This is a genomic window from Bradyrhizobium sp. SZCCHNR1017 (assembly GCF_032381375.1).
In the GTDB taxonomy this organism is placed as follows: Bacteria; Pseudomonadota; Alphaproteobacteria; order Rhizobiales; family Xanthobacteraceae; genus Bradyrhizobium.
The window spans coordinates 217,990-275,368 of sequence record NZ_JAUHIR010000008.1; the positions used below are offsets into that span (position 1 = coordinate 217,990).

53 protein-coding genes (2 of these 53 running past the window's edge) are annotated in these 57,379 nt (G+C 66.2%); 29 read left to right on the forward strand and 24 right to left on the reverse strand.

The annotated features are described in order from the left end of the window. The 7 genes from QW863_RS21105 to mutY form a co-directional block, all read right to left on the reverse strand. A protein-coding gene (locus tag QW863_RS21105) for a hypothetical protein (protein ID WP_315717258.1) crosses the window boundary here: on the reverse strand, positions 1–592 show its 5' portion. It extends 437 nt beyond the left edge of the window; the window shows 592 of its 1,029 coding nt (coding positions 1–592); it begins with the start codon at positions 590–592; its stop codon lies beyond the left edge, outside the window. 295 nt (positions 593–887) lie between these two features. Beyond that, complete coding sequence (locus QW863_RS21110) at positions 888–3,419, reverse strand: HWE histidine kinase domain-containing protein (protein WP_315717259.1); 2,532 nt, start codon at positions 3,417–3,419, stop codon at positions 888–890. Next, complete coding sequence (locus QW863_RS21115; RefSeq protein ID WP_315717260.1) at positions 3,416–4,009, reverse strand: biliverdin-producing heme oxygenase; 594 nt, start codon at positions 4,007–4,009, stop codon at positions 3,416–3,418. The genes QW863_RS21110 and QW863_RS21115 overlap by 4 nt, the downstream gene beginning before the upstream one ends. A 161-nt stretch (positions 4,010–4,170) precedes the next feature. Next, positions 4,171–4,791 (reverse strand): glutathione S-transferase family protein, encoded by a 621-nt coding sequence (locus tag QW863_RS21120; protein WP_315717261.1) that lies wholly within the window; start codon positions 4,789–4,791, stop codon positions 4,171–4,173. Between the two features lie 870 nt (positions 4,792–5,661). Further along, a complete protein-coding gene (locus QW863_RS21125) occupies positions 5,662–6,450 on the reverse strand; it encodes a hypothetical protein (RefSeq protein ID WP_315717262.1) in 789 nt (262 codons plus the stop codon). Between the two features lie 103 nt (positions 6,451–6,553). Beyond that, positions 6,554–8,017, reverse strand: a complete 1,464-nt coding sequence (locus QW863_RS21130; protein WP_315717263.1) for a DUF262 domain-containing protein — start codon at positions 8,015–8,017, stop codon at positions 6,554–6,556. 310 nt (positions 8,018–8,327) lie between these two features. Further along, the gene (mutY, locus tag QW863_RS21135) at positions 8,328–9,431 is read right to left on the reverse strand and encodes an A/G-specific adenine glycosylase (protein ID WP_315717264.1); all 1,104 of its coding nucleotides are present in this window, start codon (positions 9,429–9,431) and stop codon (positions 8,328–8,330) included. Positions 9,432–9,556: 125 nt separating this feature from the next. Here mutY and QW863_RS21140 point away from each other — a divergent pair, with 125 nt between their 5' ends. The 9 genes from QW863_RS21140 to QW863_RS21180 all read left to right on the forward strand — a co-directional run bounded on the left by QW863_RS21140 (position 9,557) and on the right by QW863_RS21180 (position 19,875). Beyond that, the gene (locus QW863_RS21140; RefSeq protein WP_315717265.1) at positions 9,557–10,036 is read left to right on the forward strand and encodes a DUF721 domain-containing protein; all 480 of its coding nucleotides are present in this window, start codon (positions 9,557–9,559) and stop codon (positions 10,034–10,036) included. A gap of 118 nt (positions 10,037–10,154) precedes the next feature. After that, a complete protein-coding gene (locus QW863_RS21145; RefSeq protein WP_315717267.1) occupies positions 10,155–10,811 on the forward strand; it encodes a DsbA family protein in 657 nt (218 codons plus the stop codon). Positions 10,812–11,054: 243 nt separating this feature from the next. Further along, complete coding sequence (smc, locus tag QW863_RS21150; protein WP_315717268.1) at positions 11,055–14,519, forward strand: chromosome segregation protein SMC; 3,465 nt, start codon at positions 11,055–11,057, stop codon at positions 14,517–14,519. A 63-nt stretch (positions 14,520–14,582) separates the two neighbouring features. Next, a complete protein-coding gene (locus QW863_RS21155) occupies positions 14,583–15,569 on the forward strand; it encodes a small ribosomal subunit Rsm22 family protein (protein WP_315717269.1) in 987 nt (328 codons plus the stop codon). Positions 15,570–15,715: 146 nt separating this feature from the next. After that, the gene (locus tag QW863_RS21160; RefSeq protein ID WP_315717270.1) at positions 15,716–16,144 is read left to right on the forward strand and encodes a hypothetical protein; all 429 of its coding nucleotides are present in this window, start codon (positions 15,716–15,718) and stop codon (positions 16,142–16,144) included. A 189-nt stretch (positions 16,145–16,333) separates the two neighbouring features. Continuing rightward, positions 16,334–16,891, forward strand: coding sequence for a LemA family protein (locus tag QW863_RS21165; RefSeq protein WP_315717271.1), 558 nt, complete (start codon positions 16,334–16,336; stop codon positions 16,889–16,891). A 33-nt stretch (positions 16,892–16,924) separates the two neighbouring features. Further along, entirely contained in the window at positions 16,925–18,124 is a 1,200-nt protein-coding gene (locus QW863_RS21170; protein WP_315717272.1) for a M48 family metalloprotease, read from the forward strand. 264 nt (positions 18,125–18,388) lie between these two features. Further along, positions 18,389–19,150: a hypothetical protein gene (locus QW863_RS21175; protein ID WP_009025709.1), complete on the forward strand. Its 762-nt coding sequence runs from the start codon at positions 18,389–18,391 to the stop codon at positions 19,148–19,150. A 56-nt stretch (positions 19,151–19,206) separates the two neighbouring features. Further along, complete coding sequence (locus tag QW863_RS21180; protein WP_315717273.1) at positions 19,207–19,875, forward strand: hypothetical protein; 669 nt, start codon at positions 19,207–19,209, stop codon at positions 19,873–19,875. A 16-nt stretch (positions 19,876–19,891) separates the two neighbouring features. Here QW863_RS21180 and QW863_RS21185 read toward each other — a convergent pair whose 3' ends face one another. Both QW863_RS21185 and QW863_RS21190 read right to left on the reverse strand, forming a co-directional pair. Next, entirely contained in the window at positions 19,892–20,431 is a 540-nt protein-coding gene (locus tag QW863_RS21185; RefSeq protein ID WP_172133418.1) for an adenine phosphoribosyltransferase, read from the reverse strand. A 135-nt stretch (positions 20,432–20,566) separates the two neighbouring features. After that, positions 20,567–22,729, reverse strand: coding sequence for an anthranilate synthase component I (locus tag QW863_RS21190; RefSeq protein WP_315717274.1), 2,163 nt, complete (start codon positions 22,727–22,729; stop codon positions 20,567–20,569). A 1,015-nt stretch (positions 22,730–23,744) separates the two neighbouring features. Between QW863_RS21190 and QW863_RS21195 the strand changes: the two genes are divergently transcribed. Then, positions 23,745–25,169, forward strand: coding sequence for a tetratricopeptide repeat protein (locus QW863_RS21195; protein ID WP_315717275.1), 1,425 nt, complete (start codon positions 23,745–23,747; stop codon positions 25,167–25,169). A 62-nt stretch (positions 25,170–25,231) separates the two neighbouring features. On the opposite strand, the gene QW863_RS21200 is transcribed toward QW863_RS21195, so the two are convergent. The 3 genes from QW863_RS21200 to QW863_RS21210 all read right to left on the reverse strand — a co-directional run bounded on the left by QW863_RS21200 (position 25,232) and on the right by QW863_RS21210 (position 27,038). After that, positions 25,232–26,068, reverse strand: a complete 837-nt coding sequence (locus tag QW863_RS21200; RefSeq protein ID WP_315717276.1) for a DUF3658 domain-containing protein — start codon at positions 26,066–26,068, stop codon at positions 25,232–25,234. Continuing rightward, positions 26,065–26,292, reverse strand: coding sequence for a hypothetical protein (locus QW863_RS21205; protein ID WP_315717277.1), 228 nt, complete (start codon positions 26,290–26,292; stop codon positions 26,065–26,067). The genes QW863_RS21200 and QW863_RS21205 overlap by 4 nt, the downstream gene beginning before the upstream one ends. A 173-nt stretch (positions 26,293–26,465) precedes the next feature. Continuing rightward, positions 26,466–27,038, reverse strand: a complete 573-nt coding sequence (locus tag QW863_RS21210) for a TetR/AcrR family transcriptional regulator (protein WP_315717278.1) — start codon at positions 27,036–27,038, stop codon at positions 26,466–26,468. A gap of 133 nt (positions 27,039–27,171) precedes the next feature. Here QW863_RS21210 and QW863_RS21215 point away from each other — a divergent pair, with 133 nt between their 5' ends. After that, positions 27,172–27,588, forward strand: a complete 417-nt coding sequence (locus QW863_RS21215) for a 4-oxalocrotonate tautomerase (RefSeq protein WP_315717279.1) — start codon at positions 27,172–27,174, stop codon at positions 27,586–27,588. 60 nt (positions 27,589–27,648) lie between these two features. Here QW863_RS21215 and QW863_RS21220 read toward each other — a convergent pair whose 3' ends face one another. The 5 genes from QW863_RS21220 to petA all read right to left on the reverse strand — a co-directional run bounded on the left by QW863_RS21220 (position 27,649) and on the right by petA (position 33,328). Continuing rightward, the gene (locus QW863_RS21220) at positions 27,649–28,701 is read right to left on the reverse strand and encodes a hypothetical protein (RefSeq protein ID WP_315717280.1); all 1,053 of its coding nucleotides are present in this window, start codon (positions 28,699–28,701) and stop codon (positions 27,649–27,651) included. Between the two features lie 635 nt (positions 28,702–29,336). Next, a complete protein-coding gene (locus QW863_RS21225; RefSeq protein WP_315717281.1) occupies positions 29,337–30,011 on the reverse strand; it encodes a dienelactone hydrolase family protein in 675 nt (224 codons plus the stop codon). Between the two features lie 193 nt (positions 30,012–30,204). Then, positions 30,205–30,537, reverse strand: a complete 333-nt coding sequence (locus tag QW863_RS21230) for a YnfA family protein (RefSeq protein WP_315717282.1) — start codon at positions 30,535–30,537, stop codon at positions 30,205–30,207. 127 nt (positions 30,538–30,664) lie between these two features. Beyond that, entirely contained in the window at positions 30,665–32,737 is a 2,073-nt protein-coding gene (locus QW863_RS21235; RefSeq protein WP_315717284.1) for a cytochrome c1, read from the reverse strand. 60 nt (positions 32,738–32,797) lie between these two features. Beyond that, positions 32,798–33,328 carry a ubiquinol-cytochrome c reductase iron-sulfur subunit gene (gene petA, locus QW863_RS21240; protein ID WP_315717369.1) on the reverse strand — a complete coding sequence of 177 codons (531 nt, stop codon included), beginning with the start codon at positions 33,326–33,328 and terminating at the stop codon, positions 32,798–32,800. Between the two features lie 280 nt (positions 33,329–33,608). Here petA and QW863_RS21245 point away from each other — a divergent pair, with 280 nt between their 5' ends. The 5 genes from QW863_RS21245 to QW863_RS21265 all read left to right on the forward strand — a co-directional run bounded on the left by QW863_RS21245 (position 33,609) and on the right by QW863_RS21265 (position 36,860). After that, positions 33,609–34,094, forward strand: coding sequence for a tRNA (cytidine(34)-2'-O)-methyltransferase (locus QW863_RS21245; RefSeq protein WP_315717285.1), 486 nt, complete (start codon positions 33,609–33,611; stop codon positions 34,092–34,094). Beyond that, positions 34,091–34,723, forward strand: a complete 633-nt coding sequence (queE, locus tag QW863_RS21250) for a 7-carboxy-7-deazaguanine synthase (protein ID WP_315717286.1) — start codon at positions 34,091–34,093, stop codon at positions 34,721–34,723. Before QW863_RS21245 ends, queE begins: the two co-directional genes overlap by 4 nt. 17 nt (positions 34,724–34,740) lie before the next feature. Next, positions 34,741–35,109, forward strand: a complete 369-nt coding sequence (locus QW863_RS21255; protein WP_315717370.1) for a 6-carboxytetrahydropterin synthase — start codon at positions 34,741–34,743, stop codon at positions 35,107–35,109. Positions 35,110–35,212: 103 nt separating this feature from the next. Next, positions 35,213–36,100 carry an oxygen-dependent coproporphyrinogen oxidase gene (hemF, locus tag QW863_RS21260; RefSeq protein ID WP_315717287.1) on the forward strand — a complete coding sequence of 296 codons (888 nt, stop codon included), beginning with the start codon at positions 35,213–35,215 and terminating at the stop codon, positions 36,098–36,100. Between the two features lie 31 nt (positions 36,101–36,131). After that, positions 36,132–36,860, forward strand: a complete 729-nt coding sequence (locus QW863_RS21265) for an HAD family hydrolase (RefSeq protein WP_315717288.1) — start codon at positions 36,132–36,134, stop codon at positions 36,858–36,860. An 18-nt stretch (positions 36,861–36,878) separates the two neighbouring features. On the opposite strand, the gene QW863_RS21270 is transcribed toward QW863_RS21265, so the two are convergent. Next, positions 36,879–37,793, reverse strand: a complete 915-nt coding sequence (locus tag QW863_RS21270) for a LysR family transcriptional regulator (protein ID WP_315717289.1) — start codon at positions 37,791–37,793, stop codon at positions 36,879–36,881. A 119-nt stretch (positions 37,794–37,912) separates the two neighbouring features. On the opposite strand from QW863_RS21270, the gene QW863_RS21275 reads away from it, so the two are divergent. The 3 genes from QW863_RS21275 to QW863_RS21285 all read left to right on the forward strand — a co-directional run bounded on the left by QW863_RS21275 (position 37,913) and on the right by QW863_RS21285 (position 40,044). Beyond that, positions 37,913–38,542: a DsbA family protein gene (locus QW863_RS21275; protein WP_315717290.1), complete on the forward strand. Its 630-nt coding sequence runs from the start codon at positions 37,913–37,915 to the stop codon at positions 38,540–38,542. 108 nt (positions 38,543–38,650) lie between these two features. Further along, positions 38,651–39,550, forward strand: a complete 900-nt coding sequence (locus QW863_RS21280) for an MBL fold metallo-hydrolase (RefSeq protein WP_315717291.1) — start codon at positions 38,651–38,653, stop codon at positions 39,548–39,550. 86 nt (positions 39,551–39,636) lie between these two features. Then, positions 39,637–40,044: a diguanylate cyclase gene (locus tag QW863_RS21285; protein WP_315717292.1), complete on the forward strand. Its 408-nt coding sequence runs from the start codon at positions 39,637–39,639 to the stop codon at positions 40,042–40,044. Between the two features lie 10 nt (positions 40,045–40,054). On the opposite strand, the gene QW863_RS21290 is transcribed toward QW863_RS21285, so the two are convergent. The 5 genes from QW863_RS21290 to QW863_RS21310 are packed head-to-tail and all read right to left on the reverse strand — an operon-like array spanning position 40,055 to position 43,605. Further along, on the reverse strand, positions 40,055–40,831 hold the full coding sequence (locus QW863_RS21290; RefSeq protein WP_315717293.1) for a TSUP family transporter: 777 nt from the start codon (positions 40,829–40,831) through the stop codon (positions 40,055–40,057). Next, positions 40,828–42,078, reverse strand: coding sequence for a CCA tRNA nucleotidyltransferase (locus tag QW863_RS21295; RefSeq protein WP_315717294.1), 1,251 nt, complete (start codon positions 42,076–42,078; stop codon positions 40,828–40,830). Before QW863_RS21295 ends, QW863_RS21290 begins: the two co-directional genes overlap by 4 nt. Continuing rightward, positions 42,075–42,338 carry a DUF6111 family protein gene (locus tag QW863_RS21300; protein WP_315717295.1) on the reverse strand — a complete coding sequence of 88 codons (264 nt, stop codon included), beginning with the start codon at positions 42,336–42,338 and terminating at the stop codon, positions 42,075–42,077. Before QW863_RS21300 ends, QW863_RS21295 begins: the two co-directional genes overlap by 4 nt. Then, entirely contained in the window at positions 42,335–42,994 is a 660-nt protein-coding gene (locus QW863_RS21305; RefSeq protein ID WP_409977949.1) for a CoA pyrophosphatase, read from the reverse strand. The genes QW863_RS21300 and QW863_RS21305 overlap by 4 nt, the downstream gene beginning before the upstream one ends. Before the next feature lie 8 nt (positions 42,995–43,002). Next, positions 43,003–43,605 (reverse strand): DUF1285 domain-containing protein, encoded by a 603-nt coding sequence (locus QW863_RS21310; RefSeq protein WP_315717297.1) that lies wholly within the window; start codon positions 43,603–43,605, stop codon positions 43,003–43,005. Between the two features lie 264 nt (positions 43,606–43,869). Between QW863_RS21310 and QW863_RS21315 the strand changes: the two genes are divergently transcribed. The 7 genes from QW863_RS21315 (at position 43,870) to QW863_RS21345 (ending at position 53,897) form a co-directional block, all read left to right on the forward strand. After that, entirely contained in the window at positions 43,870–44,868 is a 999-nt protein-coding gene (locus QW863_RS21315) for a MoxR family ATPase (RefSeq protein ID WP_315717298.1), read from the forward strand. Further along, positions 44,868–45,824 carry a DUF58 domain-containing protein gene (locus QW863_RS21320; RefSeq protein ID WP_315717299.1) on the forward strand — a complete coding sequence of 319 codons (957 nt, stop codon included), beginning with the start codon at positions 44,868–44,870 and terminating at the stop codon, positions 45,822–45,824. Before QW863_RS21315 ends, QW863_RS21320 begins: the two co-directional genes overlap by 1 nt. Further along, complete coding sequence (locus QW863_RS21325; protein WP_315717300.1) at positions 45,821–48,643, forward strand: DUF4159 domain-containing protein; 2,823 nt, start codon at positions 45,821–45,823, stop codon at positions 48,641–48,643. Before QW863_RS21320 ends, QW863_RS21325 begins: the two co-directional genes overlap by 4 nt. Before the next feature lie 2 nt (positions 48,644–48,645). Continuing rightward, complete coding sequence (locus tag QW863_RS21330) at positions 48,646–48,792, forward strand: hypothetical protein (protein WP_315717301.1); 147 nt, start codon at positions 48,646–48,648, stop codon at positions 48,790–48,792. Further along, entirely contained in the window at positions 48,789–50,852 is a 2,064-nt protein-coding gene (locus tag QW863_RS21335) for a hypothetical protein (RefSeq protein ID WP_315717302.1), read from the forward strand. Before QW863_RS21330 ends, QW863_RS21335 begins: the two co-directional genes overlap by 4 nt. 187 nt (positions 50,853–51,039) lie before the next feature. Beyond that, positions 51,040–51,411, forward strand: a complete 372-nt coding sequence (locus tag QW863_RS21340) for a DUF2946 family protein (RefSeq protein WP_315717303.1) — start codon at positions 51,040–51,042, stop codon at positions 51,409–51,411. A 158-nt stretch (positions 51,412–51,569) separates the two neighbouring features. After that, complete coding sequence (locus QW863_RS21345) at positions 51,570–53,897, forward strand: TonB-dependent receptor (protein ID WP_315717371.1); 2,328 nt, start codon at positions 51,570–51,572, stop codon at positions 53,895–53,897. Positions 53,898–54,034: 137 nt separating this feature from the next. Here QW863_RS21345 and QW863_RS21350 read toward each other — a convergent pair whose 3' ends face one another. Continuing rightward, the gene (locus tag QW863_RS21350; protein ID WP_315717304.1) at positions 54,035–54,547 is read right to left on the reverse strand and encodes an N-acetyltransferase; all 513 of its coding nucleotides are present in this window, start codon (positions 54,545–54,547) and stop codon (positions 54,035–54,037) included. Positions 54,548–54,797: 250 nt separating this feature from the next. Between QW863_RS21350 and QW863_RS21355 the strand changes: the two genes are divergently transcribed. The 3 genes in view from QW863_RS21355 to eat are tightly spaced (each overlapping or abutting the next) and all read left to right on the forward strand, a layout consistent with a single transcriptional unit that may run on beyond the window. Then, on the forward strand, positions 54,798–56,198 hold the full coding sequence (locus QW863_RS21355) for an ethanolamine ammonia-lyase subunit EutB (RefSeq protein WP_315717305.1): 1,401 nt from the start codon (positions 54,798–54,800) through the stop codon (positions 56,196–56,198). Beyond that, complete coding sequence (gene eutC, locus QW863_RS21360; protein ID WP_315717306.1) at positions 56,195–56,977, forward strand: ethanolamine ammonia-lyase subunit EutC; 783 nt, start codon at positions 56,195–56,197, stop codon at positions 56,975–56,977. Before QW863_RS21355 ends, eutC begins: the two co-directional genes overlap by 4 nt. After that, positions 56,970–57,379 carry the beginning of an ethanolamine permease gene (gene eat, locus QW863_RS21365; protein ID WP_315717307.1) on the forward strand. Its footprint extends 997 nt past the window's final position, so 410 of the gene's 1,407 nt are visible here — the first part of the coding sequence; it begins with the start codon at positions 56,970–56,972; its stop codon lies off the right edge, out of view. The genes eutC and eat overlap by 8 nt, the downstream gene beginning before the upstream one ends.

Sequence of the window (57,379 nt, forward strand, 5' to 3'; positions counted from 1 at the left end):
TGGCGGCCGCGAGCGTGTAGGAGGACGCGCGGGGCGCGGCGGGCTGCGCCGCTGCCTGCAGCGTGCCGGACTGGTCGGGCCAACGCGTCGCAACAGCAGATTCGTTCACTGCCGCGCCGACCGGGTCGGGCGCAGCCGCCGCCGGCGCTGACGCCACGGGCGCCGGCGCGACGACCGGTGCAGACGCAGCCGGAAATGCAGCAGCCGACGGAAAGGCAGACGTCGCCGCCACGGTCGGTGTCGAGGACACGACCTTCACCTCATCGGCGGCGTCCTTGGACGACGATTGGATCTCGGCACGTGCATTTGCCGCGGTCGACGAAAGCTGAGCCCGTTCCTTCTGCGAGGCGAGCTTGCGCGTGACCAGCGACGCGCCCTTCGCTTCGCGATCGTCGTCGCGCAGATACCAGCACTGCTTCTTGGTCGCGCGATCGATGCGATAGAACCAGTGCTTCCCCGCCGGCGTCCCCGCAGGCTTTGCAAGGCATTCGTCTGCAGCCGATGCCGGTGTAAACTCGATTGTCGTCGCAGCCGCTCCCGCCAGCACGGCGACAGCAACGCACGGCAACAAACTCGTCGTTCGATTCGTCATCAGACCTCCGACGATTCAACGCGCCCCCGCTGCGCCGTTTCGGCGATGACTTCGTTCGGAATAAGGCTGCGGAGGTTCCATTTGTCGAAACAATGTTAGAACAGCGGTGTCCTTTGGATGCGTTCTAATATTTTCGGGCTGTTTTGTCGCAGCAACAGTGGGAATAGTCGATGATCTGTCTCCCGTCGTGCGTTGTCGCGCTCATGTGCAACACGCGGATGTGAGAAAACCCAAGACTGCAATCATGAATGCCAATCACCGCGACGCGCAAAGCCGACCTTGATGCGCGTGCGACTCATTTGATCTTCGTCAATGCCTTCTCGACGACTTCGCGCGTGTACGGCTTCTGAATCACCGGCATGTCGGACAGCTCCGCCGGAATCGGCGCACGCTCGCCATAGCCGGTCGCGAACATGAAGGGCACACCGAGTTCCTTCAGCCGGTGCCCGACAGGCAGGCTGCTTTCCGCGCCGAGGTTGATGTCGAGCAGTGCAAAGCTCGGCACCGCGCGCTCGATCGACTTCAGCGCCTGACTGACCGACGCCGCGGTGTCGATGTGCCGCGCTCCCAGCTCGAGCAGAATCACTTCGGCGCCCATCGCGATGATCAGATTGTCCTCGACGATCAGCACCGTACCGGACAGGCGCGGCGTGTCCTCTTCCTTGCGCTGGTGCCTGGAGGGTGCCCCCGTCATCGCCGGCACCATCTGGACGAAATTGGCAGGGATCACGAAGCGCGCCTGCACGCCGAGCAGGTCGAAGCGGATCTCGGCGTCGCCCTTGAGGTCGAACGGCACCGAACGCTCGATGATGGTGGTGCCGAAGCCGCGCCGCGACGGCGGCTGCACCGGCGGCCCGCCGCTCTCCTTCCAGTCGATGACCAGGCTCGCCCCGGGATCGAGCCGCCAGATCACCTGCACCTGTCCTGTGGAGTCGGCGAGCGCGCCGTATTTCGCTGAGTTGGTCATCATCTCGTGCACGACGAGCGCGAGCGTTGCGAACGCCTTGGGGTCGAGCGCGACCTCAGGACCTTCCATGCGCACCCGTCCGGCCCTTGAGCCGAGATAGGCGCCAGCCTCCGATTCGAGCAGATGGCGGAGCGCGACCGGGGCCCAATTCAGGTTGGTGATCTGGTCGTGCGCCCGCGCCAACGCCTGGATGCGGCCGCCGAGCACGGACGCGAACTCCTCCACCGAGGTCGCCGTGTCCTTGCTCTGCGCGACGAGGCCGCGCACGAGACTGAGGATGTTGCGGACGCGATGATTGAGCTCGGCGATCATCAGCTCCTGCCGCTCCTGCGCGCCGCGGCGCTCGCGCGCGGCGAGCTCGGAGAGTTGCAGGATCACTTCGAGCAGCGTGACGCGCAGGCTCTCGGCGATGCGCAAATCCGCCGCCGTCCACGGCTTCGACTGGCCGGCCACCGTCTGCTGCCACAGCTCGAAGCTCTTGCGCGGCGTCAGGCGGGAACCGTTCGGGCCCTCGGCATAGCTCTTGTTCGGATCGCCCGCCCAGTTGACCGCGCGCAGCACCTCGCGGCGGAAGAAGATCAGGCAGTCGCGCGGCGTGCGCGAGATCGGAATGGCGAGGAAGCCGGCGGCGCGATCGCGAAATGCCTCGCCCGCCGCGTACACCTTGGCAATCTCGGCGCTGGCGCAGATGCGGCCGGGGGAGGTCCGGTTGATGAAGCCGATGAGGTCCTGCACCTCCTCTTCGGTCGGCGTCTCGCCGTCGAGCGTGATCTCGTCATCGGACCACACGGCGATGCCGTCGCACTCGATCATCTGGCGATAGTCGGCGACGAACTCCAGGATCGCGCGCTTGCTGTGGGCCTGCGCGGCCGCGCGCTCGATCAGCCGCTCCTGGATCTGATGCGCGCGCGTCTCGTAGGCGATGTCGGTCTCGCGCTCGCGCGCCTCGAGCAGCCAGGAGTACATCTGACCGAACAGCTCGGCCGCAGTGCGCTTCTCGAACGACAGGTGATGCGGCGCATAATGATGGCAGGCGAACAGGCCCCACAGCTTGCCTTCGCGCAGAATCGAGACCGACATCGACGCGGCGACGCCCATGTTGCGGAGATACTCGATGTGAATGGGGGAGACCGCGCGCAGCACGCTCATCGACAGGTCGAGCAGTCCGGCATTGTGCGTCGGCGTCGACAGCAGCGGCGCCGGCGCGGCGTTGATGTCGGCGATGATCCGCAGCCAGTTGCGCTGATAGAGCTGCCGCGCCTGCTTGGGAATGTCCGAGGCCGGATAATGCAGCCCGAGGAACGGCTCCAGGCCGGAGCCCGCGACCTCGGCGATCACCTCACCCGAACCGTCGGGATGAAACCGATACACCATCACCCGGTCGAAGCCGGTCAGCAGCTTGAGCTGGCGCGCCGCCTCCTGCGCCAGGTCCATCATCCCCGTCGTCTTGCGGATGCGGCCGAGCATCAACCGCACCAGTTCGCCGGAATTGACGCCGGGCTCGATCAGACTGGGCTCGGCCTCGACGACGAGATACGCACCGGAAAAGTGGATGGCGAGATCGAAAAGCTTGCCACGGCCCTGCAGATCGACGCCGAACACGCGCTCGACCGCATCGGGGCCGCTGAGATAGTCGACCCTGGCGCGGATCGCGGCCGCGGCCGCCTCCGAGAGCACGGCGTCGAGCGGCCGCTGCAGCAGCCAGCCGATATCGCCGCCGAGAAAATCCGGCGCGTTCTCCGAGGCCATGCATATGGTGAAGTCCGACACCAGCGCCAGCAGGAAGCCAAACGGCTGAACCGTCCCGGGAACATGGATAGGCTCGCGATCGCAATTGGTGAGGTTGACCGGCTCGTTCATGCTGCTGCCATCGCCTTCGCAAACATCGCGAACGCTTCGCGCGCACTCACGATCATCCTGACTTCCTCGTCGGCCGTCGTCCGCGCCTGCGCGAGTTGCGACAGGAAGCTGCACCACAAGCCCTGCCGCGCGCCATGGCCGAGATAGCGCGTCGCGCGTCTCACCCGCGGATCGGCGGAGGCCGCGACCATGCGCAGCAGATAGGCTGCGCCGAGCCGAGATCCCTCGAGTACGTAGAGCGTACCGAATACGCCCGCACGGTCGAGCGAGGGCGCGGGAAGGTCCATCGGAACCGGCGCGGCACCGAAATCCGCGAGGTCGCCGGCGATCGCCTGTGCCCGCCGACGCTGCGGCCAGTCCTGGATCAGATCATCCACCCCGGCCTGGTCGAGCGCCGCCTCCAGCGGTAGCAGCGCGGCTGCGCTGGCCTGCAGGAACCGGCGATAATGAACCGTCGTGGTGAGATCGAAATGAACGAGCCCCTCATCCAGCACGCGGTGCGCCGAGGCCGTTGCCGCCTTCAGTCTCTCGCGGATGCCCTCGGTGCCGGTCGCGCGCAAACGGTCATCTGAAACGGCAGCCGGCAACATCAAGGGGTCCCAGAAAAGGAGATCGGTCGCAGGCGCGCCACGGCCTCCTGCAACGTCGATGGCCGGAGCTGGGTTCCGGCTTCGCGCGGCTATTTTTTCCGCTCTCCCGATGCGCCATGCTGGCGGGCGCTGTTCCGACGCCATGGCCTCGAGGATGGCCGTCAGCCCGCCAGCTCGGCCAGCGCCTTCTTGACGGCCGGCCGCCCGGACATGCGGCCAAAATGGTCGGCGACCTTCGGGAAGGCGTTGATGTCGACGCCGTCGCCTTCGAGCCATTGCGCGATCGTGAACAGATAGGGATCGCAGATCGTGTACTGCTCGCCCATCACCCACGGGCCGCGCAGCATCTTCTGCTCGATCAGCGCGAAGCAGGCGCCCATCGTCTCCGGCACCTTCTTCTTCATGTCGGCGAAGGAGGACTCTTCGGTGGCCCAGCGATAGCCCCGCATCTTGTGCGCGTGGGCGATGTGGACCGTCGAGCAGAGATAGCTGTTGAACGACTGCACCTCGGCAAAGGCGAAGACGTCGTCGAGTGGCGCAAGCCGCGACTCGGGAAAGCGCTGCGCGACATAGGCGAGCATCGCCGGCGTCTCGGTCAGGACGCCCTGCTCCGTCACCAGCGCCGGAACGCGCCCCTTGGGATTGATCGCGAGATAGTCCGGGCTGTTCTGCTGGTTGGTCTTGAAGCTGAGCTTCTCGGCGACGTAGTCGGCGCCGGTCTCGGCCAGCGCGATGTGTGAAGCGAGCGCGCAGGTGCCCGGCGCGACATAGAGCTTGAGCATGGTGATCCCTGACAGATGATATCCGACCCTATCTGCACCGGTCCGGACCGTCCACCCCTGGCCGCCCGCGTGCGCCGTCATGAGCGATCTGCATTCTGCGGGCCGCGTGCTCGACCCGCACGGATCCGGACACGACCCATGCCGATCGATGGCGATGCGACGACAGACATCCCGATGAAGGACATGAGCTCACCCTCTCGCGGCGCGCCGCGCCCGAGGTGTTGCCGAGAAGGACCCTCGCAAATGAGGAGGGCGCAGGGAATGCCGGGCGCTGGCCGCAACCCATGGCCCGCCTGCAGAAAGATAAGCAGGCGGCAGTCACCACAGGTCCAGCCGGTCATCCGGCATTCCCTGCGCGATGGGCTTTACGTCTTATACGTGATCTCCCTGGTGCGCCGAGCTTTCTGGCCACCATCCCCGCGCGAAGCGAAGCCTCGTCGTGAGTTGACATCAGCGTCGGGATGTCAGGACCACACGATTTCAACGTCCGCGAAAGACCTCGCACCCGCACTACGCCAGCAAGCCGCCGCAGCGCTGTACGAGACCGGTCGACGTCGCTCGTCCTGACGACGCCGTCGCAGCCACCGCATCCCGCCCCGCGTGTCGTGACGACGCGTACGCCCCTCCTGCCGGGACGGAACGGGGCGGATAAGACACCTGATTTGGGGTTGGAGTCAAGAGGAATTCTGAAAAACGGAATATGATCCTTGCGACGGATCGGGATCGCGGGCAAGGTCGGATCATTCTGCGCGTCGATGCGATCGGCGCCGATCTGCACGATGCAGCCGTTTCGTCGGACTCCTCGTCAGGGTAAATTTGGTGCCGCAATTCGCATCTTGATCAGTATCGGCCCTTATCTGTAGACACTGCTCAGGTCTGCAATTTTTTCAGCACCATCTCCGCATCACCCCGGACCATGGCTGCTCGAATATCGAACGGTGATCCCTCGGCGTTCTGGTGGACAAGCGAGACGAATTCGCCGAGGTCTTTCCAAAACTGATTCCACTGCGGCAACGTTGCCCCTCCGATCGGCCTACCCGACATGATGGTGTCTAGGTCGGCATGGACAGCCAATTTGTCTCGTGCATCCTTGATGCGACTCCGGTGCTCGTCCATGCTGGCTTTGAGTATAATCAATTGCGCGTGCAGCGTCTCGAACCTCCCTAAACCTAAGATATTCGTAAAGAATTCGACAGTGAGGTTCTTGTTACCAAACTTGTCAATCCAAGGTTCGGTAACACGGCAAGCGGACACGATCGCGAACTCGTTGAAAAGCTGCGCCAAATCTTCAAAAAACCGAGGCGCGACGCCTTCCATAGCTGCGTATTCAGCCTGGGTACCCTCCGCGAATATCCTCACGTAATACTCAAATACGGATCGCATGTAGACGCAGTGCTCTGCGAAGAGCCTAATCTCGTCGCGTGAAACCCACAATCGCCTGATACGATGCTCGTCTTGATTGATGACACTCTTCCGCAAATAGTCACCGAACATCATTGCGACCACCACGTCAGTAAAGACGAAGCGGTGCCAACCGCCGCCTTCCGGCACCCACCAGAACGAGCAATTGCCCTCTTTAGCTAGACGCGATGCCTCTGCCCGTACTGTCTTAAAGTCGTCCCCCAAGCCCTGAACGGCCATCGCGTAACTCGCCGACATGCCCAAACACCTTTGGATTCGGATCGTTTCGTCGTCGGTAGAGGAGCTAGCTCGGCGACGATCGCAGAACCTTTGGTCGAAGCTGGAACCTCTTTTCAGCGTGTCAATTCGAACCAGCTTCTATCGACAAGCCGTTATCATCGTCGATTTCGTCAAATGGCTCATTGTCGGTTACAGCAATAGCACTCGAAGATGCTCCGTGAGCTTGAGCTTCCGCCCATTTCTTTGCAAAGGCAGCAGTGGCCCTTGCTCCCTTCGGATGACACTTATCCCTGTGAACCAGCGCCCCATTCTCAAGGGTGGTCCCGCCGCCTTTACCATGCTCCTCGACGTGATGAATCTCCATCTCGGGCCACGGCACCTCGTTGCCGCAGACAGCGCAACGCTTCTTGTCCCGATAATAGACAAGCTCCCGCTCCAAGGCGCCATACAGGCGTTGTGGGTCCTTTAGTTGGGGATTGAGCTTTTCCCGCATCTTTGCAGAAAAGAACTCATGGCGGCGTTGAATCACATCAGCACGATCGCTGTTGACGCGCGTGTGCACACCGTAGCGCAGCCAGTATTCTCCTGGGCTCGCATCATCTCGTGTCTGCCTTCCCAGAGCAAATTGATGTCGGAAGTAGTCGAAGGCTGACGCAAACTCTCCCTCCCATCCGCGGGTGTAGTCATCCATCAAGCTGTCCACTAAAAGAACAAGGTGGATCGCTTCATGTCCAATTATTTTCGAGCGCTTTTGGTCGCGCAGCAATTTTGTCAGCTTATCAAAAATTTCGAACAGCCGCCGCGCATCAGCCGACTCTGAATCAAAACCAAGATTTTCGTAGTAGAAGTCATCCACCGCTTCCGCCTTAATGTCACAAAATGAACCATTTTTATCAAAACGTCTCTTGAAATAGAGCACAGCGATCTGCGCCGCCAACTGGCGAAACTTACCTCGGTCTTGCACCTTTTGTGCGCCCATCAATATGTTAAAAAAATCGTGCCCAGGGTAGCGAGCCAAACCAGGTTTGCCGCCAAGGCGAAGGATAAAATCCGTAAATTGGCCCGGCCACGCATCGCGCTTTTCTTGAGCGTTTAATGGCATTCCAGACTGAAGCCGAACAAACAGGTCTCGCGCTTCATTGGAGTCGTGAGTTTCGATCCGAACGATGCGGAGCGGAGTATCGAGAAATCGCGATTTTGTGTCCTCCGCAAGATCATGAAACGATCGTCGTCCCCAGGGACACTGCTGGCGTTTAATGAAATCTGGGAATCGCGCTTCGGCTTCGTCGAGTTCTGGGTCGAACAGTTTAAATGCGCCTTCGTAAAAATCTGACAGGGCGTTGATACGTTGCTGCCCGTCTATAACTTCGTATCGTTCACTAACGAGCTTTCCAGCGGCTTGTCGAATATGGTGCAGATAAATAAGCGGAATTGGATATCCACGCAGAACGGAATCGATCAGTTTCTTTTTTTGAGAGACCGTCCACACGCTTCCGCGCTGATATTCTGGATTAACGACCAACATTTGCTGTGATTTAAGATCAAGCAGGTCGCGAACCTTGAGATCATCCGGGTCAGCCTTCATCGATATCCTCTCTCGCGCAAGACAATAGATCCGAGCGGAAGCCGACGGGACCTATCGGTGCTCGTTGGAACCTACAATGGCCTTCTTCCGGTTACAACTTTACCGGGCAACGCTGTGAATGATCGACAGGCGATGCCCCGAGGTTATCGTAGCGGTAGGCTACGATCCAGCGCACCCAATTCGCCGAAATGGTGGGCACGGCGCGCGCGAGCGCAGCATCAAGCGTGTCGTGTAATGTCGGGGCTGGCCCTCTTGCCCCTACGTCAGTTGGCTCGCGAACAGCCTTTCAGCCTCTATCACGGGCGCAGCCTTACTCTCCAAGCCCATGCGCGACGACCTTGCGCATCACGTTGGGCAGCGCCTCGCCGTCCAGCGTCGCGATCGGCACCCAGCGCATGCCGTCCGGTGCGCGTGTCCGCGCCGGGACCTTAGCGGTATAGACCACGAGCTCCAGTGGGAAATGCGTGAACACGTGGGTGACGACGCCGAGCCTGCGGTGCCAACGTTTCACGCCGGCCAGCTCCGGCGCTTGCGCCAGCGCGTCGGCATCGTCCTGCCCGGCCAGCCATTCCGAGCCGGGAACCTCGGTCATGCCGCCGAGCAGGCCCTTTGCAGGGCGCGAGCGCACCAGCAACTCGTCGCCTCGGACGACGACGAAGGCGGCGCCGCGCCTGAGCGTACCGGTCTTCTTGGCGGCCTTGCGCGGAAACGTCTCCTGGTCGCCGCGGTCACGCGCCGCGCAATCCTCGTTGAGGGGACATAGCGCGCAGGCCGGCTTCTTCGGCGTGCAGATGGTGGCGCCGAGATCCATCAGCGCCTGCGCGCTGTCGCCGGCGCGCGACGGCCCGAGCAGGGTCGCTGCCAGCGCCTGGATCTGCGGCTTGGCCTGCGGCATCGCCTCTTCCACCGCGAACAGCCGCGAGACGACGCGCTCGATGTTGCCATCGACCGGCATGGTCAGCCGATCGAACGCGATCGCGGCAATGGCCGCCGCGGTGTACGGACCGATGCCGGGCAGCGCGCGCAGCCCCTGCTCGGTGTCCGGGAACACGCCGCCATGCTCGCGCAGCACGGTGACGGCACAGGCATGCAGGTTGCGCGCCCGCGAATAATAGCCGAGGCCGGCCCACATCCGGAGCACGTCGTCGAGCTCGGCGCCGCCGAGCGCCGAGACATCAGGCCAGCGCGCCAAGAATTTCTCGAAATACGGCCCGACCGCCTTCACCGTGGTCTGCTGCAGCATGATCTCCGACAGCCAGACGCGATAGGGATCGGAGCGCTGCCCGGCCGGCGCGCGCCACGGCAGCCGCCGGCGGTGGCGGTCGTACCAGGCGAGCAGTTGTGCGGGGCGCTCGGCGGAGCCGCGATTCTCTGGTCGGCTCTTGCGCTTGGAAGGAAGGGCTGATGACACCATTGGCTTAATCTAGTACGTCAGGAGCCATCGTCGCCCGCTGGACCGCCGTCTCGTCTGCGGCATCCACGGCTTTCTTCGAGCCCAGGCGGCTCGGACGGGCGGCAGACCACGAGAAGCCTGCATCGATGGCAAAGCCCGGCCGCCTCACCGCAAAACCGCTGTCGCTCATGATGGGCGACGTGCTGACGGCCGCCTATGCCAAGCAGGGCTTTGCCGCGCGCGAGCTGGTGACGCGCTGGCCGGAGATCGCGGGGCGCGAGATCGCCGAGCACGCCCAGCCGCTGAAGATGCAATGGCCGCGGCCGGTCGAGGGCCAGCCGCAGGAGCCGGCGACGCTGATTTTGCGCGTCGAGGGGCCGATGGCGCTGGAGATCCAGCATTCGTCGGACGTGATCCTGGAGCGGGTCAACCGCTTCTTCGGCTGGCACGCGGTCGGCAAGCTGGCGCTGCGCCAGGGGCCGCTGTTGCGCCCCCCAGTGAAGCGCCGCCCGGTGCCGCCCGATCCGAAGACGGTCGCGAAGGTCGCGCAGACCCTGACCGCGATCGAGGACGACGCCCTGCGCGACGCGCTGGCCCGCCTGGGCGCCGCCATCAAGCGAAATTGACGCTGAGGCTTTGATCCCCATTTGCCGCCCGGCATTGCCTCCGGGTGGGTTTCAAGCTAGCGAAAAGCCGAGTTACGAGCGTTTCAGGCGCGAGATGCGCCCATTTCGGAGCAGAGCCTTGATCATCACCCGCCGCGCCTTCACCGCTGCCCTGTCGCTGACCGGCCTCGCCGCTCTGGCCGGCTTCTCCCCGCTGCGGCTGATCTCGGACGCGATGGCGCAGAGCGCCGCCGATGTCGCCAAGCCTCAATCGTTGCCCGACATGGCGATCGGACCGGCGGACGCTGCGGTGACCATCACCGAATACGCCTCCATGACCTGCCCGCACTGCGCGGCGTTCAACGCCACCGTGTTCCCGAAGCTGAAGGCCGAATACATCGATACCGGCAAGATCCGCTACATCTTCCGCGAGTTCCCGCTCGACATCAAAGCCGCCGCGGGCTCGATGCTGACGCGCTGCATCGCCAAGGACGACGCGCAGAAGTATTTCGCGGTCACCGACATGCTGTTCCGCTCGCAGAACGACTGGGTGGTGAAGAACACGACGGAGACGCTGACGCGGATCGGCAAGCAGGCCGGTCTCAGCCAGCAGCAGGTCGAGGCCTGCCTCAAGGACCAGGCGTTGCTCGACAAGATCGCCGCCGACCAGAAATATGCGAGCGACATTCTTAAAGTCGATTCGACGCCGACCTTTTTCATCAACGGCGAGAAGATCAAGGGCGAGGCTTCGATCGAGGAGTTTCAGAAGAAGATCAACCCGCTTCTGAAGAGCTGATTCGAATCACTGAGTCATCAAAGACACAGCGCGGCCCCTCAATGGGGCCGCTTCTGTTTCGTGGGCCGTTCGCCACGAGAAAGCCTTGGAAAAGCAGGCCCGGCGGGTTGCCCTGGGGACCAGCCCTCGCCATTGTCCCGCCCTCAGAATGAGGCGCCAGGGCGACTCAGTCCACATTGACATTGCCTTCCATGGTATTGTCGGGGCTGGGAGATTCGTCTCCCGCCAACAGAGAATCTGTGCATGAAACTCACGCGTCTTCGTCTTCACGGTTTCAAGACGTTCGTCGAACCGACTGACTTCGTGATCGAACCCGGCCTCACCGGCGTCGTCGGTCCGAACGGTTGCGGCAAGTCGAATCTGGTCGAGGCGCTGCGCTGGGCGATGGGCGAGACCTCGCACAAATCGCTGCGCGCCGCCGACATGGACGCTGTCATTTTCTCCGGCTCGAACACGCGGCCGTCGCGCAACCACGCCGAAGTGGTGATGACGATCGACAACAGCGATCGGACCGCGCCGGCCGCGGTGAACGACCGCGACATTCTCGAGATCTCGCGCCGCATCGAGCGCGAGGCCGGCTCGGTGTATCGCATCAACGGCCGCGACGTGCGCGCCCGCGACGTGCAGATCCTGTTCGCCGACGCCGCCACCGGCGCGCGTTCGCCGGCGCTGGTCCACCAGGGCAAGATCGGCGAGATCATTCAAGCGAAACCTGAGCAGCGCCGCCGCGTGCTGGAAGACGCCGCCGGCGTCGCCGGCCTGCATGCCCGCCGCCACGAGGCCGAGTTGCGGCTGAAGGCGGCGGAGACGAATTTGCTGCGCGTCGAGGACGTCATCGGCCAGCTCTCCGGCCAGATGGAAGGCCTGCGCAAGCAGGCGCGGCAGGCGATCCGCTACCGCGAGGTCGCCGCCAAGGTGCGCAAGGCCGAAGCGACGCTCTATCACCTGCGCTGGATGGGCGCGCATGCCGACCTCAACGACGCCGCGCATGTGCACGATGTCGCCGTGCGCGAGATGGCGGAGCGGACGCGCGAGCAGGCCGAATCGGCCCGCATCCAGGCGATCCGTTCGTCGCATCTGCCGGCGCTGCGCGAGGCCGAGGCCCGCGCCGCCGCGACGATGCAGCGGCTGAAGAATGCCCGCGATCTGCTCGACCGCGAGGAGGTGCGCGCCAAGGAGCGCGTTAGCGAGCTCGATCGCCGCCTGATGCAGCTCACCGCCGACGTCGCGCGCGAGCAGCAGCAGAACCAGGACGCGCAGGTCGCGCTGCAACGTCTTGAAACTGAAGACGCGGAGCTGAAGGAAGAGATCAAGGCGCGCGTCGAGATGCGCAGCGGCGTCGACGAGCGCGTCGCCGAGGCCGAGGCTCTTCTCGCTGAGACCGAGCGCCAGTTCACCGAGCTGACGACGCAGCTCGCCGACCTCACCGCGCGCCGCAACCAGCTCGAAGCCAACGTCCGCAGCCATCGCGAGCGTCTCGCCCGCCTCGACCAGGACATCGCCAATGTCCGCGCCGACGAGGAGCGGCTGGCGCAGGAGACCGCGCATCTCGGTGATCTCGACACGCTCGCCGCCTCGCTCGAAGCGGCTGAGGAATCCGAGGCGCAGGCCGAGGCCGCGGTGCAGACCAACGAGTCGGCGCAGGCCAATGCGCGGCAGAAGCTCGAAGCCTCACGCGCCCCGCTCGCCGAGGCCGAGAAGCGGGTGCAGCGGCTGGAGACCGAGGCGCGCACCATCTCCAAGATGGTCAACAGCGAGACCAAGAATCTGTGGCCGCCGATCATCGACGGCGTCACCGTCGCCAAGGGATATGAGAAGGCGCTCGGCGCCGTGCTCGGCGACGACCTCGATGCGCCGGTCGATGCCTCCGCGCCGATGCACTGGACCGTCGCCGGCGCCGAGGTCACCGACCCCGCGCTGCCCGACGGCGTCGAGCCGCTCGCCGCTTACGTTCAGGCGCCGCCGGAGCTGTCGCGCCGCCTGGCCCAGATCGGCGTGGTGTCGCGCGACCGCGGCGCTCAACTCGTTTCTCAACTCAGGACCGGCCAGCGGCTGGTGTCGCCGGAAGGCGACGTCTGGCGCTGGGACGGCTTCATCGCCGCCGCGCATGCGCCGACCGGCGCGGCCCGCCGTCTCGCCGAGCGCGCCCGCCTGATCGACATCGAGGCCGAGCTGGAGCAGGCGCGCATCGATGCCGCCAACAAGCGCCAGGCGCTGGAGAGCGCCGAGGCCGAGGTGAAGGCCGCGACCGCCGCCGAGAGCGCCGCGCGCGAAGCCTGGCGCGCCGCGCAGCGCGAGGTGAACTCGGCGCGCGAGCGCCACGCCAATGCCGAGCGCGAGATCAATCGCCATTCGGCGCGCAAATCGGCGCTGGTCGAGGCCTCGACCCGCCTCGCCCATGACCGCGCCGAGATCGCCGAGCTGCACCAGAATGCGCTGGAGGCGATCGAGGAGCTGCCGGCGACCACCGAAGCCGATGGCCGGCTGGCGGCCGTGCGCGCCGAGATCGAGGCCAAGCGCCGCGCCGCGGCCCAGGTGCGCGCCGAGGCCCAGGCGCTGGCCCGCGAGGCCGAGCTCGCCGACCGCCGCGTGCAGGCGATCATCAACGAGCGCAACGACTGGTTCAACCGCATCCGCGGCGCCGGCTCGCAGATCGCCACCATCGAGGCGCGCATCGCCGAGGTGAGGGACGAGCGCGCCGAGCTCGACAACGCGCCGGAGATCTTCGCCGAGAAGCGCAGCGCGCTGATCGACGAGCTCGCCATCGCCGAGGAGGAGCGCCAGGTCGCGGCCGACGCGCTGGCCGAGGCCGAGACTGCGATGGGCGACACCGACCGCGCTGCGAAAGCGTCGCTGGAAGCGCTGTCGAAGTCGCGCGAAGCGGCCGCCCGCGCCGAGGAGCGGCTGGAGAGCGCCAAGCGCCGCGTCGGCGACGTCGAGCGCGAGATCCACGACATGCTCGAATGCGAGCCGCAGGCGGTCGCGGCGATGGCCGAGATCGGTCCGGACACGCAACTGCCGCCGCTGCACGAGATCGAAGAGACCTTGGAGAAGCTGCGCCGCGACCGCGAGCGGCTCGGCGCCGTCAACCTGCGCGCCGAGGAAGAACTCACCGAGGTCGAGGGCTCGCATACCGCGCTGACCACCGAGCGCGACGACCTCGTCGAAGCCATCAAGCGGCTGCGCCAGGGCATCCAGAGCCTCAACAAGGAGGCGCGCGAGCGCCTGCAATCCTCGTTCGAGACCGTCAACGACCACTTCAAGCGGCTGTTCACCGAGCTGTTCGGCGGCGGCGAAGCGGCGCTGCACCTGATCGAGAGCGACGATCCGCTCGAGGCGGGCCTCGAGATCATCGCCAAGCCGCCGGGCAAGAAGCCACAGACGCTGTCGCTGTTGTCGGGCGGCGAGCAGGCGCTGACGGCGATGGCGCTGATCTTCGCGGTGTTCCTCACCAACCCTTCGCCGATCTGCGTGCTGGACGAGGTCGACGCACCGCTCGACGACCACAACGTCGAACGCTTCTGCAACCTGCTGCACGAGATGAAGGGCTCGACCGAGACCCGCTTCATCATCATCACCCACAACCCGATCACCATGGCGCGCATGAACCGGCTGTTCGGCGTCACCATGGCCGAGCGCGGCGTGTCGCAGCTCGTCTCGGTCGCGCTCGACGAGGCCGTGAAGATCCTCGACCAGCAGGTGGCGTGATCTTGCTCCGTCATTCCGGATCGCCGCCTGCGCGGCGCCCGGGCTGACGCGTGGAGAGGACCGATGATCTCTCCTGATCTGCCCGCCGCGCTGAAGGCGTCCCTCGAAGCCATGCTGCACGGGCAGTCGCGGCAGGATGCAGCGGCCCGGGCGGCCCGCATCTCGGCCGCCTACCGCAGCGGCGGCAATTCCGGAACGATCACGAGCGACGCCGACGCCATCGCCTACGCCACCGTGCGGATGCCGGCGACCTACGCGGCGGTTGCAGCCAGCCTCAATGCCGTGATGCAGGCGAGCCCGGACTTCGCCCCGGCCTCGCTGCTGGATGTCGGTGCCGGACCAGCGACCGCGAGCTTCGCTGCGGCGGAAGCGTTTCCGCTGCTGGCCTCGTTCAACGCCGTCGATTCCAATCCAGCGTTGCGCACGCTGGCGCTAGCGCTCGCTGACGACACGATGCGCCTCCGCGACCTCTCTTATGCGCTGGGACCGGCGCGAGCGCTGCTCGATCGTGCCGGAAGTGCCGATCTCGTCATCGCCAGCTACATGATCGGCGAGCTGACGGAGGCCGAACGCTCTGCGACCGTCGATGCGCTGTGGGCCCGGACCGGCGATACGCTGCTGATCGTCGAACCCGGCACGCCCGCCGGCTATCAGCGCATCATGGCGGCCCGTGACCGCCTGATCGCAGCCGGGGCTCATGTCGCGGCGCCCTGCCCGCACGCAGCGCCGTGTCCCCTCGTGGCACCGGACTGGTGCCACTTCGCCCAGCGGCTGGCGCGGTCGCGGGCACATCGCGAACTGAAAGGGGCTGACGTCCCGTTCGAGGACGAGAAGTTCAGCTTCGTTGCCCTCACCCGCAAGCCAGCAACGCATCGGCCCGCCGCGCGCGTGCTGGCGCCGCCGGCGGTCACCAAGGTCGGGGCAACCGCGAAGCTGTGCCAGGCGGATGGTGCCGCCAGGGTCGTCAGCGTTTCGCGGCGCGACAAGCCCGCCTTTGCCGCCGCGCGGCGCTGGGACTGGGGCGACGGCGTGGAGCCGCCAGGTTCGTAGATACCTCGGCCGACGGCCCATGGTTAACGATGGGTCGTATTCGTCTCTCATTTTCGCGATTTCGCGAAACCGGCGAGAAATCCGCGCTTGCTACGGTGAGCTGCAACGGGGCGCTGAAGGCGCTGCTCACTAGGGAACGCGTTTCGATGTTCAGGACGATGATGATCACCGCCGCGCTGCTGGCTTCGGCAGGAACGGCCCTGGCAAACGGCCACGGTGGTGGATCCTCGGCACCGCCCCCACCGAAGCAGGAGGGCCCGCCGGCCAAGGCCATCGTCGGCAAGAATGGCCCGGTCCTCGTCGACCCAAAAGGAATGACGCTCTACTATACCGAGCGGGACAACACCGGGAACAAGTCGACCTGCGACGGTGCCTGTGCCGAGAAGCGGCCGCCGCTGATCGCCCCCGACAACGCGACCGCCAGCGGCGACTTCACCGTCATCACCCGCAGCGACGGCAAGAAGATGTGGGCCTACCGCTACCGGCCGCTCTACACCTCGCAGCTCGACAGCGCCCCCGGCGATATCAAGGGCAACGACCCCACGCAGCAATGGCGGGTCGCCCGTCCCTATTGAGCCCTGCGCATCGTTGCCTCCGACGCCAATTCGGTCGCCTGGGCGCCCATCGAACGGACCGGCCAGGCTCAAGCGACTTGAACGGGCATCCCCCCTGATGCGACCAATGCACGCCGGTCCACCTGCGGACCGGCGGCGCCGTCGCGTGTCGGCCGCCTCGTCCTCCTGCCCTCTCCCTCGGAGCCCGTCATGTCCGGCTGGATCGTCCTCGGCATCATAGTCATTCTCGTGCTGTTCGCCCTTGGCGCCTACAACCGGCTGGTCGCCCTCAGCCAGCGGGTCGGCCAGGCCTTTGCCGACATCGACGTCCAGCTCAAGCTGCGCCACGACCTGATTCCGAATCTGGTCGAGACCGTGAAGGGCTACGCTGCGCATGAGCGCGGCACCCTCGACGAGGTCATCAAGGCTCGCAATGCGGCGATGTCGGCGCAGGGCCCGGCCCAGGTCTCGGCCGCCGAAGGCCAACTTTCCGGCGCACTCGGTCGCCTGATCGCGCTGTCCGAGGCCTATCCGGACCTCAAGGCCAACGCCAACTTCCAGCAGCTCGCCGGCGAGCTCTCCGACATCGAGAACAAGATCGCCGCCAGCCGCCGCTTCTTCAACAACGCGGTCCAAGAGTATAATACCGGCATCCAGCAGATGCCCGCCGCACTGTTCGCCGGGACCTTCGGCTTCACACGCAAGGAGTTCTTCGATCTCGGCGCCAGCCGGACCGAAGTCGAGGCCGCGCCGAGCGTCAAGTTCTGATCCCGCGCCCTCCGCGCTGAAGGGTCCGACGCCATGGCCGCCTACGGTCTCTACACCCACATCGCATCGAACAAGACCCGTTCGGTGCTGCTGCTCGGCGGCCTGTTCCTGCTGATCTACGTGCTGGTGTTCGCCGGCGCGCTGATCGCGGAGGTCATGATCAACGGCAATGGCAGCGTCGCCTATTACATGAACGCGGCCACCCGCGACCTGATCAGGGCGCTGCCCTGGGCCACGCTGGGCGCGGCGGCCTGGATCGTGATCGCCTATTTCTTCCACCAGAAGATGATCGACGCGGTCACCGGCGGGACCGCGGTGACGCGTCAGGAGCAGCCGCGGCTATACAATCTGCTCGAAAATCTCTGCATCTCGCGCGGCATCACCATGCCGCAGCTGAAGATCATGGACAGCCCGGCGCTGAACGCCTTCGCGACCGGCCTGAACCCGCGGCAATACGCGGTCACCGTCACGACCGGCCTGCTCGACGCGCTCGATGACCAGGAGATCGAGGCGGTGCTCGGCCACGAGCTGACCCATATCCGCAACGGCGACGTCCAGCTGATGGTCGTGGCCGTCATCATCGCCGGCGTGGTCGGCTTCTTCGGTGAACTGTTCTTCCGCCTGTTCACCAACATGAGCTGGGGCGGCGGCTGGGGTCGCTCGTCGTCGTCCTCCTCCTCGTCCGACTCCGACCGCAAGGGCTCCGGCGGCGGGGCCATCATCGTCGTGATCATCGCGGTGGTGCTGATCGTGGTGGCCTGGCTGCTGTCGCAGGTGGTCAAGCTGGCGCTGTCGCGCACCCGCGAATACCTTGCCGATGCCGGGTCGGTCGAGCTGACCAAGAATCCGGACGCCATGATCACCGCCCTGCGCAAGATCGAAGGGCGCGGCGAACTGCCCGGCGCCACCTCCGCCGTCATGGAATTGTGCGTCGACAATCCGCGCGAGGGCTTTGCCGACCTGTTCGCCACCCATCCCTCGGTCGATGCCCGGGTCCAGGCGCTGATCAGGTTCGCCGGCGGCCATGATCCGGGCCCGATGGCGCTGCCCACGGACGAGGCACAGCCGGACGACACCGGCGCCAACGCGACCGAAAGCGACGCTCCGCCACCGTTGCCGTCCGGTGGTCCCTGGGGCCAGGCCGATGGCCCGGCCCCGCCATCTGGCCAGGGTCAAGCCGCTCCCCAGGGACCGTGGACCACCCCCGCGACCGGTCCCTGGGGCCGGCACTAGTCGCCGCCTTCGCCGCGGAATTCAGCCGCCAATCCCGTGCGACGGGCAATTGTCCTGCCATTCGCTTGCAAGTGCTTCCTCGCCGGCTCGAACGCCCGGGCCGGAATGCCTCCGATTGCTCCAGCCTGTTGCGGCGAAGGCGCAAATTTCCCCGGTCCCGTGCTGCAATGAATTTGAATTCTCCAGCGTTTCTGCCATGTTCGCGCCCAAAGCAGAATGCAATGCGCCGGCCCCCTGGCCGGCCTCAGGGCTGAAGGACTTTCCATGGCGAAACCGGCAGTGGTTGTGGTGGGTGCGGACAAGGGCGGGGTCGGCAAGACCACGGTGTCGCGGACGTTGCTCGATTATTTCAGCGCCAACAACGTCCCCACCCGGGCGTTCGACACCGAGCATCCGCGCGGCACCTTGAAGCGTTTCCACCCGGAGATCACCGAGATCGTCGACATGAATTCGACGCCGGACCAGATGAAGATCTTCGACACGCTGAGCGCGGTGGCGCCGTCGGTGACCGTGATCGACGTCCGCGCCGGCCTGATGTCGCCGACGCTCGCCGCGCTCCGCGACATCGGATTCCTCGACGCCGCCCGCTCCGGCCAGATCACCTTCGCGGTGTTCCACATCCTGGGCTCGTCGATCGCCTCGCTCGACGAGATCGCCGAGACCGCGAGCTACATGATCGGTGCGAAATATTTCCTGGTGAAGAACTTCATCAACAACACCAGCTTCTTCGAGTGGGACCAGTCGACCTACAATTCCTACTTCCACCGCATCAAGGACGCGACCGAGCTGACCATCCCGAAGCTGAACGAAATGGCGTTCGAGCAGGTCGAGGTCGCCTCGGTGCCGTTCCTCAAATTCGTCGCCAACAAGGGTCCCCGCGACGAGGCCGCCAACTACTCCTTCGTGCTGCGCGGCTATGTCCGGCATTGGCTCGCCAACGTCTGGAGCGAGTACGACCGCATCAAGCTGACCGACATCGTCGGCTCGACCAAGGCGGCGGCGCCGCGGCCGGCCGGGGAAAAATAGCAGCTCCGTGAAGGATGGGACTTTATCGCAACCGCATTTGACCTGATATAGGTCGGATGCCCGCGACGCCTGTCTACATCGTCTGCTCGCCCCGGCCGCAATCCGGGAAGACGCTGCTTGCGCGGGTGCTGAGCGAGTTCCTACTGCTGAAGAACGGCCAGGTGCTCGCCTTCGACGTCACCTTGCGCGAGCCGTCGCTGCTCGACTTCCTGCCGCAGATCACGGAGACCGCGACCATCGAGGACACCTACGGCAAGATCCAGCTGATGGACCGGGTGATCCTCAACGACGGCATCCCCAAGGTGATCGACCTCGGCTACTACTCGTTCGACGAGTTCTTCAAGATGTCCGAACAGATCGGCTTTTTGAAGGAGGCCGCGCGGCGGAACGTGGTCCCGATCATTCTGTTCTGCGCCGAAGGCGACCGGGTCTCGATGCGCGCCTACGATGCCCTGCGGCGCCAGATCCCGAAGCCCCAGCTGATCGTGGTCGAAAACGACCACGTCCTTCGCGAGGAGCTCCCCGACCTCTACAGCCGCAGCAAGCATCTGCACATTGCCGCCCTGCCCGCGTTCCTCAGAACCTATATCGAACGTTTTTCGTTCTCCTTCACCGGCTACCTGCGCCAGGAGAAGGACCCCTCCACCGAGCTCTATCAATGGATCCGGCGCAACTACTATGCGCTGCGCGAGATCGAGAACGAGCTTCTGATGCAGCGGTCCTGACGCCGCCGCGCGCTTCTCAGTGCCCTTCGAAGGAGATCAGCGTGCGCACGGGCACGTCGAGCGCGCGCAGCTTGGCGGCGCCGCCGAGATCCGGCAGGTCGATGATGAAGCAGGCCGCCACCACGGTCGCGCCGATCTGGCGCAACAGCTTCACCGCGCCCTCGGCCGTGCCGCCGGTGGCGATGAGGTCGTCGACCAGGATCACGCGCTCGCCGGGCTGCACCGCGTCGACATGCATCTCCATCTCGTCGGTGCCGTATTCCAGCGCATAGGACATGCTGACCGTCTTGTGCGGCAGCTTGCCTTTCTTGCGGATCGGCACGAACCCGGCCGACACCTGATGCGCCACTGCGCCTCCGAGGATGAAGCCGCGGGCCTCGATGCCCGCGACCTTGTCGATCTTGGAGCCGGCCCAGGGATGCACCAATTCGTCGACCGCGCGGCGGAACGCGCGCGCGTCCGCCAGCAGGGTCGTGATGTCCCGGAACAGGATGCCCGGCTTCGGATAGTCCGGAATGGTGCGGACGGTGTTCTTGATGTCCAGATCGAACGTCATCGTGCTCTCATTGCCTCGTTTGGCCGTGACCGCGAGGAATTCATCATTGCGAGCGAAGCGAAGCAATCCAGGGCCGCGAAAACAACTCTGGATCGCTTCGTCGCTCACGCTCCTCGCGATGACGGCAACCACCTCTCACCCCGGCTGATTGAGCCGGAACGCATTCTCCACGATCCTCAAACCCACGGCATCGCCGAGCGACATCAGCGATTCCGGATGGAACTGCACGCCGCCGACCGGCAGCGTCTTGTGCTCGATCGCCATCGCCACGCCGTCCTCGGTTGCCGCCGTGACGGTCAGCACCTCCGGCATGCTGTCGCGCTCGACGAACAGCGAATGATAGCGGCCGATGACGATCTCGTTCGGCAGGCCCTGCATCAGGCGGCCGCCGCGCACCTGGACCCGCGAGGGCCTTCCATGCGCCGGCTGGGCAAGCTGGCCGAGCTGGCCGCCGAAATACTCGCCCATCGCCTGCACGCCGAGGCACACGCCGAAGATCGGCAGCTTCTTCGCGAGCGCAGCGTCGATCGTCGTCGAGATCTTGAAGTCCTCGGGGCGGCCTGGCCCCGGCGACAGCACGATCAGATCCCAGCTTCGTTCGGCGAGCATCTTCAGCGCGTGGACATAACGCACCACGGTGACGTTGGCGCCGACCTGGCGGAAATAGTCGGCCAGCATGTGAACGAAGCTGTCGTCGTGATCGATCAGCAGCACGTTCTTGCCGGAGCCGGTGGCATCCGGCGCGGTCGACGACAGCGGCTTCGGCGGATCGCCGCGCAGCGCCTGGAACAGCGCCGCCGCCTTGACCTGGCACTCACGATCCTCGGCCGCGGGATCGGAATCGAACAAACAGGTGGCGCCGACACGGACCTCGGCGAGCCCGTCCTTCATGCGGATGGTGCGGATCGTCAGGCCGGTGTTGATCGAGCCGTCGAAATTCACCGCGCCGATGGCGCCGGCATACCAGCGCCGCGGCGAGCGCTCATTGTCCTCGACGAACTGCATCGCCCACAGTTTTGGCGCGCCGGTCACGGTCACGGCCCAGGCGTGGGTCAGGAAGGCATCGAGCGCGTCGAAGCCCGGCCGCAGCATGCCCTCGACGTGATCCACCGTGTGGAACAGTTTCGAGTAGGTCTCGATCTGCCGGCGCGCCAGCACCTTGATGGTGCCGGGCACGCAGATGCGCGCCTTGTCGTTGCGGTCGACGTCGGTGCACATGTTGAGCTCGAACTCGTCCTTCTCCGAGTTCAGGAGCTGGCGGATCTGCTCGGCATCGCCGATGGCGTCGCGGCCGCGGGCGATGGTGCCGGAGATCGGACAGGTCTCGACGCGACGGCCGTCGGAGCGGACGAACATCTCGGGTGAGGCCGAGACCAGGAACTCGCCGTCGCCGAGATTCATCAGCGCGCCATAGGGCGACGGATTGATCCGGCAGAGCCGCTGGAACACTTCCGCCGGCGAGCGCTCGCACGGCTCGGCAAAGAGTTGGCCGGGCACCGCCTCGAACAGGTCGCCGCGGGCAAACGCGGCGCGGGCCTTCTCGACCGTCGCCTGGTACTCGCCGGGCGCGTGATCGGCAAACCCCTGGCGCGGCTCCTTGAGATAGATGCTGGCGTCGGTGTCGCGCGACAGGCCTTCCGTCGACTGTCCGTTCCAGGAAAAATCATAAGACAGCACGACGCCGCGGCCGGTGGCGCGGTCGTAGGCCAAGAGGCGATCCGGCACGTAGAGCACGATGTCGCGCTGGTCCTTCTCGCGCGGCCGCTTCTGCTGGAGGTCCTCGATCTGGAACACGAGGTCGTAGGCGAAGGCGCCGAACAGGCCGAGCAGCGGGTCGTCATTGGCCGAGAGCGCCGCGATCATCGCCCGCACCAGCGACATCACGCTGGCGCGCCGCGTGCGCTGGTCCTCCTCGACCGGGGCCGGGCCGCGGACGATGTGTCCGGCGAGCCGCGCCGGCGAAGCTTCGGTGATGACCACACAGGGCTCGCGCAGCGTGTCCTTCAGGAACGCGATCAGCACCTCGCCGCGGCGGTTCAGCGCCTGCAGGGTGAAGTCAGTGCCCTTGGTCTCCAGCACCAGCGGCGGATCGGCGAAGCCGAGGTCGAAACTCTCGTAGCGGCCGGGCACGGTCGTGCCCGAGGACAGCACCACGCCACGGCGGCGGTCGAGCAGGTTGATCAGGTCATCGAGCCGGCTGGCGCCACCGGAAAACTGCTCGACGGCGCGCGTGATCGCGAGCCCGCTGGAGGTGCGGTAGTCGCTGCGGGCCGGAAGGGCGAAAACGGTCCTGTTCATGGGGTCCTCTTGGGCGTCCTCTTACGGAATTTACCGAGGAAACGCCACACAGGACCAACCGGAAGCCGCCGCTGCGTGGCGGCCCCTCTGCGATCTCATGTCACACAAATCGCACCGGCCACCTTTTACAAGGTGCGCCACCAGAGACGGGCTGGGCGGACAAGGGTGCTCATGGGGCGGAACTGACCACGGCGGGCAGCCGGGGTCAAGGGCGGCGGGGCCACAAATGGGGGTGTGATGCCTCAGCCGATCAACAGAGGCGCCGCGGGCCGGCTGCCCGATACAGCGCCCTCGCCCCTTGTGGGTCCCCTTGTGGGAGAGGGCATGTGCGGCCCATCCGCTAACGCGGTTGGGTGAGGGGTCTCTCTCCGCAGCGGCGCTTGCAGAGGCATACCCCTCACCCAACCGAGCATGCCGCTCTGTCCTACATGCCCTCTCCCGTAAGGGGCGAGGGCGCAATAATACGCACCGGCGAGCCGAAGGCACTGGCGCCGACGAGAATGACAAAGGAATATGCAGCAGCATTCTCGCGACACATGATGCCCGAGTGATGATCATCAATTCCGCCCTCCAAGTCGAGGGCGCAGGAAAGGCCGGGCATCGGCTGATGCCCGTGGCCCGCCTGCAGCAAAAAAAGCAGGCGGCAGTCACCACAGGTCAGCCGGACGACCGGCCTTCCCTGCGCGATGGTCTGACGGCTTATACGCACTCTCCCCGGGGACCGGGCTGTCTTGCCCCCGTGACCGGCGGATCATCATCACCACCGGCGCGGCCTCAGCGTCGGGAGGCCAGGACCATGCGACTTCACCGTGCGCGCCCGCCGTTCGTCCGCACGACGTCTGCCATGCTGCGACGTGACACGCCCACCGCATCTCCACCCCGCGTGTCGTGACGATCGCGATACGCCCCTCGTGCCGGGGTGGGACGGAGATATCAGAGCACGAATTCCGAAAAATAGAAACAAGAATGTTTTTTGGCGAAGGACTGGACAGGGCAAATCAGCTTGAGGCGGCTGATGAATTTCGCGGGGCGGCGCATGATCGACCAGCCCGGCACGGAGATCATCGGCAGAGCGAATATCCGAATTGCTGGGCATGCAGTGCCCGGTCTATGCTGCATCGTCTCCCTTGCTGAAGGCATTCGTCCTTTGCGACGCCATCCCCTGGCCTTGCCCGCCATGCTCCTCTTTGCCGCGGCGACGGCGCCCGACGCTGTTGCGCAGGGCGAGCCGCCACTGGCCTGGTGCCTGGACCGCCGTTTCCCGGTCGACCAGCGGATCGAGAGCTGCACCTTCGCATTGCAGTCCGATCGATGGTCCGGACAAGATCAGATCCACGGCTATTTCAATCGTGGCAATGCGTACTATGAGAAACAGGAGTACGACCGCGCCATAGCCGATTTCACCGAAGCGATCAGGCTCGATCCCTCCTACCCGGCGGCCCGCAACAATCGTGGGTTCGCCTACGCAGGCAAAGGCGACTACGATCGGGCGATTGCAGATTATGACGAAGCGATCAAGCTCGATTCGAAGAAGCCGCTCTACTACTACAATCGCGGCTTGGCCTACTTCTCGAAAGAAAATTATGATCGGGCGCTCACGGACTTCAATCGAACGTTGGCGCTGGACCCCGAGCAAGCCAAGCCCTACGTTGATCGCGGCGCAATCCATGTTCTGAGGAACGACTTCGATCGCGGTCTCGCAGATATAGACGAGGCGATCCGACGCGACCCGACTGACGCCACCGCATACACCCTTCGCGCCGCCGTGCATAAACACAAGAAGCAGTTCGACCGCGCCATTGCCGACTACAGCGCTGCAATCAAATTCGGCCTGACGCCCGCGAAAGCCCTTAACGCCCATTTCAACCGAGGGATCGCGTATTTCGAAACAGGTGACATCGATCACGCCATCGCCGATTTCGACGAAACGATCAGGCGCGATCCGGGTCACGTTCTTGCCCATGTCAATCGTGGCATAGCATATGACGATAAGGGCGATCACGACCGTGCCATCATAGATTTCGGCGTGGCGATCAAGCTCGAGCCGCAACACGCGAAAGCATACATGAACCGCGGCGCGGCCTACGACAAGAAAGGCGATCATGACCGCGCCATCGCCGATTTTGACGAGGCTCTGAGGCTTAATGGCAAGCTTGCAGAGGCCTTCAACCGTCGCGGTATCGCCTACGACGACAAAGGGGATCACGACCGGGCCATCGTCGACTTCGATCAGGCCATCAGGCTCGATCCGAGCTATGCCGATGCCTACAACAATCGCGGCCTCGCCTACAAGGAGAAGGCAGACTACGATCGCGCGATCGCCGACTTCGACGCGGCCATCGCCCTGGCGCCGGATTTCTCCGAGGCCCAAGGCAACCGGGATGAGGTTCGCGAACTGAAGAAGAGCCGCGGGGCTGCAATGCCGGCCCCGGAACGTTAGACGGGTCCGCGGCTGATGCGGACGCGGCGCTGGGTCCGGCCAACCCGGCTATTCCTGACGCGTCATGCGCAGCCGCCCGCTAACCGCAACTCACTGCGATGCATATCGAACAGGTCGCCACGAGACTCGAGGCGACCTGCTGCTACGAGCGCACGGGCGCGCGCGAACAACTCGATATCGCCCGTCTGCAGCACAATCGTCCCGGTTTCGCAAAGCGCCTCCCCGATAATGCTCGCCGTCTTCTGCCAGTCGACCGTGGCAAATGACAGCAGCACCGAATCGAAGAACGAGATCGGCGCCGACAGCAATTCGCCGTCGCGAATGACGCGCAACGGCGCGTTCTCCGCTTTGAGGCGCGCCCAACGTTCTCGGCAGGCATCACGCCGACTCGGCGACAGAACGGTCCGCAGATCCCACAGTGCATTGTCGCGGATTGTCTCCGGCGACACTAAACCCAGGCTGACGGCCAGCCGTGGCGCCTTCGGCCCAGTCTCCCCTGCCCGCACGACTGTGTCGGTGAGATCGACGATCTCGATCGGCTCATCGCCGAGCCGCCACAGGAGTTCGAGGAAGCCGGCATATTCCTGGGTCGATCGCCGCGTGAACCAGGCGATCCGTCGGTTGTTGCTCGAGAGCGCCTCGTCCCAGAACGATGTTGCCTGGCCGCCCACCTCTTCCCAGCCTGACACTTGCAATTCCTGGTCCATCCAGGCGGTTCGCAGCTCCGGGTCGGGTGGATTGATCGGACCAAAGCTCAGGCTGTCGGCAAAGCCAATCACGCGGTCGCTGCGCCCAGCCTGCTGGAGCGCAGCGCGCAACGTGCCTGCAGCGGACATGTTGAAGACGACATGAAGGATCGCGTGGGGAATTGTTATCTCCCTTGCCAGACGTGCGTTCACGTGGGGCGAGTCACGATGACGCTTCCCTCGCGCCCCATCGCCGCGCGAGCTTGCTGAAGCGCACCGATGACTCGATCGAGCTCTTCGGCCGCCATGAAGACCTCGATGTCGCCGTCCGTCCTCAACGACAGCGCCAACCCGATGCTATCGCCGACGACGCGAACCAGCACGCATGCGTCGTCGCCGGACGACTTGTCGACGAACGTGATCGGCTCGGTGCTCATGCGGGATCCAGGATCATCTGATAGGCCATGCTAGCAGATATCGAAACGTCGTTGGATTCGACATGCCGCCAAACTGGCGGTGCGCTCCCCTCCCCCTTGCGGACAGGGGAGCTGGCGTTGGGGCGAGCGGCAACTCACAACTTGCGAAGCCGAGCGCTCGCGCGGCAGCGGCTCTACAGCAGCGCCAGCGCGGCTTGTTTGAGGTGGGCGGCGATGGCATCGCGGGCTTCGCGTGAGCCGACGCTGCGCGCCATCGTCACCCCTCCCGAGAGGATCGCCATCAGCGACCAGGCCTTTTGCAGCCGAGCTTCATCGGTGCTCCCCTGCAACCCCTTTGCGATCTGCTGCGCGACCCTTTCGAGCGCGGTGCCATAGGCGGCCTTCGTTTCCTCGCTGGCGCGCGTCACGTCCGGCGTCAGGCTCTGCAGTCCGCAGCTCGAGTCCAGGATGCAATGGAGACGTTCTCCGAGATAGAATGCGATGAACGCCTCGGCCCAGCGCGCTCCCATCTGCTGCTGAAGACTCGCAATGCCCGTCCTGAGATCGTCCAGCCCGGCCAACGCGGCGGCTTCGAACGCGGCGTCCTTCGACTTGAAGTGACCGTAGAACGCGCCGGACGTGACCCCGGCTTCCTTGGCGAGGCCGTCGACGCCGATGCCGCCATAGCCAAGCCGGCGAAAGCCGCGCCCCGCGGCCTCCAACAACTTCGTCTTTGCTTCCTGCTTATGCTCGGCGTGGTACCGCATCTGGCGCCTTCCATAGCGATCGTTATTTCATGCTTGACTGATAACGATCGTTATTCTATTGGTGGATCACGGTCGTTATATAATGACCGCCGTTCCCCGGGACAACCGCCCTAGGGCGAGCACAGGAGGAGTCATGCCGATCAGTCTCACACTCACCGAAGGCGTCATCGCTGCCGACCAGGCGCCGATCGCCGTTGCGCGGATCACGGAATCGTTCCTGAGACACCATGGTCTGGCGGGCAACAGGATCATGGGGGCGAACGTCACGGCCCATCTGAACATCCTGCCGAAGGGCCATACCTTCGCCGGCGGCACGCCGGTCGATGGCGCCTGGATCGAGACCAAGACGCCGTCATTCGCGCTCGCCAGTCACGAGGTCCAGACGGCGTTCTTCGGCGAAGCCACCGACATTCTGCATGACCTCTCCGGCGGGGCGCTTGCCAGGGACCGGATCTGGTCCAACGGCGTCCACGCCGTCGACGGCACCTGGAATCTCGACGGCAGGCCGATGACCAACGACGCGCTCGTGGGGGCCATCACCGCAGGCTGACCACGGTCATCACGGCCGCTACCGCATTGGGCGGCGGCGGCCGTGATGAATGCCGACCGCTCACGTCCCCGGCTTCACCAGCCCCAGCTCGGCGAACTTCATCTCCGTCGCCACCACCGCGTTCTCATACACCTCGCCGCGCTCGACGAAGTAGTTGAAGTAGCCGGCCGGCGTCTCCGGCTGGATCTCGACCAGCTCCACGGTCTTGTATTTCGGATCGGTGATCACGCCGCTCGCGATCAGGTCGTTGATGCGCTTGAGCGCGTCGACCTCGGCCTTGTAGCCGACCGAGAACCACATCTCCGTGGTCCAGTCCTGCACCTCGAACCAGTTGGCCGGCGCCTGGCCCTGCCACCCCTCGGCGAGCGGGCGGACGGCAAAGACGCGGTCGAAACCGTGCAGCTCGGAGATGATGCTGGCGCGGTGATAAGCGCCGTCCATCTGTCCCTGGGGCAGCTTGGTGAAGCCGTAGAGCGACAGCCACAGCGCGGCCTTGACCGCCTCCGGCGTGATCGGGCGGATGGCGCGCTCGGCCAGCACCTCGGAGGCGTAGCGCAGGTCGCGCTTGGCCGCCGATTGCCGCGCCTTGACGGCATGGGCGTTGGGAACCGACTTCTCCGCCGGCAGCAGCGCCCGCGCCGCCTCGTTGCCGTAGAGATAGCCGGTGCCGGTCTCGGGATCATAGGTGTTGAACACGACGCCGACCGACGTGGCGTTGAGCGTCTCCGCCGCGTGCGCGAAGTCGGCCTCGCTCCGCACCGGGACATATTGCTGCGCCGGCCACAGCCGGTCGGCGAGGGCGTTGAACGGGCCGTCACGCCAATCCGGCCAGGAGACGAAGCGCGCCAGCGCCTCGGCATAGGCGGGACGAAACACCCCGGGATAGCCGAACATCACCGTGCGCAACTGCGACGCCGGATCCCGGTGGCGGTCGGAGGACATCAGCTCGTTGCGCAGATCGAGACCCTGAAGCCACGCCGACAGCACCAGGATCTGGCCGGACGTCGCGGTGACGAGATCCGGCGTCACGCCCCAGGCGCGGGCAGTGTCGAGGAAGCCGGCGCCATGGGCGTTCAAGCCGCCCAGCCCGGCCAGCGCAAAGGCCACTCGCACGGCTTTCTCCATCAGCAGAGGGACCGGAGAACGCTACCTCAGATTGTTTCGGCGACGCAACCGACGGCGAGACGCAGCGAATTCGAACATCGAACGAAGCGACGCGCTTCGAACATGATCAATGCTCAGATCTCCGCGGGATCCCGGTGATTCGCCGAAACGTGACGGCGCCAAGCGACGAAAAGCTGCAGCCGGCGGCTGTGTGGTGCCTCACAACCTCATGTTGCGCGCGTGCACGCCGCCTCAGGTATCGACCCATGATTGTCGCAACCCAAAAAAGTTACATAACTTGGCTGTGCGCGAGGGCAACACTGTTGTCAATCTGCAATAGTATGGCAATGATTGGTTAACCATATTGAATTACCTTGGTTAACATGGCCCGCGGCAAACAGCCTTCAGTGTCGCATGCGCTCCCGAAGCAGCCGACGCTGCTCGATTGCTTCCTCGAAGCGCAGGCAAAGCGGACGAAGCGTCGACGGCGCTCCGCCGACGCAGTGACCAGCGCCGACCCCTTGGCTCCTTCAGACGACGCTCCGAGTCTTGGTGAGGCCGAAGCGCCCTCGGCCGAAACCAAGGCCGCCCGCGCGGTTTGAGTCCGCACGGCGCGGTTTGGAACCGACGCGCCGGCCCTCAGCTCAGCCGAGGTGCTTGTGGAAAAACGCCGTGGCGCGGCCCCAGGCGAGCTCGGCGGCCCTGCGATCGTGCACGGTCATGCGCTGCTCGTTCACGAAGGCATGCTCGGCATCGTAGCGATAGAGCTCGAGCGACTTGCCGGCGGCCTTCATCGCCTTCTCGAAGCCGTCCACCAGCGCCGGCGTGCACCAATCATCCTTGTTGGCAAAGTGGGCCTGCAGCGGGATCTTGACGTCGGCCGGCTTCGCCGCCTGCTCCGGCGGAATGCCGTAGAACACGACGCCGGCGGCGAGCTCGTCGATCTTGGTCGCGCCGATGATCGTCACCGCGCCGCCGAGGCAGAAGCCGGTGAGGCCGACCTTGGCGCCGTTGCGCGCCAGATATTGCGCGGCCCCGCGCACGGTCTGCGTGGTCGCGTCCATGAAGTCGAGCGAGTTCATCTCCCGGCCCGCCGCATCCGTATCGTGATAGGGCACCACCGTGCCCTTGTAGAGATCGGGCGCCAGCGCGTTGAAGCCGGCGAGCGCGAAACGATCGCACATCCCCTTGATCTGGTCCTGAAGGCCCCACCATTCCTGGATGACGACGACGCCCGGCGCATCGGCCTGCGCGGCCTTGGCGAGATAGCCCTTGGCCTCCTGGCCATCGGGGCGCTTGAAGCTGATCAGTGTGCCCATGTGTTCCTCCGCAGGTTTTGTTGGAAGCTGAGGAGCGGGGTTTACCGCAAATGCGCGTCCGGCGCGACGGGAGGCGATCGGGTTCGCTGCAACGTGAGAGGATTCGTAGCCCGGATGAGCGCAGCGACATCCGGGGTCCTCGCCGGCACTGTTGCGATCCAGGATGTCGCTGCGCTCATCCGGGCTACGGGCGCTAGACCGGCATCGCGCGCGGCGCGAACAGGATCACTGCCATGCCGGCGAGGCAGATCAGGGCGCCGGCGGCGTCCCACGGATCGGGGCGATGGCCCTCGACCAGCCAGCCCCATAGCAGCGCCGCGGTGATATAGATGCCGCCATAGGCGGCGTAGGCGCGGCCGGCGAGCGGGCTGTCGGCCACGGTGAGAAGCGTCGCGAAGCCGGCGAGCGCGGCCATGCCGGGCAACAGCCATAGCGGCGACTGCCCGAGCCGCAGCCAAGCCCAGAACGCGAAGCAGCCGCCGATCTCCAGCACGGCGGCGCCGGCGAAGGCGAGAAGTGACGGCATGGGCGAACTCCGTTTTCCCGGCTGCGCCGCGGACAAGGCCTCCCTGGCCCGAGCCCAACTAACACAGGGACAACAAAAAAGCCCCCGGAGGGGCTTTTCGTTTTCATCAGACGTTTCCGATCACCGCTCAATGCGCGGCGGCCCAGACCCGCTTCTTGGTGAAGTACATCAGGCCGGCGAAGATGATCAGGAAGATGAACACCTGATAGCCGAGGCGCTTGCGCGCTTCCATGTGCGGCTCGGCGGTCCACATCAGGAAGGTCGCGACGTCGTGGGCATACTGCTTCACGGTGGCCGGCGAGCCGTCGTCGAACGTCACCTGGCCGTCGGACAGCGGCGGCGGCATCTTGATCGCATGCCCGGGGAAGTACTTGTTGTAGTACGAGCCGTCCGGAATGGTGACGCCGTGCGGCGGAGTTTCTTCATAGCCCTGCAGCAGCGCGTTGATGTAGTTCGGGCCCTGCTCCTGGAACTGGGTGAAGAAGTCGATCAGGAACCAGGGGAAGCCGCGCTTGTAGGAGCGCGCCTTGGCCATCAGCGACAGGTCCGGCGGGGCCGCACCGCCATTGGCGGCCCGTGCGGCCTGCTCGTTCGGGAACGGCGACGGGAAGTAGTCGGCCGGCCGGCCCGGACGCTCGAACATCTCGCCGGCGTCGTTGGGACCGTCCTTGATCTTGTACTCGGCCGCGAAGGCGGCCGCCTGCGCCGGCGAGTAGCCCGGGCCGCCGGGCTCGGCGAGATTGCGGAACGCCACATATTGCAGCGAATGGCAGTTCGAGCAGACTTCCTTGTAGACCTTGAGGCCGCGCTGCACGGCGCCGCGATCGAAGGTGCCGAACGGACCGGCAAACGACCACTTCGCCGACGGCGGGTTCTCCTGGCCTTCGCTGGCACGGGCGTCGCCCATGCTGCCGGCGAGCAGCGACACCGCGGCGACCAGCGCGATCACGGTCGAGACCATCGGTGCCGCCTTGCGGCCGGACCTGGCCAGCACGTCGTCAGCGATCGAGTTCGGCAGCGGGCGCGGCCGCTCGATGCGCGCGAGCAGCGGCAGCACGATCAGGAAGTAGGCGAAGTACAGCACCGTCAGGATGCGGCCGAGCACGACATAGACACCCTCCGGCGGCTGCGCGCCGAGATAGCCGAGGCCGATGCAGACGACGACGAAGATCCAGAAGAACTGCTTGCCGAGCGGGCGGTACTTGTTGGAGCGGGTCTTGGCCGAGTCGAGCCAGGGCAGGAACACCAGCACGATGATGGCCGCGAACATCGCGATCACGCCGGCGAGCTTGTTCGGGATCGAGCGCAGGATCGCGTAGAATGGCAGGTAGTACCATTCGGGCACGATGTGCGCCGGCGTCACCGCCGGGTTGGCCGGGATGTAGTTGTCGGCCTCGCCGAGATAGTTCGGCATGTAGAAGATGAACCAGGAATAGAAGATCAGGAAGCAGGCGACGCCGAAGAAGTCCTTGATCGTCGCGTACGGTGTGAACGGCACCATGTCCTTCTCGGTCTTCGGCTCGACGCCGGCCGGGTTGTTCTGGCCAGTGACGTGCAGCGCCCAGACGTGCAGCACGACCACGCCGGCGATCAGGAACGGCAGCAAATAATGGAGCGCGAAGAAGCGGTTCAGCGTGGGATTACCGACGGAGTAGCCGCCCCACAGCAGGGTCACGATGCTCTCGCCGAAATACGGCACGGCCGAGAACAAATTGGTGATGACGGTCGCGCCCCAGAAGCTCATCTGGCCCCACGGCAGCACGTAGCCCATGAAGCCCGTCGCCATCATCAGGAGGTAGATGATGACGCCGAGGATCCAGAGCACCTCGCGCGGCGCCTTGTATGACCCGTAATACAGGCCGCGGAACATGTGGATGTAGACGGCGAGGAAGAACATCGACGCGCCGCAGGCATGCATGTTGCGCAGCAGCCAGCCGTAGTTCACGTCGCGGACGATCAGTTCGACCGACTTGAAGGCGAGGTCGGCATGCGGCGTGTAGTGCATCGCCAGGACGACGCCGGTCACGATCTGGATGCCGAGCATCATCGAGAGGATGGCGCCGAACGTCCACCAATAGTTCAGGTTCCGCGGCGTCGGATAGGCAATGAAGGACGAGTGGACCAGGCCGATGATCGGAAGTCGTTGCTCGAGCCACTTCAAGGCGGGGTGGCTCGGCTGGTAGTCAGAAGGTCCACTCATGATGCGTTCCTGAAGAAATTATCTTGCACGATCGAGCGTGAGCTCAAGACGAACGTCTGCTCAGCCGATCTGGATCTTGGTGTCGGAAACGAACTGATAGGGCGGGACGGGAAGATTGAGCGGCGCCGGCCCCTGGCGGACGCGACCGGAGGCGTCGTACTGCGAGCCGTGGCACGGGCAGAAGAAGCCGTCGTAATTGCCTTCATGGGCGATCGGGATGCAGCCGAGATGGGTGCAGATGCCGATCACGACCAGCCACTGCTCGTGGCCGTCCTTGGTGCGGGACTGGTCGGTCGCCGGATCCGGCAGGCTCGACACCGGCACCGCGCGGACCTCCTCGACCTGCTTCTTGGTGCGGTGGGAGATGTAGATCGGCTTGCCGCGCCAGAACACCTTGATGTCCTGTCCTTCGGCGACGGGCGCGAGATCGACCTCGATCGGCGCGCCGGCCGCGATGGTCGAGGCATCGGGATTCATCTGGGAGATGAAGGGCCACAGGGCGGCCACAGCACCGACAGCCGCGGTAGCGCCCGTGGCGACGAAAAGAAAATCCCGGCGTGTCGGATGATCCGCAGTAGACGCTGTCACGATTCCAACCCTTTCTTCGTTGCAGCCGGTGGAACCGCCCCGCTCGACGTCTTACGATCTCGACCTTGGAGATCACGTGACCGGGAGATCCTGCCGGCGCCCGCGTCCCCCGCGGCGGCAGAAAACGGCTCGCTCCACCGCCCCTGGGGAACAAGCCGTCCAGAATCGTTCTATTGGCACCCTTGCGATACGAGCGCAAGCCCGCTATCGGCCCTGCAGCACGCCATGCACCAATTCCCGCTTCGGAAGCGGACTTTCCGCCTCAGTCCTAAGACCAATTCGCATGCAGATCGCGCTCTATCAGCCCGACATTCCGCAGAACACCGGAACGATTCTGCGCCTGTGCGCCTGCCTCGGGCTCGCGGCCCACATCATCGAACCGGCGGGCTTTCCCGTGTCCGACCGGCAGTTCCGCCGCGCCGGCATGGACTATCTGGACCAACTGAATTGGCGGCGGCACGATTCCTGGAGCGCGTTCGAGTCCTGGCGGTCCGCAGAGGGCCATCGCCTGCTGCTGCTGACGACCAGGGCCGCGACCTGCTATCTCGACTTCAGCTATGGCGCGGACGACATCCTGCTGCTCGGGCGCGAGAGCGCCGGCGTGCCGGACGGCGTGGCGGCGGTCGCCGATGCGCGGCTGCGGATTCCGCTGCAGCCGGGGCTGCGCTCGCTGAACGTGGCGATGGCCGCGGCGATGGCCGCCGGCGAGGCGCTGCGCCAGACCGGACAATTCGTCCAATTGCAGTCCGCACAAGGAGCCGGAGGGTGAGCTACGCGGTGAAGGAAATCTTCATGACCCTGCAGGGCGAAGGCGCCCAGGCGGGGCGCGCTGCCGTGTTCTGCCGCTTCGCCGGCTGCAACCTGTGGAGCGGCCGCGAGGCCGATCGCGCAACCGCGACGTGCCGGTTCTGTGACACCGATTTCGTCGGCACCGACGGCACGCTGGGCGGCCGTTATGAGACCGCCGCAGCGCTGGCCGAGGCCATCGGCGGGCAATGGACAGGCGGGGCCGCCGACCGCTATACGATCCTCACCGGCGGGGAGCCGCTGCTGCAGGTCGATGCCGACCTGATCGAGGCGCTCCACGCCCGCGGCTTCGCGGTCGGGGTCGAAACCAACGGCACGCTCATTCCGCCCGACGGGATCGACTGGATCTGCGTCAGCCCGAAGGCCGGCGCCAAGCTGAAGCTGCGGCAGGGCCACGAGCTGAAGCTGGTCTACCCGCAACACGGGGCCGAGCCGGAGACGTTCGCGGGGCTCGCCTTCGAGCGCTTCTCGCTGCAGCCGATGGACGGGCCCGAAGCGGCCGCGAACACGGCGCGCGCCATTGATTACTGCCAGCATCATCCGCAATGGCGGCTCAGTCTGCAGACGCACAAGATGATCGGCATCAGGTAGGGATTGTGACTGACACGATGTGGGAATTGACCAAGTCGTTCACCTTCGAGGCCGCGCATACGCTGCCGATCACGACGCTCGGCGAAGCCAGCCAGGAGATCCACGGCCACTCCTTCCGCGCCGAGGTGACGGTGCGCGGCGATACGACCCATCCCGAGACCGGCATGGTGGTCGATTTCGGCGTGCTGACGCAGCGGCTGAGCGAGATCCAGGCCATGCTCGACCACAAGTTCTTGAACAAGATCGAGGCGATCGGGCTGCCGACGCTCGAGAACCTGTCGCGCTTCATTTATGAGCGCGTCCGCTCGATCGGCCATGTCACCAAGGTCAGCGTCCACCGCGACAGCTGCCGCGAGACCTGTACCTATTTCGGTCCGCAGGCCTGATCGATTGTGGTAGGACCGAACCGTAGCGACAACAGCGCTGTCACCTCCGGCTGTCATGGACGCTTGACGGCGGGGTGAGCGCCAATGTGCCAGGGGAACGTCCATGACCACCGCCGCCATCGAGGATCGCAAGGCCCGCGCCCGCGCCTGGTTCGAGAGCCTGCGCGACCAGATCTGCGCGGCGTTCGAGCGGCTCGAGGACGAGGCGCCGGCTGACCTTTATCCGCGCACACCGAGCCGGTTCGTCCGAACGCCGTGGGAGCGCACCGACCATGCCGGCGGCCCGGGCGGCGGCGGCGTCATGAGCATGATGCACGGCCGGCTGTTCGAGAAGGTCGGCGTGCACTGCTCGACCGTGCATGGCGAGTTCGCCCCGGAATTCCGCAGCCAGATTCCCGGCGCCTCCGAAGACCCGCGGTTCTGGGCCTCGGGCATCTCGCTGATCGCGCATCTGTGGTCGCCGCACGTGCCGGCGGTGCACATGAACACGCGCTTCGTCGTCACGACGAAAGCCTGGTTCGGCGGCGGCGCCGACCTGACGCCGGTGCTGGACCGCCGCCGCACCCAGGAGGACGCGGATACGCTGGCCTTCCACGCCGCGATGAAGGGCGCCTGCGACGCGCATGCCGCGGTGGCCTCGTACGACAAGTACAAGCGCTGGTGCGACGAGTACTTCTATCTGCCGCACCGCAAGGAGCCGCGCGGCATCGGCGGCATCTTCTACGACCATCACGATTCCGGCGACTGGGAGGCCGACCTCGCCTTCACCCAGGATGTTGGCCGCGCCTTCCTGAAGGTCTATCCCGAGCTTGTCCGGAGCAATTTCAGCAGCCCCTGGACCGCCGCCGACCGCGAGGAGCAGCTCATCCGCCGCGGCCGCTACGTCGAATTCAACCTGCTCTACGACCGCGGCACCACATTTGGGCTTAAAACCGGCGGCAATGTCGACAGCATTCTGTCCTCGATGCCGCCCGAGGTGAAATGGCCCTGAAACTCGATTTGTTGAACCGCGTAGATTGATCATGACCGCCGCCCTGCCCCGCGCCATGCTGATCGACATGGACGACACCATCCTGTCGGCCTATGGCCGTCCCGAGATCGCCTGGAATATCGTCGCCACCGAGTTTGCCGACGAACTCGCGCCGCATACGCCGCAGGCGGTGGCCGCCGCGATCCTGGCCTCGGCACGCAGCTTCTGGTCGGTCGCCGGCGCCGAATGGCGGATGAAGCTGATCCAGGCGCGGCAGGAGGTGGTCAAGGGCGGCTTCGCGGCGTTGACCGCCGCAGGCCCGGCGCTGCCGATCGAGCTTGCGATCCGCATCGCCGACCGCTTCACCGCCTATCGCGACGAGCAGATGTTCATCTTTCCCGGCGCGCACGAGGCGATCGACGCATTCAAGGCGCGCGGCGTCAGGCTGGCGCTCGTCACCAACGGCGAGGCCGGCCAGCAGCGCGCCAAGATCGAGCGCTTCGCGCTGGCGCACCGCTTCGACCACATCCAGATCGAGGGCGAGCACGGCTTCGGCAAGCCCGAGGAGCGCGCCTATTGGCACGCGATGGAGCGGCTCGGCGTCGGCCCGGAAGACACCTGGATGATCGGCGACAATCTCGAATGGGAGATCGTCGCGCCGCAGCGGCTCGGCATCTATTCGATCTGGATCGACGTCCATGGCGACGGCCTGCCGGAAGGCACCGACGTCAAGCCCGACCGCATCATCCGCTCGCTGACCGAGCTGGTGCCGGCGGGCTAGACCCGCGCGGCGCCGGCGTCACTTCGCGCGCCGCGGACCTCCGGCGACTGCGCGCTTGTGCGCCTCCATCAGCATCGCCACGAAGGCCGTCACCTTCGGCGGGCGAAAGCGCGCCGCTGGGAACACGGCGTGGATGCCTCCGGACGGCAGTGTCCAGGACGGCAGGATGGCCACGAGGCGGCCGGCCGCGAGATCGTCCCTGATCAGGAAATCGGGCAGCACCGCCAGGCCGCCGCCGGCCAGCGTCGCGGCGAGCACCGCCGGCGTGGTGTTGATGGTAAGCGTCTGGCTCATCTCGACGCTCTCGCGCTCGACGTCGCCTTTCATGAACTGCCAGGTGAGCGGCTCCCTCAGCGCGGCATTCGCAATGAACGGCAACGCGGCGAGGTCGCGCGGATGCGCGACGCGCCTGACCACGTTCGGCGCGGCCACCAGCTGCTGCCGGAAGCTGCCGACCCGGCGGGTCTGCAGGGTGGAATCGTCGAGCCATCCCACGCGGATCGAGAGATCGATCTGGCTGGCGACGAGGTCGATCTTGCTGTCGGCGAGGATCAGCTCGACCCGGCAGGCCGGATAGGTCCGCGAGAACTCGGTTGCGATCGCGGCGAGCGTGCAGGTGCCGTAGTCGGTCGGCGCGGCGATGCGCAACAGTCCCATCGGCTCGGCGTTGCTCTGCGCCAGCTCGGCCAATGCGCTCTCGGCCTCACGCAGGATGGCAGCACAGCGGGCATGCAGCAGGCGACCGGCTTCCGTCGGCTCGACCCTGCGCGTGGTCCGCACCAGCAGGTCGGTCCTGAGCTCGCGCTCGAGCTGGGCGACCTGCTGGCTGACCACGGCTTTGGTGATCCCGAGCCGATCGGCCGCGCGGGTAAAGGACGCTGCGTCCACCACGGCCGCGAAATAGACGAGGCGGTTGAGATTGATCGCCTCCATGCCGGCGGCTCCTTCTATTGTCCATTAACAGCATACAGTCTGTCTCATTATGCTGTATTTATGGACAAACGAGAACCCGCTATCTCGGCGCCATGCCGCTCCAAGACAGGGTTCCGGAAATGCGACTGACCTATCTGTTCGACCCGCTCTGCGGATGGTGCTACGGCGCCGGCCCGGCGGTCGAGACGCTCGCCGCCCACGACGCCATCACGCTCGAGCTGCTGCCCACTGGCCTGTTCGCCGGCCGTGGCGCCGGCAGGATGGATGCGCAATTCTCCGAATATGCCTGGAGCAACGACCAGCGCATCGCCAAGCAGACCGGCCAGCGTTTCACCGACGCGTACCGCACCCGCATTCTCGGCGCGGGCGGCGCCTTCGATTCGACAGCCGCATCGCTCGGCCTGACGGCGGTCCACGTCACCGACCCCGGCCGTGAGCTCACGGTCCTCAAGGAGCTGCAGCTTGCGCGCTACGTACACGGGCAGGACATCGTGAGCGTCGCGGGCGTCGGCGAAGTCCTTCGAGCGCTGGGCCTTGCGAGCGCCGCCGAGCGGATGCTGGCCCGGGATCACGCGCTGGTCGAGGCCTATGGCCGCCGGCTCCAGACCGCGCATAGCTTGATGCGACGCTACGGCTTGTCCGGTGTCCCGGCCCTGCTGGCGGGTGACGGCGAGCGGCAGAGGCCGCTGCCGGGCAACGCCTTGTACGAACCGCTCGACGGCCTGCTCGCACAACTCGGAGCAGCCTGAGCCGCTCCGTACTCGATGCCTGGCACAATCCACCCAGCCGTCGCACACGGCCGGAGCGCCGCCTGCTGCCCGGCCTCATCGTTTTATCACTCCAAGGAAGAGACTGACATGCCGACACGGAGACAGATCATGACGACAGCGATTGCAGGGACCGCCGCAGCCATTCTCGGTGCATCGGACAGCGGCCGTGCCGCTGGCAGCAAGCTGGTCTGGACACACTTTCCCGCCGGTCCGAACGGCTTCTTCCGCGCGCCCGTGCTGCTGAGGGGCCCCACCGAAGCACTGCTGATCGACGGCGGCTTCAACTATCCGGACGGCCGCGCGGTGGCGGCCGCAATCAAGGCGAGCGGCAAGACGCTGACGGCCATCTACATCAGCCAGTCGGACCCGGACTACTACTTCAGCCTCAAGCCGATCCGCGAGGCCTTTCCCGGCGTGAAGGTGATCGCCGCCACGGCGACCATCGAGGCGATCAAGGGCAATGTCGAGAAGAAGCTCGCCGTCTGGGGCCCGCAGCTGAAGGAGAACGGCCCGCAGACGATGGCCGACATCGTTCTGCCCGAACCGTTCGATGGCCCGTCGCTGTCGGTCGATGGCGAGACGATCGAGATCGTCGCCGCCGAGGGGCTGGCCAATCGGCGCTATCTCTGGGTGCCCTCGCTCGCAGCCGTATTCGGCGGCGTCATGATCTTCTCGGGTGTCCATGTCTGGACGGCCGACACCCAGAGCAAGGAGCAGCGCGCAGCCTGGATCGCGACCCTCGACAAGATCGCTGCACGCGCTCCGACGGTGGTGGTCGCCGGCCATGCCGTGGCGGACGCCGCCACCGACCTGTCGGGTGTTCGGCACACCAAGTCCTATCTCATCGCGTTCGAGGAGGAGCTCGCCAAGGCCAAGGACGCCGCAGCCCTGAAGGCCGCAATGGAGGCGAAGTTCCCCGGCCTCGGCATGGGCGTGGCCCTCGACATCGGCGCCAAGGTGGCGAAGGGCGAGATGAAGTGGGGCTGATGCAGGCCGCGGCCACATCAGGCTGACATGACAGAAGCGCCGGCCCGTCAGGACCGGCGCTTCGGCCTTTCGTGGATGGCCGCGTCGTGCCTCAGGCCGGGCGCTCGGCGACGTTGGGACGCCATTTGATCAGGCGGCTCTCGACGAGGTCGAGCAGCGCGTCGATGCGCGCGGAGGAGCTGCGCGCCCGCGTCGAGGCGCTCAACATCAGCTATGGCGTGGGCATGCTGCCGCGGGTGACGATCTCGGTCGGCGTCGCCGCCTATCCCGAGGCCGGCCTCGATCTGACGGAGATCCTGCGCGTCGCCGACGGCGCGCTGTACCGTGCCAAGCACAAGGGCCGCAACCGTGTCGAGCTCGCCTCCGGCGGCATGGTGCCGCCGCTCGACGAGGTGACGAACCGGGCCGTCGCCGCGCTCGATGCCATCGTGGCACGCGCCGAGACCGGCACCATCACGCCATCCGATCGGGACACGGACCAGCAGGTGGCTTGACGCCGAAAGGCTACGCCGCCGGCAGCAGATGCCGCACCGCCGATGCGATCATCACGCCGCCGCCGGTGATGACGGCGGCGTCGAGGATGGCGGCGTGGATGTGCACCGGCATGCGGGCGACGAAGGCCTTGGCGAGGAACGCGCCGGGCACCGCGACCGCGCCGATCAGGAGCGCGAACGCCAGCACCTGCACGGTGACCACGCCGGCCAAACCAAACACCGAGATCTTGATGACACCCGTGGCCACCGAGATCATCGCGTCGGTGGCGATGACCGCGGCGCCTTCGAGGCCGGCGGCCATCAGCAGCGACAGCAGGATCACGCCGGAGCCGGAGGTGCCGCCGACCAGCACGCCATAGCCGACCGCTCCGGCAGCAAGCCCGCCATTGCCGATCCTGACCTCGCGCTTGCGCAGGATCCGCCGCAGCGGAACGCTCATGATGAGCATCGTGCCGATCACGAACGCCGCGCCGGCATTGGTCAGTCGCGTGTAGCCGTAGGCGCCGAGCGCCGTCGTGAGCGCGGCTGCCGCGATGACGATTCCGGCGCGCGTACGGTCGGCATGGCTGATATAGGCGACGACACGGCTGAGATTGGTGAGGATCGCCGAGATCGCGATGATCGGCACGACCGGCTCGGCCCCGACCATCGGCACCAGCACGAGCGGCATGAGAGCGCCGGTGCCGTAGCCGGCAAGACCACCGATGATGGAAGCGAATAGAGCGACGGAAGCGACGAGCAGGAGTCGCAGCAGCGAGATGTCGGCAAAACCTGCCAGAAAATTCATGAACGTCCGTCGCGGTTGACGCGCGCCGCCGCCTGATCGGCGATCGCGTTCAGCGATGCCTCGTCGAGCGGGAAGTCCGCCGCCAGCCAAGCATCCTCTGCGAGGGTGAGCACATGACCGAGAAGCGGCCCTTCCGCAACCCCGCGCGCGATGAAATCGGCCGCCTTCAACGGCAATTTCGGCGGCGTGAAGCGCTGCGGCAACAGCGCACGCTCGCGCCAGCGCCGGTCGTCGCGATCGCGCGCCCGCGCCCAGCCGAGCATCAGCCGGTCGCGATAGACGGTCTCGCCGAGACGATACAGCAGACGCCGGACTCGCGCCTCGTCGGCGGAAGCGAACCGCCACCAGCGATGGCCCATGCCGTCGAGCGCCTTGGTCTCGGCGTTGGAGAGCTTCAGCCTGACGCCGAGACGGCGCGCATCCTCGGTCACGGCGACCGCGAGCGCCGCGAGACGGCGGACCGCGCTCGGCGAAAGCTCCAGCTCGCGCTCGATGCCGATCATCGCGGCGAACGGACCGAGATAGGCGACGCCGCCGAGGATCGCCGTCAGCAACCCGCCATCCGCCATCGCCGTGACCGCGCCGACCGCGCCGTCGGTGACGAGCAGCTTCAGCATCTCCATGCGCACGCGCTCGGCTGACAGCGTGGCGAGCCCGGCACGGCCGGCGATGCAGGCCAGATAGCCCTCGCAATCGGGGGCGCCGTGACCGAACGCTGAATGGATGCGGAAGAAGCGCAGGATGCGCAGATAGTCCTCGGCGATGCGCTGGGCGGGGTCGCCGATGAAGCGCACGCGGCGCTGGGCGATGTCGGCGAGGCCGCCGACGTGATCATGCACCACGCCATCGGGCCCGACGGAGAGCGCGTTGATGGTGAAGTCGCGCCGGTGCGCGTCGCCGACCCAGTCGCGGCCGAACTCGACCTTGGCCTTGCGGCCGAAGGTCTCGGTGTCCTCGCGCAGGGTCGTGACCTCGAACGGATGGCCGTCCAGCACCAGCGTCACGGTGCCGTGGTCGATGCCGGTCGGCACGCTCTTGATCGACGCCGCCTTGGCACGCCGGAGCACCTCCGCCGGCAGCGCCGTGGTCGCGATGTCGATGTCGCCGATGGCGATGCCGAGCAACGCATTGCGCACGGCGCCGCCGACCACCCGTGCTTCCTCGCCATCGCAATTGAGCAGCGCGAGCACGCGCGCGGCGGGACCGGACGAGAGCCAGGGCGCGTGCAGCACCCGCGCGTCGATCATTTCTCGACCCCTGGAACGAGCCTGCCGTTCTCGACATGAGCGGGGACGTAGGTCGAACGCGGCGGCGCGCCGGAGAACTCGGCGAGCAGGACCAGACTTGCAATCACCAGCACCAGCGCCGCCACCGTCAATTTTGTGGTCAGATGAAAGGGCCAGTTGGCCGGCACCAACAGCCCCGATTTGGTCGCGAGCAAGAACAACACATAAACCGCAAAAGGAATGAGGAAAATTCCGATTTCCGTCAATACGCCACGGATCATGGCCGACCGATCCGCTCGTACAACACCCGAAGGATGCCCGCTGTCGCGCCCCATATGTAGCGCTCGGCGAACGGCATCGCGTAATACGAACGCTCCATGCCGCGAAACTCCTTGGAATGCAGCTGGTGATTGGCGGGGTCCATCAGGAAGGCCAGCGGCACCTCGAAGGCGTCGTCGACCTCGCCCTCGTTGATCTTGAGCGTGAATCCCGGCCGCACCCGCGCCACCGTGGGCAGGATGCGGAAGCCGAAGGCGGTGCCGTAGACGTCGAGATAGCCGATCGGGTCGACGAAGCTGCGGTCGAGCCCGATCTCCTCTTCGGCTTCGCGCAGAGCGGCATCGAGCGGAGAGGCATCGGTGACGTCGATCTTGCCGCCGGGAAAGGCGATCTGTCCGGCATGGCTCGAGAGGTTCGGCGAGCGCTGGGTCAGGAGAACGGTCGGCTCGGGGTGGTCGACCACCGGGATCAGCACCGCCGCGGGGCGGATCGGCTGCTCGCGGGAGATGATCTCGAGCATGCGGTCGGTGCCGGAATCTCCACTGGCCGGAATGACGTCCGGATCCAGCAGGGCCTGCGGAACATCGAAGCGCAGCCGCGCGCGGCCCCGCGCGAAGAAATCGGCCGAACTGAGTTCAGCGGTCCTGTTCCTCACCATGGGCTGGTTCAAAGCGCCGCCCTCACCTCTTCTGCGTCGGCCATGGGGAAGAACGCGCCGCCCGACCCCACGCCGAACATCACATGACCATCGATCATCCGCTCCTCACCCATGTCAACAAGCTCGTAGTACAGCGCCCGCGTCACCTTGGCCCAGAGATCGGCTCGCACATGCAGATAGGGCGTCAGGCCGCCGCTCTCGCCGGGCTCGAAGCGCAGCCGGTGCTCGGCATCGCACGCGACCCAGTCGTCGACATTGGTGCGGAAATGCAGCAGCGGCCCGCGCGCATCGCTCTCCGTCCGCATTTCTACGGCCGTGAAGGGGGCATCATCGACGCGGATGCCGACCTTCTCCACCGGCGTGACCAGAAAATAGCGGTCACCCTCGCGCTTGAGGATCGTCGAGAACAGCCGCACCAGCGCCGGCCGCCCGATTGGCGTGCCCATGTAGTACCAGCTACCATCACCGGCGATTCGCATGTCGAGATCGCCGCAGAATGGCGGATTCCACAAATGCACCGGCGGCAGTCCCTTTGCGGATGTGCCAGCCTGCGTTGCCGCCGACGTCAGCCGATCGAGTCCGTTGTCGGTGGTCTGCCCTTGCTTCGCCATGGTTTGCCTTGAGTTTGCGTCCACCTTGGCACGATTGGTGCAAGATTCCATCGCCGTCGTCTGTGCAAAAGTTCCTGGCGGCCCTGCAGGTCATGTAAGGTCGCCATAACGTGATGCCGTCAATACCCCGTAATGCCGATAATATGGGGATAGTTTAACTCAACGAATACAGCGCCTTCGCATAGGTTGGCATCCGCTTCCCGGCAAACTGGAGCGGAACGTCCGTCCGAAAGTTCAAGATGCGGGGCAGAAGGAGCGACGGAAATGGCTGAGAGTGCCGAGAAGCTCGAGGATGCGATCGTCCGGTCGGCCGAACAGGTCTCCGGCCAGATCCGAGCGGCAAAGGATGCGATCTCCGGCGTCATCTTCGGCCAGGACCGCGTGGTGGAAAACACGTTGGTGACCATCCTGTCCGGCGGCCACGCGCTGCTGATCGGCGTCCCCGGCCTCGCCAAGACCAAGCTGGTCGAGACCTTGGGCGTGACGCTCGGCCTCGATGCGAAGCGCATCCAGTTCACGCCGGACCTGATGCCGTCGGACATTCTGGGCGCTGAGGTGCTGGACGAAAGCGCCGGCGGCAAGCGCTCGTTCCGCTTCATCGCCGGCCCGGTGTTTGCGCAACTCCTGATGGCCGACGAGATCAACCGCGCCAGCCCGCGCACGCAGTCGGCGCTGCTGCAAGCCATGCAGGAGCAGCACATCACGGTTGCAGGCGCCCGCCATGACCTGCCGAAGCCCTTCCACGTGCTCGCGACCCAGAATCCGCTGGAGCAGGAAGGAACCTATCCGCTTCCCGAGGCTCAGCTAGACCGCTTCCTGATGGAGATCGACGTCGACTATCCCGATCGAGATGCCGAGCGCCGCATCCTGTTCGAGACCACCGGCGCCGAGGAGAGTGCCGCCAAGGGCGCGATGACGGCCGATGCGTTGATCGCTGCGCAGCGGCTGGTGCGGCGGCTGCCGGTCGGCGATTCCGTGGTCGAGGCGATCCTGTCGCTGGTGCGCTCGGCGCGTCCCGGTCCCGAGGCCGGAGAGGCCGGCAAGCTGATCGCCTGGGGCCCCGGTCCCCGCGCCAGCCAGTCGCTGATGCTCGCGGTGCGCGCCCGCGCGCTGCTCGACGGCCGGCTCGCGCCCTCGATCGACGACGTGCTCGATCTCGCCGAGCCCGTGCTCAAGCACCGCATGGCGCTGACCTTCCCGGCGCGCGCCGAGGGACGCACCATTCCGGACGTGATCCGGCAATTGAAGAGCCGGATTGGCTGATGGCCGCAGCGACAGGGCACGCCGACAAGGAGATTCTCGCGATACGGCGTGCCGATGGCGAAAGCCGGACGCTGGCATCGTCGCTGCCGCGGCTGGTGCTGGAAGCCCGGCAGATTGCCGCCAACGTCATTCATGGCCTGCATGGAAGGCGCCGCGCCGGCTCCGGCGAAAGCTTCTGGCAGTACCGACGCTTCGTCTCCGGTGAGCCGTCGCAGCGCGTCGACTGGCGCCGCTCCGCGCGCGATGACCATCTCTATGTCCGCGAGCAGGAATGGGAGGCCGCGCACACGGTGTGGATCTGGCCGGACCGCTCGCCGTCGATGGCCTTCGCGTCGAAGGGCGCGCGCGACAGCAAGCTCGAGCGCGCCCTGATCGTGACCTTCGCCCTGGCCGAGTTGCTGGTGGCCGGCGGCGAACGCGTCGGCATTCCCGGCCTGATCAATCCGACCGGGAGCCGCAACGTGATCGACCGCATTGCGCAGGCGATGCTGCATGATGAGACGATCAGGCCGAGCCTGCCGCCCTCCTTCGTCCCGTCCGCGCTCGCCGAGATCGTCGTGCTGTCGGATTTCTGGTCGCCGATCTCCGAGATCAGCACCATGCTGGCCGGCCTGTCCGCGTCCGGTGCACACGGCACGATGGTGCAGGTGGTCGATCCGGCCGAGGAGACCTTCCCCTATTCGGGCCGCATCGAGTTCGTCGAGCCGGAAGGCGGCGAGGTGATCACGGCCGGCCGCGCCGAGAGCTGGGCGCAGGACTACGTCGCCCGCGTGGCGCTGCATCGCGACCAGATCCGCGCCGAGACCGGCAGGCTCGACTGGCTGTTCACAACCCACACCACCAGCCGCTCGGCCGCCGAGTTGCTGCTGTTCCTGCATGCCGGCATGACCACGGCCAAAGGTAGCGCGCGCGGCGGCGTCAAAGTGGGCGCTGGCCCCGGAGGGCTCGGCGCATGATGGGCCTGCCGCTGTCGTTCGCCGAACCGCTGCTGCTGACCGGTCTCGTCAGCCTGCCGGTGCTGTGGTGGCTGCTGCGGGTGATGCCGCCGCGGCCGCGCCGCATCGAGTTTCCGCCGACCCGGCTGTTGTTCGACATCACGCCCAAGGAAGAGACGCCGTCGCGCTCGCCCTGGTGGCTCACCCTGCTGCGGCTCGTGGCGGCGGCGCTGGTGATCTTCGCCGCAGCCGGTCCGATCTGGAATCCGCGCACCGAAGCCGTCGGCAGCAAGGCGCCGCTGGTGCTGCTACTCGACGACAGTTGGAGCGCGGCCGCAAGCTGGGACACGCGCATCAGGGCCGCCGACGAGATCATCGCCAACGCCGATGCCGACCGCCGCGGCGTCGCGCTGCTGCCGCTGTCGGAGCCCGCGCGTGACCTCACCTTGATGCCGGCCGGTGCTGCGCGCGTCGCGCTGCGCCAGATCGCGCCCAAGGCCTACACGACCGAGCGCGCCGATGCGCTGCCGCAGCTCGATCGCTTCCTGAAAGCGACCGGCGATGCCGAGATCATGTGGTTCTCCGACGGCGTCGATCCCGGCCGCGGCAGCGAGTTCGTGGGGGGTCTCGCCAAGACGATCGGCGACCGCAGCCTGACCGTGTTCGAAGGCGGCACGCCCTCGCCGCTGGCGCTCGCCGGCGCCGAGAACGCGGCCGCCAAGATGACGGTGAAGGTGCTGCGGGCGGATCTCTCCGTTCCGGGCGGCATCGTGCGGGCGCTCGATGCCAAGGGCTCGCCGCTCGGCGAGGCACAGTTCAGCTTTGCCGCCGGCGCGCACGACGCCGAGGCGAGCTTCGACCTGCCGGTCGAGCTGCGCAACGACATCACCCGGCTCGAGATTGCGGGCGAGCGCTCGGCCGGCGCCGTGCAGTTGCTCGACAAGCGCTGGCGCCGCCGCGCCGTCGGCATCGTCTCCGGCGCCACCAGCGACACCGCGCAGCCGCTGCTCGCACCGACCTTCTATCTCACCCGCGCGCTGTCGCCATTCGCCGATCTCAGGCTGGGCGATCGCGGCGCCCCGCAGCAGGTCATCACGCAGTTCCTCGACCAGAAGGTGCCGATGATCGTGATGGCCGACGTCGGCACGCTGTCGCCGGAGCTGCGCGACCGTCTCAACGGCTGGATCGAGAATGGCGGCGTGCTGGTGCGCTTCGCCGGCCCGCGCCTGGCGCAGGGCGACGACGACCTCGTGCCGGTGAAGCTGCGCCGCGGCGGCCGCACCCTGGGCGGCAGCCTGACATGGGAGAAGCCGCAGCACCTGGCCGCGTTCGCCGCCGACGGCCCGTTCGCCGGCATCACTGTCCCGAAGGACGTCACCGTCAACCGCCAGGTTCTCGCCGAGCCCGACGCCGTGCTGGCGACCAAGAGCTGGGCGTCGCTGGAGGACGGCACGCCGCTCGTCACTGGTGAGCATCGCGGCAAAGGCCTGATCGCGCTGTTCCACGTCAGCGCCGACATGCGCTGGTCCGATCTGCCGATGTCCGGCGCCATGGTCGAGATGCTCCGCCGCATCGTCGACATGTCCGGCTACACCTCGACGCCGGGCCCAGGTCCCGCGGGTGAGACCGCCAAGGCCACGCTGGCGCCGCTGCACATCCTCGACGGCTTCGGCGCCTTCGGACCGCCGCCTTCGACCGCCAAGCCGCTACCGGCCGATTTCAACGACCGGGCTTCGCTGGATCATCCGCCCGGATTCTATGGCCCAGCCGAGGGACCCACCGCAGTGAACACGCTCAGCCCCGCCGATCGCATTCTGCAGCTCGACACGGCAGCGCTGCGCGCCAACCGCGCCAGCTACACCACCGCCGAGCCGCGCGATCTCCGGGGCATCCTGCTGTCGACCGCACTGCTGCTGTTCCTGATCGACGCCGTCATCGTCGCCCTGCTCGGCGGCGTGCTGGCCGCGTTGGCAAGACGACGGCGTGCGGCGCCCGCGGCCATCGCGCTTGCGGTGCTGGCAACCGGCGCCCTGCTCGCGGTCGCGATGCCGACGCCCGCACGCGCCGACGCCGCCAGCGATGATTTCGCGATGCGCGCAGTGTCACAGACGCGGCTTGCCTATGTCGTGACCGGCAATGCCGACGTCGATTCCATCGTCAAGGCCGGGCTGACCGGGCTGACCTTGTTCCTGGCGCAGCGGACCGCGCTTGAAGCCGGCGATCCCGTCGGCGTCGATCCCGCGCATGACGAGCTTGCCTTCTTCCCGCTGATCTACTGGCCGATCGTGCCGGGCGTGCCGAAGCCGCCGCAGGACGCGATCAACAAGATCGACGCCTACATGAAGCAGGGCGGCACGGTGATCTTCGATACCCGCGACGCCGTCGAGGCTCCTCCGGGCGAGAACGGCGCGCAGCAGACCCCGGGCATGCAGTCGCTGCGCGAGATCCTGTCGTCGCTCGATGTGCCCGAGCTCGAGCCGGTGCCGCGCGAGCACGTGCTGACCAAGACGTTCTACCTGCTGCGCGACTTCCCCGGCCGCTTCACCGCGGGCCAGACCTGGGTCGAGGCGCTGCCGAAAGATGAGGACGAGGACAGCGCCTCCCGTCCGGCGCGTGGCGGCGACGGTGTCTCACCGATCATCATCACCTCCAACGATCTCGCCGGCGCCTGGGCCATCCGCCCCGACGGCCAGGCCATGCTGCCGATGGTTCCGGGCGAGCCACGGCAGCGCGAATTCGCCTTCCGCGCCGGCGTCAACATCGTGATGTACACGCTGACCGGCAACTACAAGGCCGACCAGGTGCACGCGCCGGCGCTGATCGAACGGCTCGGGCAGTGACAATGCGCGTCGTCGCTCTCGATATCGCAACAACAATGGTTGTCATGGCCGGGCTTGACCCGGCGATCCACGAGCAGCGACGCAGGCTGCGCGACGTGGATGCCCGGCACGAGGCCGGGCATGACGACAACTGCGAGTTTGCCTCATGAACTACGGCATCGCGTTCACACCTCTGGTTCCGCCGATCGTGCTGTGGCTTGCGATCGGCGCGATCGTCGTCATCGCCGCGCTCCTGTTGCTCGGCCGCTCGCGTTCGGCCTGGATCCGCGTCACCGCGCTGGCCTTGATCGCGCTCGCGCTGGCCAATCCGCAGTTCACGCGCGAGGACCGCGAGCCGCTGAGCTCGGTCGCCGCCGTCGTGGTCGACAAGAGCCCGAGCCAGAATTTCGGTGACCGCAACAAGCAGACCCAGGCGGCCCAGGAGTCGCTGGTCGACAGCTTGAAGAAGATCAAGGGCCTCGAGGTCCGCGTCGTCGATGCCGGCCAGGCCGACGGCGAGACCGACGGCACGCATCTGTTCAGCGCGCTGACCTCGGCGCTGTCGGACGTCCCCGTCGATCGGGTCGCGGGCGCCTTCATGATCACCGACGGCCGCGTTCACGACATTCCCGGCAACGTGGCCGCACTCGGCTTCCAGGCTCCGCTGCAGGCCCTGATCACGGGCCAGAAGGCCGAGCGCGACCGCCGCATCGCGATCACCGCCGCGCCGCGCTTCGGCATCGTCGGCCAACCGCAGACCATCAGCTTCCGGCTCGACGACCAGGGCGTCAGCGGCGCCAGCGCGAAGGTCGTGATCCGCCGCGACGGCGAGGTCATCAGCGAGCGCACCTTGACCAGCGGCCAGGCCGCCAATGTCGACGTCGACGTCAAGCACGAAGGCCAGAACATCGTCGAGATCGAGGCCTCGCCGCTCGACAACGAGCTGACCCTCGTCAACAACCGCGCGGTGGTCTCGATCGATGGCGTCCGCGACAAGCTGCGCGTGCTCCTGGTGTCTGGCGAGCCGCATTCGGGCGAGCGCACCTGGCGCAACCTTTTGAAGTCGGACGCCAGCATCGATCTCGTCCACTTCACGATCCTGCGGCCGCCGGAGAAGCAGGACGGAACCCCGATCAACGAGCTGTCGCTGATCGCTTTTCCGACCCGCGAGCTGTTCCAGCAGAAGATCAACGAATTCCAGCTGATCATCTTCGACCGCTATGCCCGCCAGGGCGTGTTGCCGATCGCCTATTTCGACAACATCGCGCGCTATGTCAGGAATGGCGGCGCGGTGCTGGTCTCGGCCGGCCCGGACTACGCCTCCAACACCAGCATCTGGCGCACACCGCTCGACTCGGTGCTGCCCGCCGAGCCGGTCGGCGTCACCGAGAAGCCGTTCTATGCGCATCTGTCTGACGCCGGAAAACGCCATCCGGTGACGCGCGGCCTCGAAGGCTCGGGCTCCGAGCCGCCGCGCTGGAGCCGCTTCTTCCGCACCGTGGAGACGCGCAATGCGGTCAGTCCGCCGGTCATGACCGGCGCCGACGGCAAGCCGCTGCTGCTGCTGTCGCGCTTCGGCGCCGGCCGCGTCGCGCTGCTGCTGTCCGACCACATCTGGCTGTGGGCACGCGGCTACGAGGGCGGCGGACCGCATCTCGACCTGCTCCGGCGCATGTCGCACTGGCTGATGCAGCAGCCGGATCTCGACGAGGAAGCACTGCGGCTGCAGATTCAAGGCAAGGATCTCGCCGTCATCCGGCAGACGATGGGCGACAGCGTCCCGCCGGTGACCGTGACCTCGCCGTCGGGCCAGACGCGTGAGCTCACTCTGAGCCAGGGCGATCCCGGCGAATGGCGCGCGACCCTTCCCGCCAACGAGCTCGGCCTGTGGCAGGCGACCGACGGCACCTTGAAGGCGCTGATCAATGTCGGCCCGACCAATCCCAAGGAATTCTCGGAGGTCACCTCGACCACCGAAACCCTGAAGCCGCTGGCACAGGCGACGGGCGGCGATGCCCGCCGCATCGGCGACGGCTCGGGCATCGACATGCCGCGCATCGTCCCGGTGAGGTCATCGACCTTGTTCAGCGGCGACGGCTGGATGGGCGTGCGCATGCGCGATGCCAGCGTGGTCAAGGGCGTCGGCGTGCTGCCGATGTTCGCCGGCGTGGTCGGCCTCTTGCTGCTGCTCGGCGCGCTCGCCGCGACCTGGGTGCGCGAGGGACGCTGACACGAAGACACAAGCACGCACCACCGCGGCGCGCCACGTGGCGCGAAGGGCACAGCGACGGGGATTCCGACCACCGTTGCAGTGCACTGATTGACAGCTGTGAAGCTCCCTTGCGATGTTATATTGTAACAAAGGCTGAGCCTCTCAGCCGAACGGGGTGGCCTATTCATATGAGCCAGAGCTGGCGATGAGCTGGTTTCGCGCGAACATCAAGGATGTCTCGCGGCTAGCGCTGCTGGCGCTGGTGCTGCAATTCGCGCTCGCGTTCGGCCATGTGCATTGCCTCGCCGGACAAGCCCGGGACGGCGGCGGCATCTCCATCGCCGAGCGGCACACTGGTCCCTCTCCCGCTGACCAAGATCCCGATCAACAGCCGTCGCCGGATGGCTGTGCCATCTGCGCCGTCATGGCGATGGCGCAGTCGATCCTGCTGTCACCGGCGCCAGTTCTGACGCCTCCTGAAGCGGTCGCATTCCGTCTGCCCGATGCGATCACCGCCACTGTCGCGGCTGTCGTCATCGACACCGCCTTCCAGCCGCGCGCTCCTCCCACCGCCTGATCTGAGCCGCTCGAAACGCTGCCCTGCGCGCGAGCGCACGGCGGCCGCGTGAAGGAATGGGTCCGTCGCACGACGACGGCAGGCGCATCCCGCCGGCAACGAAAGACGTGGGACGCCTGATCAGGATCAGGAAGTGAAAGATGTTGTCGAGAGCCTTGATGTCGGGCTGCAGTGCCGCAGCCATGTTGTGCGCTTTGGGTGCGCCCGCGCGCGCTGACGATCCTGCGAAGCCGGCGGCCGAACTGCCCGAGGTCACAGTGACCGCACCGAGCCCGATCCGTGCCCGCAAGCCGGTGGTGCCGCGGCCCAATCCCACAGCGCGCGTGGCCCGGAGCGGCCCACGCACGCCGGCGCCCGCGCGCGAGGCACAGACCGCGCCGCCCCCGCCGCAACAGGGCGTGCTGCCTGTCGTCACCGACCAGTTCGCGACCGTCACCGTGGTGCCGAACGAGGAACTGCGCCGCTCCGGCGCCGCCACGCTCGGCGACCTTCTCAATTCGAAACCCGGCATCACCGGATCGAGCTTCGCGCCGGGCGCATCGAGCCGGCCGATCATTCGCGGCCTCGACGTCAACCGCGTCGGCATCGTCGAGAACGGCCTCGGCGGCGGCGGCGCCTCGGATCTCGGCGAGGACCATTTCGTCCCGATCGATCCGCTCACCAGCGACCAGATCGAGGTGGTCCGCGGCCCCGCGGCGCTACGCTACGGCTCGACCTCGATCGGCGGCGTCGTCAGCGCCACCAACAACCGCATTCCGCAGGCCCTGCCGACCTGTTCGACCGCGCCGTTCCAGACCTATGGCCTGCCGGCGAGCGCTCCGGCCGCGGGCAGCGCGCCTTGCGTTACCGTGGAAACGCGCACCTCGTTCAGCTCGGTCGACCGCGGCGTCGAGGGCGGCGTGCTGCTCGATGCCGGCGGCGGCAATTTCGCGCTTCATGCCGATGCCTACGGCCGCAAGACCGGCGACTACTCCATTCCCGGCTATCCCTATCTGTTCGACCAGACCCGCCCGGTGAACGGCCGGCAACCGAACTCCGCCGCGCAGAACGATGGCGCCTCGATCGGCGGCAGCTACTTCTTCTCAGGCGGCTTCGTCGGCGCCGCGATCACGCAGACCGATGCGCTCTACCACATCCCCGGCATTGGCGGCGCCGACAGCCGGACCCGGATCGATGCGCACCAGACCAAGATCACCGCGAAGGGCGAGTATCGCCCGGACTCCGCGGCAATCGACGCGATCCGGTTCTGGGCCGGCGCGACAGACTATCGGCACAATGAGCTCGGCCTTGCAGCCGTCACCGACCCGACCACCGATGGCGTGCGCCAGACCTTCACCAATCGCGAGCAGGAAGCGCGCGTCGAGATGCAGATGATGCCCGTCAATCTGCGCTTCGCCACCCTGACGACCGCCTATGGCGTGCAGGCCGGGCACCAGGAGCTGAATGCGCCGAGCCCCGACAATCCCGGCTCGGTGTTCAACGGCCTGTTCGGCCCCAACACCAACAACCGCGTCGCCGGCTATGTCTTCAACGAGTTCGCCTTCTCGCCCTCAACCAAGGCGCAGGTCGCCGGCCGGATCGAGCACATCGCGCTGAACGGCTCCACGCCGAACTTCCCGGTCGACTATCTGCCGGACGGCACGCCGCAGGCCAACATCGCCCGAAATCCGTCATACACGCCGAAGAGCGCGAGCGTCGGCCTGTTGCAGAACCTGCCGGGCGATCTGGTGGCGAGCGTGACCGCGCAATATGTCGAGCGCGCGCCGAAGCCAGCCGAGCTCTTCTCGCGCGGCGGCCATGATGCGACCGCAACCTTCGACATCGGCAATCCGAACCTGACCATCGAGACCGCCAAGACCGTCGAGGCCGGGCTGCGCAAGGCCACCGGCCCGTTCCGCTTCGAAGCCACTGCCTACTACACGCAGTTCAGCAACTTCATCTATCGCCGGCTGACCGGCGTGATGTGCGGCGACGATTTTGCCTCCTGCGGCACCACCGGCACCGAGCTGAATCAGGCTGTCTACTCGCAGCGCAACGCGCTGTTCCGCGGCTTCGAGTTCCAGAGCCAGTTCGATGTTGCTCCGCTCGGCAGCGGCATCTGGGGCATCGAGAACCAGTTCGACGTCGTCCGCGCCACCTTCGCGGACGGCACCAACGTGCCGCGGATTCCGCCGATGCGCGTCGGCGGCGGCCTGTTCTGGCGCGATGCCAACTGGCTGACCCGCATCAACCTGCTGCACGCCTTCGCGCAGAACGACATCGCGCCGATCGCGGAGACTCCGACGCCGGGCTACAACCTGCTCAAGGCGGAGGTCAGCTACCGGACCAAACTCGATGCGAACATGTTCGGCGCGCGCGAGATGCTGGTCGGCCTCGTCGGCAACAATCTGCTCAACGAGAAGATCCGTAATTCGGTGTCCTACACCAAGGACGAGGTGCTGCTGCCCGGCATCGGCGTGCGGATCTTTGCCAACCTCAAATTCTGATTCGAGGAGGGCGCAGAACGCGACCAATCTGCGCCCCCTCCTTCGTCATTGCGAGGAGCGAAGCGACGAAGCAATCCAGAGACGTGGGCGGAACTCTGGATTGCTTCGCTTCGCTCGCAATGACGGAGAGACCGAGATTACTTCGCGTAATCCCAATCGGGCCGGATCGCACCCTCGACGCCCTCGAACGCGCCCTCGATCAGTTCGTTCACCAGCAGCCGGTTGTAATCCACCGGTCCCGGCATGATCGCCCTGCCCTTCGGCACCGGCTTGAAGCCGACGCGCGCGTAGTAGGCCGCGTCACCCACCAGCAGTATCAAGCGGTGGCCCTGCGCCCGCGCGTCCACGACCGAGCGCTCCATCAGCATGCGGCCGATGCCGTGCTTGCGGAACGGCGGCTCGACCGTCAGCGGCCCGAGCATCAGCGCCTTGGTGTCGCCGACGCAGATCGGCAGTTGCCGCACCGAGCCGACCAGCAAAGTGCCGATATGGGCGGTGAACGACAGCGCGAGCAGATGATCGACATGCTCGCGCAAGCGGTAGGCGCTCAGCACGAAGCGGCCGGGGCCGAAGGTGCGCTCATGCAGCCGCTCGATCGCCTGCGCGTCGCCCGGCTTTTCGGCGGAGATCGTAATGGACAGGTCACTCATGTGGGGTGGCGAGATAGCATTCTGGAGCGGCGCGGTCCATGGCGGGCCGTCCACGTGTTGACAGCATTCGCCCGCCCCCGAGGGTCACCGATGCCAGTTTTCTGAGCATTCGCGCGGCGTGACCGAAGATTGTGCTAAGATGTCAAGTTTCCGGAGCCGCCCTCGCTTAACCTGTCCCAGCTCATGAGCGTTGTGGTCGCCATCGCGGCCGCTTGGACCGCTCTGACGCAGCACGAGCGGCAGGTCGAAGATGACGGGTGCGTTCCGGTCGCGCCATCGCGGCGAAACTCATGTGTTCGACGATCTCAAGACGCTGCTGGCCTGCGCCTCGCCGCGCCGCTCTGGCGATGAGCTGGCTGGCATAGCAGCCGACAGCGCCGCGCGGCGGGTGGCGGCGCGGATGGCGCTCGCCGACGTGCCGCTGCGGCGTTTCCTCGACGAGCCGCTGATTCCCTACGAGAGCGACGAGGTCACGCGCCTCATCCTCGACAGCCACGATGCCGCCGCATTCGCGCCCGTCGCGTCGCTGACCGTCGGAGAATTGCGCGAATGGCTGATGTCCTGGGAGGCGGATGCCAACCGGCTGGCCGCCCTCGCGCCGGGCCTGACGCCGGAGATGGTGGCCGCGGTCTCCAAGCTCTGCGGCAATGGCGATCTCGTCGCCGTCGCGGCCAAATGCCGGGTCGTGACCCGCTTCCGCTCCACCATCGGCCTGGAGGGGCGGCTGTCGTCGCGGCTGCAGCCGAATGATCCGACCGACGATCCCCAGGCGATCGCCGCAGGCACGCTCGATGGCCTGCTGTTCGGCATGGGCGATGCGGTGATCGGCATCAATCCCGCGACCGACAATGTCGAGGCCTGCATCCGCCTGCTCACGATGCTCGATGATCTCAGGCTCAAATTCGAGGTGCCGACGCAGTCCTGCGTGCTGAGCCACGTCACGACCTCGATCCGGGCGATCGAGAAAGGCGCGCCGCTCGACCTCGTCTTCCAGTCGATCGCCGGCACCGAGGCTGCCAATGCCGGCTTCGGCGTGACCCTGAAGCTGCTCGCCGAGGCGCAGGACGCAGCCTTGTCGCTGAAGCGCGGCACGGTCGGCAACAACGTCATGTATTTCGAGACCGGCCAGGGCGCGGCGCTGTCGGCCGACGCCCATCACGGCCTCGATCAGCAGACCGTCGAGGCCCGCGCCTATGCCGTCGCGCGCGTGTTTTCACCGCTGCTGGTCAACACCGTGGTCGGCTTCATCGGTCCCGAATATCTCTACGACGCGAAGGAGATCATCCGCGCCGGGCTGGAGGATCATTTCTGCGCCAAGCTGCTCGGCGTGCCCATGGGCTGCGATGTCTGCTACACCAACCACGCCGAGGCCGATCAGGACGACATGGACGATCTGGCGCTGCTGCTCGCGGCGGCCAACGTCAACTTCCTGATCGCCGTGCCGGGCGCCGACGACATCATGCTCAACTATCAGAGCCTGTCGCATCACGACGTGATGCGGCTGCGGCATCTGCTCGGCCGCCGCCCGGCGCCGGAGTTCGAGGCCTGGCTGGCGCGGATGGGCCTGCTCGACCAAAGCGGCCGCGTGCCGCCATTGCCGGGCAGCGCGCCTTCCGTAGTCCGGCTGATCGGCCAGGGAGCGCGGGCATGAGGGGCGATCCGTTCGACCTGCTGCGCGGGATGACGCGCGCCCGCGTCGCACTCGGCCGCGCCGGCGACGGGCTTCCGACGGCCGCGAAGCTGGAATTCCAGATGGCGCATGCGCTCGCGCGCGATGCCGTATGGGGCAAGGTCAATTTCGACGGCATCGCCGACGCGCTCGCGCCGCGGGAGGTGATCGAGGTCGCGAGTGCAGCACCGGACCGCGCCAGCTATCTGCGCCGGCCCGACCTCGGGCGCCGCCTCGCCGCGGAGGAAGCCGACAGGCTGACATCCGGTCCGTACGATCTCGTCTTCATCATTGCCGACGGGCTGTCGGCGGATGCCGTCGAAAACCATGCCGCCGCTGTCGTGATCGCCACCGAGGCGCGTCTGACGGGCCTGTCCATCGGCCCGATCGTGCTGGCTTCGCAGGCGCGCGTGGCGCTGGGTGACGATGTCGGCGCCGCGATGCGCGCACGGCTGGTCGCGGTCCTGATCGGCGAGCGTCCGGGTCTGTCGGCCGCGGACTCCCTCGGAGTGTATCTGACGCTGCACCCGGCCCCGGGCCTGCGCGACAGCGCCCGCAACTGCATTTCCAACATTCACGACCACGGGCTCTCGGCCGAGCGCGCCGCCGACAAGCTGGCCTGGCTGGTGCGCGAGGCGCTGCGGATCGGCGTCACCGGCATCGGCCTCAAGGAGGCGGCGCCGGATGCCGCGATCGAGACGACCACATCGTCATCCCAAATCACCCATCACAAGCAGACAGGAGCGACTGGACATGAGTGACGAGGCCAAACCGACCCTTTCGAAGAGCCTGACCGGACTCCATCTGTGGGGCATCGCGGTCGGGCTGGTGATCTCCGGCGAATATTTCGGCTGGAGCTATGGCTGGGACAAGGCCGGCACGCTCGGCTTCCTCGTCACCACGATCTTCATCGCGGTGATGTATACGACCTTCATCTTCTCCTTCACCGAGCTCACCACCGCGATCCCGCATGCCGGCGGACCGTTCGCCTATTCCTACCGTGCCTTCGGCCCGCTCGGCGGCTTCGTCGCCGGCTTCGCGACGCTGATCGAGTTCGTGTTCGCTCCGCCTGCCATCGCGCTCGCCATCGGCGCCTATCTCAACGTCCAGTTTCCGGCGCTGTCGCCCAAGACCGCCGCGCTCGGCGCCTATCTGGTGTTCAT

Coding starts and splice junctions, on each gene's coding strand:
- QW863_RS21110 (WP_315717259.1), bottom strand. CDS start 3,419: ATGAACGAGCCGGTCAACCTCACCAATTGCGATCGCGAGCCTATCCAT.
- QW863_RS21115 (WP_315717260.1), bottom strand. CDS start 4,009: ATGTTGCCGGCTGCCGTTTCAGATGACCGTTTGCGCGCGACCGGCACC.
- QW863_RS21120 (WP_315717261.1), bottom strand. CDS start 4,791: ATGCTCAAGCTCTATGTCGCGCCGGGCACCTGCGCGCTCGCTTCACAC.
- QW863_RS21125 (WP_315717262.1), bottom strand. CDS start 6,450: ATGTCGGCGAGTTACGCGATGGCCGTTCAGGGCTTGGGGGACGACTTT.
- QW863_RS21130 (WP_315717263.1), bottom strand. CDS start 8,017: ATGAAGGCTGACCCGGATGATCTCAAGGTTCGCGACCTGCTTGATCTT.
- mutY (WP_315717264.1), bottom strand. CDS start 9,431: ATGGTGTCATCAGCCCTTCCTTCCAAGCGCAAGAGCCGACCAGAGAAT.
- QW863_RS21140 (WP_315717265.1), top strand. CDS start 9,557: ATGGCAAAGCCCGGCCGCCTCACCGCAAAACCGCTGTCGCTCATGATG.
- smc (WP_315717268.1), top strand. CDS start 11,055: ATGAAACTCACGCGTCTTCGTCTTCACGGTTTCAAGACGTTCGTCGAA.
- QW863_RS21155 (WP_315717269.1), top strand. CDS start 14,583: ATGATCTCTCCTGATCTGCCCGCCGCGCTGAAGGCGTCCCTCGAAGCC.
- QW863_RS21160 (WP_315717270.1), top strand. CDS start 15,716: ATGTTCAGGACGATGATGATCACCGCCGCGCTGCTGGCTTCGGCAGGA.
- QW863_RS21165 (WP_315717271.1), top strand. CDS start 16,334: ATGTCCGGCTGGATCGTCCTCGGCATCATAGTCATTCTCGTGCTGTTC.
- QW863_RS21170 (WP_315717272.1), top strand. CDS start 16,925: ATGGCCGCCTACGGTCTCTACACCCACATCGCATCGAACAAGACCCGT.
- QW863_RS21175 (WP_009025709.1), top strand. CDS start 18,389: ATGGCGAAACCGGCAGTGGTTGTGGTGGGTGCGGACAAGGGCGGGGTC.
- QW863_RS21180 (WP_315717273.1), top strand. CDS start 19,207: ATGCCCGCGACGCCTGTCTACATCGTCTGCTCGCCCCGGCCGCAATCC.
- QW863_RS21185 (WP_172133418.1), bottom strand. CDS start 20,431: ATGACGTTCGATCTGGACATCAAGAACACCGTCCGCACCATTCCGGAC.
- QW863_RS21190 (WP_315717274.1), bottom strand. CDS start 22,729: ATGAACAGGACCGTTTTCGCCCTTCCGGCCCGCAGCGACTACCGCACC.
- QW863_RS21195 (WP_315717275.1), top strand. CDS start 23,745: ATGAATTTCGCGGGGCGGCGCATGATCGACCAGCCCGGCACGGAGATC.
- QW863_RS21205 (WP_315717277.1), bottom strand. CDS start 26,292: ATGAGCACCGAGCCGATCACGTTCGTCGACAAGTCGTCCGGCGACGAC.
- QW863_RS21210 (WP_315717278.1), bottom strand. CDS start 27,038: ATGCGGTACCACGCCGAGCATAAGCAGGAAGCAAAGACGAAGTTGTTG.
- QW863_RS21215 (WP_315717279.1), top strand. CDS start 27,172: ATGCCGATCAGTCTCACACTCACCGAAGGCGTCATCGCTGCCGACCAG.
- QW863_RS21225 (WP_315717281.1), bottom strand. CDS start 30,011: ATGGGCACACTGATCAGCTTCAAGCGCCCCGATGGCCAGGAGGCCAAG.
- QW863_RS21230 (WP_315717282.1), bottom strand. CDS start 30,537: ATGCCGTCACTTCTCGCCTTCGCCGGCGCCGCCGTGCTGGAGATCGGC.
- QW863_RS21235 (WP_315717284.1), bottom strand. CDS start 32,737: ATGAGTGGACCTTCTGACTACCAGCCGAGCCACCCCGCCTTGAAGTGG.
- QW863_RS21245 (WP_315717285.1), top strand. CDS start 33,609: ATGCAGATCGCGCTCTATCAGCCCGACATTCCGCAGAACACCGGAACG.
- QW863_RS21255 (WP_315717370.1), top strand. CDS start 34,741: ATGTGGGAATTGACCAAGTCGTTCACCTTCGAGGCCGCGCATACGCTG.
- hemF (WP_315717287.1), top strand. CDS start 35,213: ATGACCACCGCCGCCATCGAGGATCGCAAGGCCCGCGCCCGCGCCTGG.
- QW863_RS21265 (WP_315717288.1), top strand. CDS start 36,132: ATGACCGCCGCCCTGCCCCGCGCCATGCTGATCGACATGGACGACACC.
- QW863_RS21270 (WP_315717289.1), bottom strand. CDS start 37,793: ATGGAGGCGATCAATCTCAACCGCCTCGTCTATTTCGCGGCCGTGGTG.
- QW863_RS21275 (WP_315717290.1), top strand. CDS start 37,913: ATGCGACTGACCTATCTGTTCGACCCGCTCTGCGGATGGTGCTACGGC.
- QW863_RS21280 (WP_315717291.1), top strand. CDS start 38,651: ATGCCGACACGGAGACAGATCATGACGACAGCGATTGCAGGGACCGCC.
- QW863_RS21290 (WP_315717293.1), bottom strand. CDS start 40,831: ATGAATTTTCTGGCAGGTTTTGCCGACATCTCGCTGCTGCGACTCCTG.
- QW863_RS21295 (WP_315717294.1), bottom strand. CDS start 42,078: ATGATCGACGCGCGGGTGCTGCACGCGCCCTGGCTCTCGTCCGGTCCC.
- QW863_RS21300 (WP_315717295.1), bottom strand. CDS start 42,338: ATGATCCGTGGCGTATTGACGGAAATCGGAATTTTCCTCATTCCTTTT.
- QW863_RS21305 (WP_409977949.1), bottom strand. CDS start 42,994: ATGGTGAGGAACAGGACCGCTGAACTCAGTTCGGCCGATTTCTTCGCG.
- QW863_RS21310 (WP_315717297.1), bottom strand. CDS start 43,605: ATGGCGAAGCAAGGGCAGACCACCGACAACGGACTCGATCGGCTGACG.
- QW863_RS21315 (WP_315717298.1), top strand. CDS start 43,870: ATGGCTGAGAGTGCCGAGAAGCTCGAGGATGCGATCGTCCGGTCGGCC.
- QW863_RS21320 (WP_315717299.1), top strand. CDS start 44,868: ATGGCCGCAGCGACAGGGCACGCCGACAAGGAGATTCTCGCGATACGG.
- QW863_RS21325 (WP_315717300.1), top strand. CDS start 45,821: ATGATGGGCCTGCCGCTGTCGTTCGCCGAACCGCTGCTGCTGACCGGT.
- QW863_RS21330 (WP_315717301.1), top strand. CDS start 48,646: ATGCGCGTCGTCGCTCTCGATATCGCAACAACAATGGTTGTCATGGCC.
- QW863_RS21335 (WP_315717302.1), top strand. CDS start 48,789: ATGAACTACGGCATCGCGTTCACACCTCTGGTTCCGCCGATCGTGCTG.
- QW863_RS21340 (WP_315717303.1), top strand. CDS start 51,040: ATGAGCTGGTTTCGCGCGAACATCAAGGATGTCTCGCGGCTAGCGCTG.
- QW863_RS21345 (WP_315717371.1), top strand. CDS start 51,570: ATGTCGGGCTGCAGTGCCGCAGCCATGTTGTGCGCTTTGGGTGCGCCC.
- QW863_RS21350 (WP_315717304.1), bottom strand. CDS start 54,547: ATGAGTGACCTGTCCATTACGATCTCCGCCGAAAAGCCGGGCGACGCG.
- QW863_RS21355 (WP_315717305.1), top strand. CDS start 54,798: ATGACGGGTGCGTTCCGGTCGCGCCATCGCGGCGAAACTCATGTGTTC.
- eutC (WP_315717306.1), top strand. CDS start 56,195: ATGAGGGGCGATCCGTTCGACCTGCTGCGCGGGATGACGCGCGCCCGC.